At 70.0% G+C, this 55758-nt stretch carries 55 protein-coding genes, 3 tRNA genes and 1 pseudogene (1 of these 59 only partly in view); 28 read left to right on the top strand and 31 right to left on the bottom strand.

Annotation, left to right across the window (positions count from 1 at the left end; translation table 11 throughout):
• The 9 genes from ACFY10_RS48955 to ACFY10_RS48915 all read right to left on the bottom strand — a co-directional run.
• On the bottom strand, positions 1-1146 hold the 5' portion of the coding sequence (locus ACFY10_RS48955) for a glycoside hydrolase family 36 protein (protein ID WP_390671896.1). Its footprint begins 168 nt before the window's first position; only the first 1146 of its 1314 coding nucleotides appear in the window; it begins with the start codon at positions 1144-1146; its stop codon lies beyond the left edge, outside the window.
• 38 nt (positions 1147-1184) lie between these two features.
• Positions 1185-2075: a carbohydrate ABC transporter permease gene (locus tag ACFY10_RS48950; RefSeq protein WP_390671895.1), complete on the bottom strand. Its 891-nt coding sequence runs from the start codon at positions 2073-2075 to the stop codon at positions 1185-1187.
• Complete coding sequence (locus tag ACFY10_RS48945) at positions 2072-3052, bottom strand: carbohydrate ABC transporter permease (protein ID WP_390671894.1); 981 nt, start codon at positions 3050-3052, stop codon at positions 2072-2074. The genes ACFY10_RS48950 and ACFY10_RS48945 overlap by 4 nt, the downstream gene beginning before the upstream one ends.
• Positions 3049-4362 carry an ABC transporter substrate-binding protein gene (locus ACFY10_RS48940; protein WP_390671893.1) on the bottom strand — a complete coding sequence of 438 codons (1314 nt, stop codon included), beginning with the start codon at positions 4360-4362 and terminating at the stop codon, positions 3049-3051. The genes ACFY10_RS48945 and ACFY10_RS48940 overlap by 4 nt, the downstream gene beginning before the upstream one ends.
• Before the next feature lie 240 nt (positions 4363-4602).
• Positions 4603-6339 carry a copper resistance CopC/CopD family protein gene (locus ACFY10_RS48935; protein WP_390671892.1) on the bottom strand — a complete coding sequence of 579 codons (1737 nt, stop codon included), beginning with the start codon at positions 6337-6339 and terminating at the stop codon, positions 4603-4605.
• Between the two features lie 626 nt (positions 6340-6965).
• Positions 6966-7727 (bottom strand): SDR family NAD(P)-dependent oxidoreductase, encoded by a 762-nt coding sequence (locus ACFY10_RS48930; RefSeq protein ID WP_390671891.1) that lies wholly within the window; start codon positions 7725-7727, stop codon positions 6966-6968.
• On the bottom strand, positions 7724-8191 hold the full coding sequence (locus ACFY10_RS48925; RefSeq protein WP_390671890.1) for a cupin domain-containing protein: 468 nt from the start codon (positions 8189-8191) through the stop codon (positions 7724-7726). Before ACFY10_RS48925 ends, ACFY10_RS48930 begins: the two co-directional genes overlap by 4 nt.
• A complete protein-coding gene (locus ACFY10_RS48920; RefSeq protein ID WP_390671889.1) occupies positions 8188-8781 on the bottom strand; it encodes a GNAT family N-acetyltransferase in 594 nt (197 codons plus the stop codon). The genes ACFY10_RS48925 and ACFY10_RS48920 overlap by 4 nt, the downstream gene beginning before the upstream one ends.
• Complete coding sequence (locus tag ACFY10_RS48915) at positions 8774-10858, bottom strand: penicillin acylase family protein (protein WP_390671888.1); 2085 nt, start codon at positions 10856-10858, stop codon at positions 8774-8776. Before ACFY10_RS48915 ends, ACFY10_RS48920 begins: the two co-directional genes overlap by 8 nt.
• 133 nt (positions 10859-10991) lie before the next feature.
• Here ACFY10_RS48915 and ACFY10_RS48910 point away from each other — a divergent pair, with 133 nt between their 5' ends.
• The 6 genes from ACFY10_RS48910 (at position 10992) to ACFY10_RS48885 (ending at position 14194) form a co-directional block, all read left to right on the top strand.
• Complete coding sequence (locus tag ACFY10_RS48910; RefSeq protein WP_390671887.1) at positions 10992-11585, top strand: HhH-GPD-type base excision DNA repair protein; 594 nt, start codon at positions 10992-10994, stop codon at positions 11583-11585.
• Between the two features lie 60 nt (positions 11586-11645).
• A complete protein-coding gene (locus ACFY10_RS48905; protein ID WP_390671886.1) occupies positions 11646-12311 on the top strand; it encodes an HdeD family acid-resistance protein in 666 nt (221 codons plus the stop codon).
• Positions 12312-12392: 81 nt separating this feature from the next.
• Positions 12393-12707, top strand: a complete 315-nt coding sequence (locus tag ACFY10_RS48900; protein WP_390671885.1) for a hypothetical protein — start codon at positions 12393-12395, stop codon at positions 12705-12707.
• A gap of 61 nt (positions 12708-12768) precedes the next feature.
• Complete coding sequence (locus ACFY10_RS48895; RefSeq protein WP_390671884.1) at positions 12769-12891, top strand: hypothetical protein; 123 nt, start codon at positions 12769-12771, stop codon at positions 12889-12891.
• Between the two features lie 256 nt (positions 12892-13147).
• On the top strand, positions 13148-13444 hold the full coding sequence (locus ACFY10_RS48890) for a type II toxin-antitoxin system VapB family antitoxin (RefSeq protein ID WP_003999914.1): 297 nt from the start codon (positions 13148-13150) through the stop codon (positions 13442-13444).
• A gap of 111 nt (positions 13445-13555) precedes the next feature.
• Positions 13556-14194: a LytR C-terminal domain-containing protein gene (locus tag ACFY10_RS48885; RefSeq protein ID WP_390671883.1), complete on the top strand. Its 639-nt coding sequence runs from the start codon at positions 13556-13558 to the stop codon at positions 14192-14194.
• Between the two features lie 97 nt (positions 14195-14291).
• Here the strand turns inward: ACFY10_RS48885 and upp are convergent, their stop codons facing one another.
• Positions 14292-14927 carry a uracil phosphoribosyltransferase gene (gene upp, locus ACFY10_RS48880; RefSeq protein WP_390671882.1) on the bottom strand — a complete coding sequence of 212 codons (636 nt, stop codon included), beginning with the start codon at positions 14925-14927 and terminating at the stop codon, positions 14292-14294.
• 95 nt (positions 14928-15022) lie between these two features.
• On the opposite strand from upp, the gene ACFY10_RS48875 reads away from it, so the two are divergent.
• The 9 genes from ACFY10_RS48875 to ACFY10_RS48835 all read left to right on the top strand — a co-directional run bounded on the left by ACFY10_RS48875 (position 15023) and on the right by ACFY10_RS48835 (position 20161).
• Positions 15023-15217, top strand: coding sequence for a hypothetical protein (locus ACFY10_RS48875; RefSeq protein ID WP_181922396.1), 195 nt, complete (start codon positions 15023-15025; stop codon positions 15215-15217).
• Positions 15218-15457: 240 nt separating this feature from the next.
• On the top strand, positions 15458-15985 hold the full coding sequence (locus ACFY10_RS48870) for a hypothetical protein (protein ID WP_390671881.1): 528 nt from the start codon (positions 15458-15460) through the stop codon (positions 15983-15985).
• A 56-nt stretch (positions 15986-16041) separates the two neighbouring features.
• Complete coding sequence (gene tadA / locus ACFY10_RS48865; RefSeq protein ID WP_232655054.1) at positions 16042-16467, top strand: tRNA adenosine(34) deaminase TadA; 426 nt, start codon at positions 16042-16044, stop codon at positions 16465-16467.
• Positions 16468-16539: 72 nt separating this feature from the next.
• Positions 16540-16624, top strand: a tRNA-Ser gene (locus ACFY10_RS48860).
• A gap of 83 nt (positions 16625-16707) precedes the next feature.
• Complete coding sequence (locus tag ACFY10_RS48855; RefSeq protein ID WP_030938603.1) at positions 16708-16884, top strand: hypothetical protein; 177 nt, start codon at positions 16708-16710, stop codon at positions 16882-16884.
• 18 nt (positions 16885-16902) lie between these two features.
• Complete coding sequence (locus tag ACFY10_RS48850; RefSeq protein WP_389073121.1) at positions 16903-17196, top strand: Dabb family protein; 294 nt, start codon at positions 16903-16905, stop codon at positions 17194-17196.
• Positions 17197-17365: 169 nt separating this feature from the next.
• Positions 17366-18205, top strand: a complete 840-nt coding sequence (locus ACFY10_RS48845) for an RNA polymerase sigma factor SigF (protein ID WP_390671880.1) — start codon at positions 17366-17368, stop codon at positions 18203-18205.
• A 246-nt stretch (positions 18206-18451) separates the two neighbouring features.
• Positions 18452-19375: an RNA polymerase sigma factor SigF gene (locus tag ACFY10_RS48840; protein ID WP_390671879.1), complete on the top strand. Its 924-nt coding sequence runs from the start codon at positions 18452-18454 to the stop codon at positions 19373-19375.
• A 129-nt stretch (positions 19376-19504) separates the two neighbouring features.
• Complete coding sequence (locus ACFY10_RS48835) at positions 19505-20161, top strand: hypothetical protein (protein WP_390671878.1); 657 nt, start codon at positions 19505-19507, stop codon at positions 20159-20161.
• A 27-nt stretch (positions 20162-20188) separates the two neighbouring features.
• Here the strand turns inward: ACFY10_RS48835 and ACFY10_RS48830 are convergent, their stop codons facing one another.
• Positions 20189-20389 carry a hypothetical protein gene (locus tag ACFY10_RS48830; protein ID WP_390671877.1) on the bottom strand — a complete coding sequence of 67 codons (201 nt, stop codon included), beginning with the start codon at positions 20387-20389 and terminating at the stop codon, positions 20189-20191.
• Between the two features lie 195 nt (positions 20390-20584).
• On the opposite strand from ACFY10_RS48830, the gene ACFY10_RS48825 reads away from it, so the two are divergent.
• The 4 genes from ACFY10_RS48825 (at position 20585) to ACFY10_RS48810 (ending at position 25111) form a co-directional block, all read left to right on the top strand.
• On the top strand, positions 20585-21091 hold the full coding sequence (locus ACFY10_RS48825; protein WP_390671876.1) for a MarR family winged helix-turn-helix transcriptional regulator: 507 nt from the start codon (positions 20585-20587) through the stop codon (positions 21089-21091).
• A gap of 13 nt (positions 21092-21104) precedes the next feature.
• Entirely contained in the window at positions 21105-23642 is a 2538-nt protein-coding gene (locus ACFY10_RS48820; protein WP_390671875.1) for an MFS transporter, read from the top strand.
• Between the two features lie 127 nt (positions 23643-23769).
• Complete coding sequence (locus ACFY10_RS48815; RefSeq protein WP_390671874.1) at positions 23770-24591, top strand: YceI family protein; 822 nt, start codon at positions 23770-23772, stop codon at positions 24589-24591.
• Between the two features lie 49 nt (positions 24592-24640).
• The gene (locus tag ACFY10_RS48810; protein WP_390671873.1) at positions 24641-25111 is read left to right on the top strand and encodes a PPOX class F420-dependent oxidoreductase; all 471 of its coding nucleotides are present in this window, start codon (positions 24641-24643) and stop codon (positions 25109-25111) included.
• A 399-nt stretch (positions 25112-25510) separates the two neighbouring features.
• Here ACFY10_RS48810 and ACFY10_RS48805 read toward each other — a convergent pair whose 3' ends face one another.
• The 7 genes from ACFY10_RS48805 to ACFY10_RS48775 all read right to left on the bottom strand — a co-directional run bounded on the left by ACFY10_RS48805 (position 25511) and on the right by ACFY10_RS48775 (position 35120).
• Positions 25511-26269, bottom strand: coding sequence for a TetR/AcrR family transcriptional regulator (locus tag ACFY10_RS48805; protein WP_390671872.1), 759 nt, complete (start codon positions 26267-26269; stop codon positions 25511-25513).
• A gap of 148 nt (positions 26270-26417) precedes the next feature.
• Positions 26418-27812: an MFS transporter gene (locus ACFY10_RS48800; RefSeq protein ID WP_390671871.1), complete on the bottom strand. Its 1395-nt coding sequence runs from the start codon at positions 27810-27812 to the stop codon at positions 26418-26420.
• 103 nt (positions 27813-27915) lie between these two features.
• A complete protein-coding gene (locus ACFY10_RS48795; protein WP_390671870.1) occupies positions 27916-30144 on the bottom strand; it encodes a glycosyltransferase family 39 protein in 2229 nt (742 codons plus the stop codon).
• Positions 30141-31640 carry a glycosyltransferase gene (locus ACFY10_RS48790; protein ID WP_390671869.1) on the bottom strand — a complete coding sequence of 500 codons (1500 nt, stop codon included), beginning with the start codon at positions 31638-31640 and terminating at the stop codon, positions 30141-30143. Before ACFY10_RS48790 ends, ACFY10_RS48795 begins: the two co-directional genes overlap by 4 nt.
• Positions 31641-31654: 14 nt before the next feature.
• Positions 31655-33292: an ATP-binding protein gene (locus tag ACFY10_RS48785; RefSeq protein WP_390671868.1), complete on the bottom strand. Its 1638-nt coding sequence runs from the start codon at positions 33290-33292 to the stop codon at positions 31655-31657.
• Positions 33289-34029: a response regulator transcription factor gene (locus ACFY10_RS48780; RefSeq protein ID WP_311736776.1), complete on the bottom strand. Its 741-nt coding sequence runs from the start codon at positions 34027-34029 to the stop codon at positions 33289-33291. Before ACFY10_RS48780 ends, ACFY10_RS48785 begins: the two co-directional genes overlap by 4 nt.
• 215 nt (positions 34030-34244) lie before the next feature.
• Positions 34245-35120, bottom strand: a complete 876-nt coding sequence (locus ACFY10_RS48775) for an amidohydrolase family protein (RefSeq protein ID WP_390671867.1) — start codon at positions 35118-35120, stop codon at positions 34245-34247.
• A 1691-nt stretch (positions 35121-36811) separates the two neighbouring features.
• Between ACFY10_RS48775 and ACFY10_RS48770 the strand changes: the two genes are divergently transcribed.
• Positions 36812-37165 carry a Scr1 family TA system antitoxin-like transcriptional regulator gene (locus tag ACFY10_RS48770; protein ID WP_390671866.1) on the top strand — a complete coding sequence of 118 codons (354 nt, stop codon included), beginning with the start codon at positions 36812-36814 and terminating at the stop codon, positions 37163-37165.
• Between the two features lie 50 nt (positions 37166-37215).
• On the opposite strand, the gene ACFY10_RS48765 is transcribed toward ACFY10_RS48770, so the two are convergent.
• Positions 37216-38100, bottom strand: coding sequence for a DUF2797 domain-containing protein (locus ACFY10_RS48765; RefSeq protein ID WP_390671865.1), 885 nt, complete (start codon positions 38098-38100; stop codon positions 37216-37218).
• 223 nt (positions 38101-38323) lie between these two features.
• Between ACFY10_RS48765 and ACFY10_RS48760 the strand changes: the two genes are divergently transcribed.
• Both ACFY10_RS48760 and ACFY10_RS48755 read left to right on the top strand, forming a co-directional pair.
• A complete protein-coding gene (locus ACFY10_RS48760) occupies positions 38324-38803 on the top strand; it encodes a MarR family transcriptional regulator (RefSeq protein ID WP_390671956.1) in 480 nt (159 codons plus the stop codon).
• Between the two features lie 268 nt (positions 38804-39071).
• A complete protein-coding gene (locus ACFY10_RS48755) occupies positions 39072-39320 on the top strand; it encodes a hypothetical protein (RefSeq protein ID WP_390671864.1) in 249 nt (82 codons plus the stop codon).
• Positions 39321-39496: 176 nt separating this feature from the next.
• Here ACFY10_RS48755 and ACFY10_RS48750 read toward each other — a convergent pair whose 3' ends face one another.
• Positions 39497-39622 carry a hypothetical protein gene (locus ACFY10_RS48750; RefSeq protein ID WP_390671863.1) on the bottom strand — a complete coding sequence of 42 codons (126 nt, stop codon included), beginning with the start codon at positions 39620-39622 and terminating at the stop codon, positions 39497-39499.
• Positions 39623-39860: 238 nt separating this feature from the next.
• Positions 39861-39962, bottom strand: a pseudogene (locus ACFY10_RS48745) (SnoaL-like polyketide cyclase); the annotation flags it as partial.
• Between the two features lie 350 nt (positions 39963-40312).
• Here ACFY10_RS48745 and ACFY10_RS48740 point away from each other — a divergent pair.
• Together ACFY10_RS48740 and ACFY10_RS48735 are read left to right on the top strand one after the other, a co-directional pair.
• Positions 40313-40534, top strand: coding sequence for a hypothetical protein (locus tag ACFY10_RS48740; RefSeq protein WP_390671862.1), 222 nt, complete (start codon positions 40313-40315; stop codon positions 40532-40534).
• A 124-nt stretch (positions 40535-40658) separates the two neighbouring features.
• Positions 40659-40883 (top strand): hypothetical protein, encoded by a 225-nt coding sequence (locus ACFY10_RS48735; RefSeq protein ID WP_390671861.1) that lies wholly within the window; start codon positions 40659-40661, stop codon positions 40881-40883.
• 323 nt (positions 40884-41206) lie between these two features.
• On the opposite strand, the gene ACFY10_RS48730 is transcribed toward ACFY10_RS48735, so the two are convergent.
• From ACFY10_RS48730 to ACFY10_RS48720, 3 genes are all read right to left on the bottom strand, one after another.
• Positions 41207-41428, bottom strand: coding sequence for a hypothetical protein (locus ACFY10_RS48730; protein ID WP_385518259.1), 222 nt, complete (start codon positions 41426-41428; stop codon positions 41207-41209).
• A 179-nt stretch (positions 41429-41607) separates the two neighbouring features.
• A tRNA-Arg gene (locus ACFY10_RS48725) sits at positions 41608-41680 on the bottom strand.
• A 188-nt stretch (positions 41681-41868) separates the two neighbouring features.
• Positions 41869-41959, bottom strand: a tRNA-Ser gene (locus ACFY10_RS48720).
• Positions 41960-42124: 165 nt separating this feature from the next.
• On the opposite strand from ACFY10_RS48720, the gene ACFY10_RS48715 reads away from it, so the two are divergent.
• Together ACFY10_RS48715 and ACFY10_RS48710 are read left to right on the top strand one after the other, a co-directional pair.
• Positions 42125-42586 carry an SSI family serine proteinase inhibitor gene (locus ACFY10_RS48715; protein ID WP_390671860.1) on the top strand — a complete coding sequence of 154 codons (462 nt, stop codon included), beginning with the start codon at positions 42125-42127 and terminating at the stop codon, positions 42584-42586.
• A 248-nt stretch (positions 42587-42834) separates the two neighbouring features.
• Positions 42835-46812 carry a PAS domain-containing protein gene (locus ACFY10_RS48710; RefSeq protein ID WP_390671859.1) on the top strand — a complete coding sequence of 1326 codons (3978 nt, stop codon included), beginning with the start codon at positions 42835-42837 and terminating at the stop codon, positions 46810-46812.
• Positions 46813-46825: 13 nt separating this feature from the next.
• Here ACFY10_RS48710 and ACFY10_RS48705 read toward each other — a convergent pair whose 3' ends face one another.
• A complete protein-coding gene (locus tag ACFY10_RS48705) occupies positions 46826-47404 on the bottom strand; it encodes a TetR family transcriptional regulator (RefSeq protein WP_390671858.1) in 579 nt (192 codons plus the stop codon).
• A 142-nt stretch (positions 47405-47546) separates the two neighbouring features.
• On the opposite strand from ACFY10_RS48705, the gene ACFY10_RS48700 reads away from it, so the two are divergent.
• Positions 47547-48743, top strand: a complete 1197-nt coding sequence (locus ACFY10_RS48700) for an MFS transporter (RefSeq protein ID WP_390671857.1) — start codon at positions 47547-47549, stop codon at positions 48741-48743.
• Between the two features lie 147 nt (positions 48744-48890).
• On the opposite strand, the gene ACFY10_RS48695 is transcribed toward ACFY10_RS48700, so the two are convergent.
• The 6 genes from ACFY10_RS48695 to ACFY10_RS48670 all read right to left on the bottom strand — a co-directional run bounded on the left by ACFY10_RS48695 (position 48891) and on the right by ACFY10_RS48670 (position 54461).
• Entirely contained in the window at positions 48891-50567 is a 1677-nt protein-coding gene (locus ACFY10_RS48695; protein ID WP_390671856.1) for a long-chain fatty acid--CoA ligase, read from the bottom strand.
• 137 nt (positions 50568-50704) lie between these two features.
• Positions 50705-51262: a SigE family RNA polymerase sigma factor gene (locus ACFY10_RS48690; protein WP_390671855.1), complete on the bottom strand. Its 558-nt coding sequence runs from the start codon at positions 51260-51262 to the stop codon at positions 50705-50707.
• A 179-nt stretch (positions 51263-51441) separates the two neighbouring features.
• Complete coding sequence (locus ACFY10_RS48685; RefSeq protein WP_390671854.1) at positions 51442-52608, bottom strand: lipid-transfer protein; 1167 nt, start codon at positions 52606-52608, stop codon at positions 51442-51444.
• Positions 52605-53009, bottom strand: coding sequence for a MaoC family dehydratase (locus ACFY10_RS48680; RefSeq protein ID WP_390671853.1), 405 nt, complete (start codon positions 53007-53009; stop codon positions 52605-52607). Before ACFY10_RS48680 ends, ACFY10_RS48685 begins: the two co-directional genes overlap by 4 nt.
• Positions 53006-53917 (bottom strand): bifunctional MaoC family dehydratase N-terminal/OB-fold nucleic acid binding domain-containing protein, encoded by a 912-nt coding sequence (locus ACFY10_RS48675; protein WP_390671852.1) that lies wholly within the window; start codon positions 53915-53917, stop codon positions 53006-53008. Before ACFY10_RS48675 ends, ACFY10_RS48680 begins: the two co-directional genes overlap by 4 nt.
• Positions 53918-54149: 232 nt before the next feature.
• The gene (locus tag ACFY10_RS48670) at positions 54150-54461 is read right to left on the bottom strand and encodes a hypothetical protein (protein ID WP_390671851.1); all 312 of its coding nucleotides are present in this window, start codon (positions 54459-54461) and stop codon (positions 54150-54152) included.
• 333 nt (positions 54462-54794) lie between these two features.
• On the opposite strand from ACFY10_RS48670, the gene ACFY10_RS48665 reads away from it, so the two are divergent.
• On the top strand, positions 54795-55664 hold the full coding sequence (locus ACFY10_RS48665; RefSeq protein WP_390671850.1) for a bifunctional DNA primase/polymerase: 870 nt from the start codon (positions 54795-54797) through the stop codon (positions 55662-55664).
• Positions 55665-55758 lie beyond the last annotated feature (94 nt).

Raw genomic sequence — 55758 nt, 5'->3', positions numbered from 1 at the left:
GACCCAGAGCCGGCCGTGCTGCCACTGGCGTCCGGCGCCGGTGAACTCGGCCGGGTCCTGGCCGGGTTGGCTGTAGTCGTCGGCCTCGGGGCGGCGGTGCGGGGCCGTGTCGGGGCTGACGCGCATCGCGTCGAACAGGCCGATGGAGGGCAGGATCGGCGCGCCGCAGCCCAGGAGGTAGGCCTCCGGGCCGATCGCCTCGCGGATCAGCTCGATGCCCTCGCGGTACGCGGTGAGGGCGTCGACTTCCTTGTGCCGTACGCCTTCCAGGGCGCCCGCGTACAGGAAGTCGACCTTGAAGTAGTCGTAGCCCTCGGTGCGGAGGGTGCGGAAGACCTCGGTCAGATACGCCGCCGCCTCGGGGTGCGTGGTGTCCAGTACGCGCAGGTCGTGGCCCCAGTTGCGGCCGGCGTGGGTGAAGCCGCCGGCGGTGTCGCGGACCAGCCAGTCGGGGTGCTCGGTGGCCAGGTCACTCGCCGGGTCGACCAGGAAGGGGGCGGTCCAGATGCCGGCCCTGCGGCCGCGGGCCCGGATGGCGTCCGCGATGCCCTGGCGGGAGCGGAAGCGGCCGGAGAGGGTGAGCCAGTCGCCGAGGGCCTTCTGGTAGCCGTCGTCGATCTGTACGACGTCGACGGGCAGGTCGAGGGTGTCCATCGCGCGGAGGTTCTCGTGGATGTCGTCCTCGGTGACGGCGGTGAAGTACTCGTACCAGGAGCACCAGACGGTCGGGGCCGGGCGCGGGGCCCCGACACCGAGTCCGGAGGCCCAGTCGGCCAGCACCGACTGGATGTCCGTGCCGGTCCACTCCTTCACCGGGCCGTCCGCGCCGACCTCCGCCCGGCCGTCCGTCACGGTGAGGCGGATCGACGGGACCTCACGGGTGGGCTCGGCTGCCGCCCACAGCCGGGCCGGTGAGCCGTCGCCCGGGTCGAGGGCCAGCAGACCCTCGCCCTGGAAGGTCCCTTCCGGAGCGGTGACGCCCGGGCGGTAGCAGACGGTCGCCCAGTTGTCGTTGGTCGGCCGGTACGGCGTCGCGTCGAGGGCGTAGGCGCCGCTGGGGCTCCAGGACTGCCAGCCCTCCTCGTGGACACGGGCGTTGGCCGGGTCCACGAGGACTGAGGCGACCGGCGTGAAGGCGTGGGGCACGGTGGTTCTCTTTCAAGGAGCTTTCAAAGAAGGGACTGTCAGCCCTTGTTGGCGCCGAGCGTCAGACCGCTGACGAACTGCCGCTGCAGCACGAAGTAGACGATCAGGGTCGGGATCGCGGTGAGCAGGGCGCCCGCGGCGACCAGGTTGGGGTCGGTGAAGTACTGACCGGAGAGGTTGTTCAGGGCCGAGGTGATCGGCATGTTCTCGCCGGTCGAGATCAACACGATCGCCCAGAAGAAATCGTTGTAGATCCAGATGGAGAGCAGGGTGGCCAGGGCCGCCATCGCCGGCTTGCACAGCGGCAGCACGATCTGCCAGTACATCCGCCACACCGAGGCGCCGTCGACCAGGGCGGCCTCGGTCAGCTCGTGCGGCAGCATCCGCATGTAGTTGCTCAGCACGAAGGCGCAGAAGCCGGACTGGAACGCCACGTGGATGAGGACCAGGCCGAGCGCGGAGTCGTACAGCTTGCCGGACACGGTGATGCCGGGCAGGTCGATCAGCAGGTACATCCGGTACAGCGGGGTGATGATGACCTGCTGCGGCAGCAGGTTGCCGGCCGTGAAGACGAGCAGCAGGAAGATGTTCAGCCGGAAGTCGAAGCGGCTGACGTAGAACGCGACCATCGACGACAGCAGCAGCGTGATCAGCACGGCCGGGACCGCGATGATCAGCGTGTTGCCGAAGTAGTGCATCATGTCCGACTGCTCGAACGCGTTCTTGAAGTTGTCGAAGTTCAGCGTGTCCGGCCAGGACACGTACCCCTTGGTGCTGGTCTCCGAGTACGGGCGCAGGGCCGCGAACACGGCCCACAGCAGCGGGGCGAGCCAGGCCAGCGCGGTGACCACCAGGAAGGTGTGCAGCAGGATCCGGGCGGGCCGGACGGGCGTGCGCTGCTTGCCGAGCGCCGCGGCGTTGGTGCTCATGCGCGCCGCTCCTTCCGGAAGGTCGCGATCAGGTACGGGATGATGACCGCGAGGGAGATGACCAGCAGGACGACGGCGATCGCGGAGCCGTAACCGATCCGGCTGGACTCGCCGATGATGTTGTTGGTGATCAGGATCGACAGCAGCTCGGTGCCCTGGGCGCCCTTGTTGAAGACGAAGACCAGGTCGAAGGCGCGCAGTGCCTCGATGATGGTGACGACCAGGACGACCGTGTTGGTCGGGCGCAGGGTGGGGAAGATGACGTTCTTGAACGTCTGCCACTCGTTGGCGCCGTCCAGCGAGGAGGCCTCGCGCAGGGACGGGTCGACGCCCTTCAGGCCGGCCAGGTACAGGATCATCATGTAGCCGGTGTGCCGCCAGGACGCGGCGATCAGAACCGCCCACAGGTTGAGGTGCGGGTTGCCGATCCAGTCGATGTAGTGGCCGGGCTTGTTGGCCCCGATCAGGCTGTTGATCAGGCCGGTGTCGGGGTTGTAGACCAGCTGCCAGACAAAGCCGGTCACCGCCAGCGAGACGACGACCGGGAGGAAGAACGCGGTCTGGTAGACCCGGCTGAAGCGGATCTTCTTGTCCAGCTGGACGGCCAGGAACAGGCCCATCGGCGTCGGGATCAGGATGAGCACGACGAACCAGATGATGTTGTGCTCGACGGCGGGCCAGAACTGCGGGTTGTCGGTGAACAACTGCTTGAAGTTGTCCAGGCCGACCCACTTGATGGAGTCGAAGCCGATGCCGTCCCAGCTGGTGAAGGCCAGGGCGATCGAGGCGAGGGCGGTGACCCAGACAAGGGCCACGTGCAGGACCGTGGGCACGCCGGCCATGAAGCCGAGCGTGATGCGGTCACGGCGGGTCAGCAGGCGCTTGTGGCCCTGCGGGACCCGCTTCTTGACAGGCGCGGGCCCCGGAGACGGCACGGCGGCCGCCTCCGGGGTCTTCGTGGGGGTCTCGGAGCTCATGAGGACGCGAAGATCGTCTTCTTCTGGCGCTCGATCGAGGACAGCAGGCTGTCGACGCCCTTGGGGTTCTGGAGGAACTTCTGCAGACCGGGCTGCATCACCGTGGAGGTGAAGTCCGGCCGGGAGTCGCGGTCCATGAACTGGGTCAGGGACTTGGCGCCCGAGATCATGTCGTACGCCTTCTTCTGCAGCGGGGTGTACGACGAGGTGTCGGCCTTGCTGGAGGCGGCCACCACGCTGGAGTCGGCCTTGAGGTAGATGGCCTCGGCCTCCGGAGTGCCCAGGAACTCGAGGAGCTTGGTGACACCCGCCTTGTTCTTCGGGGCCTTGGAGACCATGAAGCCGTCGGTGGGCGCCTCGACCGTGTCCTGGCCGTACGCGGAGTTGATCTCCGGGAAGGCGAAGAAGTCGAGGTCGTCGAGGTCGGCCTTGTTGGTGAACTGCTGGGCCACGAACGAGCCCAGCAGGTACATGCCGGCCTTCTTCGACACCAGGGTCTGGGCGGCGTCCTGCCAGGTGCGGCCCATGAAGCCGTCCTGGTGATACGGCAGCAGCTCGGCCCAGTGGTCGAAGACCGCCTTGACCTTGGCGTCGGTCCAGGACGCCTTGCCGCCCATCAGCTCGACGTGGAAGTCGTAGCCGTTGAGCCGGAAGTTGATCTGGTCGAAGGTGCCCATCGCCGGCCAGGCGTCCTTGTCGCCGAACGCGATCGGGACCAGCCCGTCCTTCTTCATCTGCTTGCAGAGGGCGACCAACTGGTCCCAGGTGGTGGGGACCTGGTAGCCGTGCTGCTTGAAGACGCTCTTGCGGTAGAAGATCGCCCACGGGTACGTGTACAGCGGCACGAAGTAGTACTTGCCGTCCTCGCCCTTGGACAGCTTCTTCATCGCGTCGGGGAAGTTGTCGCCGATCTTCGCCCACACGTCGTCGATCGGCGAGGCCAGCTTCTTCGCCGCGAAGAACTGCATGCGGTAGCCCGCGAACCAGTTGAACACGTCGTCCGGCGTGCCCTGCAGATACGAGTTGATCTGCTCCTGGAAGGTGTTGTGGTCCTTGGTGTTCACGTCGACCGTGATCCCGGACTGCTTCTTGTAGGCCGCGTAGATCTCGGCGAACGCCTTCTTCGGCACCGCGTCCGAGGCGTTGGAACCGAGGCTGACGGTCTTCGGGTCGGACGAGCCGCCACTGCTGCCGCACGCGGACAGCAGGGGTATGCCCGCACCTGCGAGCAGGGCTGCGCCACCCACGCCGCGCAGCAGACCGCGACGGCTGGGGGAGGGGAGAGAGAGACCCGAGGGTGAGAGGTCCATGTACGGCTCCTGAGGGCAGGGGTTCGGCCACAACTACGCCACGTCGAAAAAAGTCGAAACCGACCAGAAATCAACTCGACCGAACATCGTGGCGCTTATATCAGCCCTATGTCCGGTCATGCGTCAAGAGCCGACGGGGACCTTTGTGGAAACGTGACCGATACGTTCGTGATCATTTTCGTCCGGATGATCGAACGACGCTGCCCGGAGTTGAGAGTAATTGCCGGTTTCGTGTCGCCGCTAGGCGGAGATGCGGACCGACTTCGTCACACTGACCTGGTCGATCTCGGAGGTCCTGACCGTGGCCTTCATGGTCCAGGTCCCGGCGATGGGGAGCGTGAGGGAATTCGTGCCCCAGTAGCCGCCCTGGTCGGTCAGTTTCGCGTCGAGCGGGCCGATCTTCTGCGCGGGCAGGGTGAGAGAGAGCCGGAGCTCCGGAACGGTGACGATGCCGCCGTCGGGCCCGAAGACGACCGCCTGCACGGTGTTGTCGCCGACCCGGCCCGGGTCGAGCGTGATCTGCACCTTGCCGCGCGCGCGGCCGACCTGGAACGGGATCGTCGTCACCGACGCGGCGGGCAGCCCGCCGGCCGTCGCGGGCGCCTGCGCCGCCTCGGCGGCCGCGCGCCCCGGCAGCGTGCTGCTGAGCACGGTCGTGATCACCAGCACCACGACACCGACGGCGACTTCGGCGAGCACACTGCGGCGCAGACTGCGACGGCTCGCTCCCCCGGCGGCCGCGGCGGCCGGCTCCTGCGGAGCGCTCGCGGGCGGCCCGCCGACCGGCTCCGGCACCCGTTCCCGTACGGCCGTCTCGGCGTCCGCCGTCAGCAGCCGTACCGTCCAGCGCCGCGAGAGCCCGGCCGCTGTCAGCAGCAGCACCACCGCGGCCAGCTTGACGACCAGCAGGCGCCCGTACGTGGTCTCCGTGAGCGCGCTCCAGGAGCCGAGGCCCCGCCAGGACTGGTAGACGCCGGTGACGACCAGGACGGCCACGGAGGCGAAGGCGATCCGGGAGAACCGGGCCACGGCGGCCGGGGGCACCTCACTGCGGTGGAGCAGGATCAGCAGCGCCGTGAGGCCGCCCAGCCAGACCGCCATGGCCAGCAGGTGCAGCACCGAGGACGCCATCGCCACCGGCACCTGGATGCCCGCCGAGGCGTGCTCGGAGGCGGCCCAGGTGAGCGCGAGGGCCACGGCGAGGGCGGTGCCTGCGGCGAGCAGGGGGCGCGGCCAGGCGTCGCGTTTGCGCAGTCGTACGGCGAACGCGGCGGCGGTCAGCAGCAGGGCGAGCCGGGCCAGCAGGGCCAGCCCCGGGCGGCCCGTCAGGGTGCGGGTGAAGGCGGAGGCGTCGAAGGCGGTCGCCGGGCCCGTGCCGGTCTCGTACGGGGCGCGCAGCGCCAGCAGGGCCAGGGTCGACCCCAACAGGACCCACCAGCCCGCCACCAGCGGCTTCCGGAGCGGTCCGCGGTCGGCAGGGCGGCACAGGGCGACGAAGGCGGCCGTACCGATGACCAGAGCCACCGCCAGGTACGCCAGGTAGCGGGCGATGTTGTAGAGGGCGGCGGTCGCCGGGTTCTCGACCGGCCCGGTGTCCACCGGAGCGACCGTCGCGGAGGCTTTGCCGACAGAGAAGGTGAACGCGCCCCCCACCGGGTGGCTGTCCGCCGAGACGACCCGCCAGGCCACCACGTACGTGCCCTTGGCGAGCTTCGCGGGCAGGGTCACGCTCGCCGTGTCGGAACGGCCCTTCGCGTGCTCGGCCTCGCCGATGTGCACGCGCCGGTTGTCGGGGTCCAGGACGCGGAAGGAGTCGTCGAGCAGGCCGACGGACTCCGTGAAGGTCAGGGTGATGTGGCGGGGGGCCGACTTGAGGACGGCTGCGTCCTCGGGGTCGGTGGACTTGAGTGCTGCGTGGGCAGCCGCTGTTCCGGCGCCGCCGAGGACGAGCAGGCCCAGCAAGGCGCCCAGCAGCACCAGCCCTTGAACTCCCCGGTGCCCGCGGAGCCCTCGCCGCCCCCTGTCTTCACCGTCACACCGCACGCCACTCTCCGTCTCGGGCCCTACCGCCTTCCGGATAGGTACGCATACGAGCCGCCGAGCGCTCACCACACCGACCGGGCCGACACCCCTCCATCCACGACCAGATCGCGCCCCGTCACCCAGGACACCAGCCACCAGGCCGACAACACACCCATCCCCCCACGACCTCCAGCCGCCCAGGACCGCCGCCCCCGAACAAAAACGCCCGCAAGCCACCCCGCTCACCACCCCGGCCAAGCCGACACCCCTCCATCCACGACCAGATCGCGCCCCGTCACCCACGACGCCAGCCACCAGGCCGACAACACACCCGTCCCCCCACGACCTCCAGCCGCCCCAGGACCGCCGCCCCAGGACCGCCGCCCCCGAACAAAAACGGCCGCAAACCGCCCCCGCTCACCACACCGACCGGGCCGACACCCCTCCATCCACGACCAGATCGCGCCCCGTCACCCACGACGCCAGCCGCAAGGCCGTCGACAACACACCCGTCCCCCCACGTCCCCCAGCCGCCCCAGGACCGCCGCCCCCGAACAAAAACGGCCGCAAGCCGCCACCGCTCACCACCCCGGCCGGGCCGACACCCCTCCGTCCACGACCAGGTCGTGTCCCGTCACCCAGGACGCCAGTCGCGAGGCCAGGAAGACGCATGCGTCCCCCACGTCCTCCGGCCGCCCGAGGCGCCCGAGCGGGGCCGCCGCCTGCCACCTCTGCACCCCGTCAGGCCAGGCCTCCGCCAGCCCCTCCCGGTCGATCAGGCCGGGCGAGACGGTGTTGACGCGGATGCCGTACGGCCCGTACTCCAGGGCCGCCGAACGCGCATGCATCACGACGGCCGCCTTGGCGGAGCTGTAGTGGGCGTGCAGCGGAGCAGGCCGGCGCGCCTCGATCGACGCGATGTGGGTCACGGAACCTCCGCCGCCGCGCTCCCGCATGACCTCCGCGGCGGCCTGCGTGCATGCGAAGACGCTCGACACGTTGGCGTCCACGACGGCCCGCCACTCGGCCGCCGTCATGCCGGGCAGTGCCCGGGTCGGCTGCACGCCCGCGTTGTTGACCAGCGCGGTCAGCCCGCCGCCCCACTCGGCCGCCTCACCGACCACCCGCCGGCACACGTCCTCGTCGGTCAGGTCGCCCTGCAGGACGACGGCCCGCCGGCCCAGCTCCTCGATCCGTGCGGCCACTGCCCGCGCCGCCTCCACCGCCGTACGGCAGTGCACGGCGACCGCCGCGCCCTCCTCGGCGAAGCGCAGCGCGATGCCCCGGCCGATACCGCCGCTCGCACCCGTGACCAGGGCGACCTGTCCCTCCAGCAATTTCATGGACGGCACAGTTCCGCAATCCGGTCGGCCTCGGCCGGGTACCGCGCCGTGAGCTCGGCCGCATCCCCGTGCTCGTAGCCCTCGTAGGTGAACCCGGGCGCCATCGTGCACCCGAAGAGCGTCCACGCGCCGACGGTCCGCCCGCCCATCCAGGTACCGGCGGGAACGGTCAACTGGAGGTGCTGGCCGCCCAGGACGTCCGGTCCGAGCACCGCCGTACTCGACGTCCCGTCCGCAGCGAGGAGCAGCAGCTCCAGCGGATCGCCCAGATAGAAGTGCCAGATCTCGTCGGTGGGCAGGCGGTGCAGGGCCGAGTAGTCGTCCGGCGTCAGCAGGGCGACTATGGCGGTGCCCTCCGGCCGGCCGTCGGCCCGTTCGGGGCCCGCCCAGGTCTGGCGGAACAGGCCGCCCTCGCGCGGGATGGGTTCCAGTCCGTAGTGCGCGACGAGGTCCTCAGGAGTCATTCGGGGAAGGCTACCTCCCGGCGCAGAAAGGCCAGTTGGGCCTTCTTCTCGGGCAGATACACGTCCGGGATGTCGATCTCGGGGAGCACGACCACCGGACCGGCCTCGAAACCCTGCCGCAGGAAACGGGCGGTCGCCTTCTCGTTGCGCACATCGGGATCGACCACGATCCGGCGCCGGTCCAGGCCCTTCAGTACGTACGACGTGATGACGCCGAAGAGCGCCGCCGACCAGCCCGGCCGCGCGCCGTCCGGACCGGCGGGCGCGAGCAGGACATGGACGCCGATGTCGCCGCCCCGCACCTCGTAGCACTCGCTGACGCGGTCGGCCGCCGGCTCGTACGTCTGGAGCAGTGCGGCCGGTGTGCCGTCCTTGAGCAGCAGGAAGGCGTGATGGGTGTCGAGGGTGTCCAGGTGGGCGTAGATCTCGGCCACCTGGTCCCGGGTGAGGCCGTTCATGCCCCAGAGGGCCGCGCGCTCCTCGGCGACCCAGCGGTGGACGGCTTCCGCGTCGGCGCGCGGGTCGAGGGGACGGATACGGACGGTGCCGAAACCGTCGACGGTCTCCTCGTGGACGTACCCGTCAGTCATGGGTCTCCTTCTCCAGGCGGGCGAAGTCGGTGACGACCGGGACGAGATCTCCCTTGAGCCACAAGGGGAGTTGGTCGTCGTGGTGGAGCGAGCCCGGGACACCGGACGCGCCGAGCGGGACGACCCAGCGGCTGTCCTCGCGGCGGGCCAGGTCCCACACATAGCGGGCGGCCGGCCCGCGCGCGGCCAGATCCGTCAGCCCGGGCACGGCGGAGGTGCACAGCACGCAGTCGTGGTCACCGGACAGACCCGGCCCGTCGTACGGCGTCCCGGCGAGCGCCCGCCAGGGGGCGAGGCGGTGGGTGTCCCCCCAGGTGCCGGCGGGCGGCTCGGCGGCCACCTCCTCCAGGGCCGTCCGCACGACGTCCGCGCGGTCGACGCCGTACAACTCCTCGGCACGCAGCAGGTGTTCGAGGGCGAAGCCGATGCGCGGGAGCAGGGCGAGCCAGGGGAGGAAGACCTCGGGGTAGGCGGGCGGAGTGGAGAGTGCGGCGAAGGCAGGGTGTGCCGCGAGGTGGCGTACGACCGCGCCGCGCACCGCCGCGTAGACGGCCGCGTCGGTGCTGCTCGCGTCCATGCGGCGGTCCCAGTCGAGGAGACGGTCGCGCAGGGCGGCGGCCTCGGGGGAGAGGTCTTCGAGGGCGGCCAGGCGGTCCAACAGGGGTGCGGCGGAGCCGAGATGGGTGTCCGTGTGGATCGCCGGCATGTCGCCGGGCGACCAGTGCTCCCGCTGCGCCAGGAGCGCGGCGATCCGGTCGGCGCGGTGGGGCGGGGCGAACTCGACGCCGAGCGGGGTCGCGAGGCCGCGCTGGTTGGCCATCACCGCGACGGAGTCGGTGAGTTCGGCGGCTCGCGGCATCTCGTGCCAGCCCTGCCACTCGTGACCGGGTTGCCAGGCCGGGACCAGCCGGCGGCGGTTGGCCTCGGCGCGCACCGGCACCCGCCCCGCGACGCGGTGCAGCAGGCCGCCCTCGGTGTCGGCGGCCTGGACGACGTTGACGGGTTCGGCCCACAGGTCCACGGCGCGGTCCACGTCGGCGGCCCGGCGGGACCGCAGGAGGGGGAGGAGGGCGCTGAAGCCGAGGTCGCCGGTGACGCGGGGCGGGTAGCGGAGGCTGACCGCGACCGGAAGCGTGCCGGGCACGCCCTCCTCCAGCCCTTCGGGGCCGCCGATGACCACCGGCCCCCGTTCCGTCTCGATCACCTCGGCCTCGACCGGTTCCTCGCCGGCCACCTCGACGGTCTCCGTGTGCCGGGACGCCCGCCGCCACACGCCGTCCGGGCCGAGGGCCTCCACCCCCGCGCCGGTACGCCGCAGCCGCTCCCGGTACAGGTCCTGGTAGTCGGCCATCGCGTTGGTGATCGCCCAGGCGACCGTGCCGGTGTGGCCGAAGTGGGCGAGGCCGGGGACGCCGGGCACGGCGAGGCCGACGACGTCGAACTCCGGGCAGCAGAGGTGGATCTGCTGGTAGACGCCGGGGTCCTCGATGAAGCGGTGCGGGTCGCCCGCGATGACGGCGTGACCGGTCGTGGTCCGGGCCCCGCCGACCAGCCAGCCGTTGCTGCCGGAGCTGCCGGGCCCGTCGGCGGCGAACAGGCCGACGGCCTCCTCGCCCAGGTGCGCCGCGGCCTCCTCGCGCCACAGCTTGGCGGGGAACCCGGCGAACAGGATGTGCGTGGCGAGCCAGATGCCGAGCGGGGTCCAGGGCTCCCAGCGGCCGGGGTTGAGACCGACGCGGCTGAACTCCGGGGCCGTGGGGCCGCTTTCCAGGCCGTCGTTGACCCCGTCGACGTACGCCCGTATCCAGTCCGCCGTCTCGGGGTCCCGTTCCTCCAGGGCCGCCCAGCAGCGCCGGGCGGTGTCGTCGAGGCGGGCGCGCCGGGCGAACAGGTCCCAGTGCAGGGCCTCGGTGCCGAGGAAGGACGCCGAGGTGCCCTGCGCGCGATGCCGCCCGTCCTCGAGCTGCCAGGCGCGGTCGCGGGCGGTCACCAGGCCCTGGGCGCGGGCGAGTTCGCGGGCGCTGCCGGCGCGCAGGTGCGGGATGCCCCACTCGTCGCGGTGGATCTCGATCGTCACCCTGTGTGCCCCTTACTGCACTTCAGGCCAGTGCGCTTTAGGTTAGCCTTGCCTAAATTAGTTGTGGAGGGATCGTACGCCCTGCTCGGCCCTCATCTGGAGCTCTGCCCCGCCCCGAGGCATGATCGGGGTCATGGACGTCACCCTGCATCTCGCCCAGGACCCCGAGGCCGACGAGCTCCTGGGACGCTCCCCGCTCGCCGCGCTCACCGGGATGCTGCTGGACCAGCAGGTCCCGATGGAGTGGGCGTTCAAGGGCCCCCGCACGATCGCGGACCGGCTCGGCACCGACGACCTGGACGCGCACGAGATCGCCGTGATGGATCCGGAGGCATTCGCCGCGCTCCTGTCCGAGAAGCCGGCCGTGCACCGCTACCCGGGGTCCATGGCCAAGCGCGTCCAGCAGCTGTGCCAGTACCTCGTCGAGCACTACGACGGCAACGCCGAGCTCGTCTGGAAGGGCGTGGCCGACGGGCGGGAGCTCCTGAAACGGCTGCAGGACCTGCCCGGCTTCGGCAAGCAGAAGGCGCAGATCTTCCTGGCCCTGCTGGGCAAGCAGCTCGGCGTACGGCCCAAGGGCTGGCGGGAGGCCGCGGGCGGATACGGCGAGGCGAACTGCCATCGCTCCGTCGCCGACATCGAGGGACCCGAGTCGCTGGCCAAGGTCCGGGCGCACAAGCAGGAGATGAAGGCGGCCGCGAAGGCCGCGAAGGCCGCCGGGAAATAGCCGTCAGCCGACCGGCTCCCAGGGGTGGCGCCGCGCCCGCTGCCGGTCCGAGCATGGAGCATGACCGAGCCATCGAGCGGCTCCTCCCGGGGCCCGCAGTACGACGACCGCAAGGTCCACGCTGCCGGACGCGCTTCGGGCCCGCAGGAGCCCGAGCCACCCTTCGAAGGTCCCCTGCACGCCCTCTCCCGCGCCGCCTGGCAGGTCGTCCTGATCACCGGCGTCGCCTCCCTGATCCTCGGCGTCCTGGTCCTGGTCTGGCCGGGCGCCTCCCTGCTCGCGGCCGGCGTCCTGTTCGGCCTCTACCTCCTGATCAGCGGCATCTTCCAGCTGGTCGCCGCGTTCGGCACCCACAAGACCACGGCGCTGCGCGTCCTCGCCTTCATCAGCGGCTCCCTGTCGATCCTGCTGGGCCTGTTCTGCCTGCGCGGCCCGATGCGGTCGATCCTGCTGCTGGCCCTGTGGATCGGCATCGGCTGGCTCATCCGCGGAATCACCCAGACCCTGGCCGCAGCCTCCGACAGCAACATGCCGGCCCGCGGCTGGCAGATCTTCCTCGGGATCGTCACCTTCATCGGCGGAGTCGTGCTGATCGACTCGCCCTTCGAATCGGTCGCCGTCCTCACCCTGGTCGGCGGCATCTGGCTGGTCGCGGTCGGCGTGGTCGAGATCGTCACCGCGATCGGCATCCGGAGCCGTGTCCGGCAGGTGCCGCGCGCCCTCTGAGCCGCGCCGCGTTCGCCCGAACGGGCGGTTCTCGCGCCCGACATGCTGAACGCCGGACACCGCGTGGGCAGATGACCTCCCGTGAGCACCGTACGAAGCCTCCCCCGCGGCCACGCCTGGCTGCGGACGCTCGTCCTGCTGCTCGCCCTGCTGGTACCGGGCACCCACGCGGAGGTGCATGCCGCACCGTCCACGGCCACGGAGATCGTCGAGTTCGACGCCCTGGACGCGGCCCTGCGGCCACCCGCCGACGCCCTGTGCCGAACCGTCGCGGCCCTGCGCGCCACTCCCCTCCCGGCCCCGGCACCCGGCACCCCGGCGGACCACCCGCTCCCCGCCCCGCCCCGGCCGCCGCACGCCCTGAACGCCCTGCGCTCCGTGGTCCTGCGCTGCTGACAGATCCCGGCTCCCCGGAAAAGTCCGTCAGTCACCACGCAAGGAACCAGGGAACACAGCCATGCCCACCGACCCGTACGCGGTCCTGCGCGCCCTGCTGCGCGCGGAAGCCGCACGCAACGCGCCGAAACAGAACCTGAAGCAGCCGGAACCCAAGCAGCCCCAGAAGGAACGGGACCGCTGACCCCGCCGGCGGAGGCGAACGTCCCCCGTGGACCCACCGCCTCCGCCGGGCCGTCGGCTCCTTGTGTGCCCCGACTCTCTGTCCACAGCCTGTGCGTAACGCCCATTCAGCGGGCGGCCGGTCCGGTGAAGGCGCGCCCGGAAGCGGCGCCCCTTGCCCCCCTTTCCACGTTTACGACGATTTGCAACTTCTTTTCCAGCGCCGCACTCCGTCTCCATGGCTGCGCCCGGAAGGTCTTGACCGGTAGGCTTTCCGTGTGATCTTCAAGCGCATCGGAAACGGCCGGCCGTACCCCGACCACGGCCGGGAAAGCACCCGGCAGTGGGCGGACGTCGCGCCGCGCCCGGTCCGCCTCGATCAGCTCGTCACCACCAAGGGACAGCTCGACCTGGAGACCCTCCTGGCCGAGGACTCGACCTTCTACGGCGACCTGTTCGCACACGTCGTCAAGTGGCAGGGCGACCTGTATCTCGAGGACGGCCTCCACCGCGCGGTGCGGGCCGCGCTGCAGCAGCGCCAGGTGCTGCACGCACGCGTGCTCGAACTGGACTGACCCGCGCCCCCAACGGCCTGCCGGTAAAGGCTTGGCCCTTTCGGGTTCACCTGTGCGGCCTCGAATGATCATCTAGTAGGCATCGCCGCCCGGGCGCACTACGCTGCGCTCATGAGCATGCTGACTCCCCCGGGCATGGGCGGCAAGTACCGGATCACGGGGGACAAATACCCACGGATGCGCAGGCGCCGGCGCGGCAGGCTCGGGATCGCCCTGGTGGCCTCCGTCGCCGCGCTCGGCCTGGTCGGCTGGGGCACGCTGCAGCTCATCGACCTCTTCACCGGCGGCGGCGAGAAGGCCTCGGCGGCCGGTCCCAAGGCGGACTGCACGGCCAAGGCGAGCCCGTCGGCCGGCCCCAAGAAGGCCGCCCTCCCCAAACCCGGCGCGATCACGGTCAACGTCTACAACGCCACGTCCCGCAGCGGTCTGGCCAAGAGCACGGCGGACGAGCTGAAGAAGCGCGGCTTCAAGATCGGCGACGTCGGCAACGCGTCCAAGGACTTCGACAAGAAGGTCAAGGGCACCGGGGTGCTGCTGGGCCCGTCGTCCGCCCTGAACACCTCCATGCCGGTCCTCGCCACCCAGCTCACCACCGCCGAGAAGCGCACCGACACCCGCAAGGGCACCGACGTCGACCTGATCATCGGCACGGCCTTCAAGGACCTCACAAACAAGGCGGACGCCGACAAGGCGCTGGCCGCACTGGCCAACCCCCAGCCGACGCCCACGTCCAAGAAGAAGGCCTGCTGAGAAGCGCCCCGTCAGGGGCGCGGGGAACTGCGCGACAAGCCACACACAACCTGCAGCCGCCGAACAACCGCATCCCTACGGTGCCAAGGCGAAAGCTCTACTCAGCCGCCCCGTAGAGGCGATCCCCGGCATCCCCCAGCCCCGGCACGATGTACCCGTGTTCGTTGAGCCGCTCATCGACGGCCGCCGTCACCACGGTCACCGGCGTACCCGCCAGCTCCCGCTCCATGACCTCGACGCCCTCGGGCGCAGCGAGCAGCACCACCGCGGTCACATCGTCCGCGCCGCGCTTGATCAGTTCCTGGATCGCCGCGACCAGCGTGCCGCCGGTGGCCAGCATCGGGTCGAGGACGTACACCTGGCGGCCGGAGAGGTCCTCCGGCATGCGGGAGGCGTACGTGGACGCCTGCAGCGTCTCCTCGTTGCGGATCATGCCGAGGAAGCCCACCTCGGCGGTCGGCAGCAGCCGGACCATGCCGTCCAGCATGCCGAGGCCGGCCCGCAGGATCGGCACCACCAGCGGGCGGGGGTGGGAGAGCTTGACGCCGGTGGTGGAGGTGACCGGGGTCGTGATGTCGACCGCCTCGGTGCGCACGTCGCGCGTGGCCTCGTAGGCGAGCAGGGTGACCAGCTCGTCGGCGAGACGGCGGAAGGTCGCGGAGTCGGTGCGCTGGTCGCGCAGCGTGGTGAGCTTGTGGGCGACCAGAGGGTGGTCGACGACGTGGAGACGCATGCCCTAACAGTAACCGCGCCCCCGTAACGCTTGCGCTGGCATCAAACCGCCCATCAGAGGGAAAGTGGGAGGACGGACCGGGGGGTGGTGTGTCTATGCCTGACCTGCCTGAGCGCGAAGCCCGAGAGGACTCGCCGTCGGCCGAGACCGACGCCGAGCGCCGGCGCCGCAGGGCCCAGTTCCTGCGTGACCTCGCCGAAGCCCGTGAGCTGCGGGACCGTGTCCAGCCCAGGCGCGCCAAGACCGCACGCCTGCGCCACGCCATGCGCATGCGCACCTTCCGCTGGTAGCTCCGGCCCGACTCGGGACGCGCGTAAGGGCAACCCGTTGCGTGCACACACCGATCGCCGCGTACGATCCCGCTCGTGGTCGATCAAAACGGGCGGACACAGGGTGCCGAAGACGTCCCCTGAACGCCTTGTTTCTGCCACGATTCCGAGTGGGTGGGGCTCGGAGCACAGCTCTCCCCGCCCTGAACCCCGCCGGGGGGACCTCCAACCGGCACGCCTAAGACCAGTGGGAGAGTCACGGTGTACTTCGCCGCACTGCTCGCGCGCACCGAAGACGGGTGGGAAGCGAGCGACACAGAGCTCGACGATGTGGAAACCCTGTCGGATCTTGCCGACCTCGCCCGGGAAGCCTCGACCGAGGACGACACGGTGCTCGTACTGATCGAGCAGGAAGAAACGTGGTTCGGCGTCGTCCGTATCGACGGCGAGGACGACCCTCGTATCTACGTCTCGGACGCCGCCGCCGCTGCCCGCAGCAGCTACGGCGAGATCCTGCTCACCGACGAACTGCTCGGAAGGGAGCCCGGCGACGACGACGCCGACCTGGACTCCCTCGACCTCGACGGCACAGAGGACGGTGAGGACGAGGACGACGGCGACGAGGACACGCCGTCCGCCGAGTCCGTGCCGCACAGCCCCGTCGGCGACGTCGAGATCCTCGACGACCTCGGTGTCAGCGCGAAGGAGCTGCGCTCCCTGGACGAGGACGCCCTGAACGCGATCGCCGAGGCCCTGGGCGCCTCGGAGGTCCTGGAGACCGTCCGCTGACCTCGGCGACGAAACACGGCACCCCCGACCCGGTACGCGACCGCTGGCGGGCCGCTATGCGGCTCGCCCTGGACGAGGCCGGGCGGGCCGGCGCCGATGTGCCCGTGGGTGCCGTCGTACTGGCCTCGGACGGTACGACCGTGCTCGGGGCCGGGCACAACGAGCGCGAGGCCACCGGTGATCCGACGGCGCATGCCGAGGTTCTCGCGATCCGCCGGGCCGCAGCCGACCTCGGGGAGTGGCGGCTGTCCGGCTGCACGCTCGTCGTCACGCTGGAGCCCTGCACGATGTGCGCGGGTGCGCTCGTGCAGTCCCGCGTGGACCGTGTCGTCTACGGAGCCCGCGACGAGAAGGCCGGCGCGGCCGGCTCCCTCTGGGACGTCGTACGCGACCGACGGCTCAACCACCGCCCCGAGGTGATCGAGGGCGTACTCGCCGACGACTGCGCACGAATCCTCACCGAATTCTTCCGCTCCCGCTGAAGACCGGCCCCTGAACACCGTCCCCGAATACCGATTTCAGAGCACTGCCCGGCGTGCTGTAAGGTCTCCCTCGGTAGCGTGTCCGAGCGGCCGAAGGAGCTCGCCTCGAAAGCGAGTGTGGCGCAAGTCACCGAGGGTTCAAATCCCTCCGCTACCGCTTTGTGAAGGGCCCCGTCGAGAGACGGGGCCCTTCGTGCGATCATGTGCGGTCGTTGGGCAACAGTCACTGGGGAGGCCGCAATGGCGGTGAATGCCAAGAAGATCGCCGTCTATGTGCTCGTGGTCTTCGCGCTGTACATCATCATCACGGACCCGGCCAAGGCGGCCGACTACGTCCAGATAGGGTTCGAGGGCATATCGGACGCCGCCAAGGCGATAGGCGACTTCTTCACCTGGCTCGCCAACGGCGCCCACTAGGACCGGCAAGGAGCGCACATGATCCGCCATCTCGTCCTCTTCAAGCTCGACGAGGGCGTCGAGCGCGACGACCCGCGCGTGCTGGAGGGCGTCGATGCCTTCCGGTCGCTGGACGGGAAGATCCCCGAGATCCGCTTCTGGGAGCTGGGCTGGAACATCAGCGACCGCCCCATCGCGTACGACTTCGCCATCAACTCCGGCTTCGACGACGCGGCCGCGCTGCGGCGCTACGTCGAGCACCCGGAGCACCAGGCGGGCGTGACGCTGTGGAAGGAGTTCTCCACCTGGGTGATCGCCGACTACGAGTACTGAGCCGGACCCGCTGGGCCCTGCGCCGGAATGGCGCAGGGCCTTTGTGCGTATTTGGCCCCAACTTGCCCTCAACACGGCGTTATGCGGTGCTTGCACACAGTGCACATCTCTTGTGATGCTATGACCGCTTTTGCCGAAGACGTTGATCGATTGCGAGGTGGAGTTGACCGTGCCGGCCAGTACTGCGCCTCAAGCACCGCCCCTGGAGGTCGTCGAGGCCCCACCGGAGGCCGCACCGCCGCGCAGCCGCGGCGCCGACACCCGGGCCCTCACCCAGGTGCTCTTCGGCGAACTCAAGGGGCTCGGGCCGGGCACACCGGAACACAACCGGGTGCGCGGGGCGCTGATCGAGGCCAACCTCCCGCTCGTGCGCTACGCGGCCGCACGCTTCCGCTCCCGCAACGAGCCGATGGAGGACGTGATCCAGGTCGGCACGATCGGGCTCATCAACGCGATCGACCGCTTCGACCCGGACCGGGGCGTGCAGTTCCCGACCTTCGCGATGCCGACCGTCGTCGGCGAGATCAAGCGGTACTTCCGCGACAACGTCCGCACGGTCCATGTCCCGCGCCGCCTGCACGAGCTGTGGGTGCAGGTCAACAGCGCGACCGAGGACCTGACGACCTCCTTCGGGCGCACCCCCACGACCGCCGAGATCGCCGAACGGCTGCGCATCACCGAGGAGGAGGTGCTCTCCTGCATCGAGGCCGGCCGGTCGTACCACGCGACCTCCCTGGAGGCCGCCCAGGAGGGCGACGGACTGCCGGGGCTCCTCGACCGGCTCGGCTACGAGGACCCCGCCCTGGACGGCGTCGAGCACCGCGACCTCGTCCGCCATCTCCTCGTACAACTCCCGGAACGGGAACAGAGAATCCTTCTCCTGCGCTACTACAGCAACCTCACCCAGTCGCAGATCAGTGCGGAACTCGGTGTCTCGCAGATGCATGTCTCACGGCTACTCGCGCGTAGCTTCCAGCGGCTGCGATCCGCAAACAGGATCGAGGCGTAACCGGCAAGAGCGAATCGCTCACCAGGGCTGTTCCCGACAGTTCTGCGTCGAAAAAGGCTCAGACCCCCTCTTTCCAGGGCTGATTCGTATCTTGCATGTCGACATGTCACTACAGCGTGTTGCCGACATGTGACATTCTTCCCCAAGCGCGTTTGCCGCGGCTTCGGCTCCGGTATTCAGGTGAAGGCTGAACTCCTCACCAGGGGAGCATCGGCCACGACCGTCCCGCGACCCAGAGGGGGTGGCATGTCCGCAGACCAGGGCAGCTCGAAGGTGCTCACGCTCACGAAGAGCGAGTCCGCGCCCGCCGACGCCGTGCTCGGTTCCATCGATGAGGTGGCAGCCGTCGACACCGCACCGGCCCCGGCCCTTACGGCCGCTGACATCCCGGCCCCGCCGGCCTCGGATGCCATCGACACCCGCACCCTGTCCCGCTCCCTTTTCCTGCGGCTCGCCGCACTCGACGAGAACAGCCCCGAGCGCGCGTACGTCCGGGACACCCTCATCGAACTCAACCTCCCGCTGGTGCGCTACGCGGCGGCCCGCTTCCGCTCGCGCAACGAGCCGATGGAGGACATCGTCCAGGTCGGCACCATCGGCCTGATCAAGGCGATCGACCGCTTCGACTGCGAACGGGGCGTGGAGTTCCCGACGTTCGCGATGCCGACGGTCGTCGGCGAGATCAAGCGGTTCTTCCGCGACACCTCGTGGTCGGTGCGTGTGCCGCGCCGGCTGCAGGAGCTGCGCCTGGCCCTCACCAAGGCCAGCGACGAGCTCTCCCAGAAGCTGGACCGCTCCCCGACCGTCCCCGAACTCGCCGCCGTACTGGGCGTGTCCGAGGAGGACGTGGTCGACGGCCTCGCGGTCGGCAACGCGTACACGGCCTCCTCGCTGGACTCCCCGGCCCCCGAGGACGACGGCGGCGAGGGCTCCCTCGCGGACCGCCTCGGCTACGAGGACACGGCCCTGGAGGGCGTCGAGTACCGCGAGTCCCTCAAGCCCCTGCTGGCCAAACTCCCGCCCCGCGAGCGACAGATCATCATGCTCCGCTTCTTCGCCAACATGACCCAGTCGCAGATCGGCGAGGAGGTCGGCATCTCCCAGATGCACGTCTCCCGGCTGCTGACGCGGACGCTGGCGCAGCTGCGGGAGGGGCTCATCTCCGACTGATCCTCCTCAGGAATCAACAGGAGTCATCAGGGGGCCCTGAGGGTTCCTATTTGACGGAGTGTCAGCCACCATGGCGCGATGCTGCGTGGGATTCCTGGGACGACATGGACACATGGCCGTCGAGGCGCCGTGATCGGCGCGTCGGCGGCCGTCGTCTGCCTGGGTGCCGCACTGGCCGCCTGCGGAGGCGGCGGCAGAGGCGAGGGATACGTGGCGACCGGGGCGGTCGGCGGTGCGCCTCAGGCCTCCGGTACGGCAGCGGCCCCGACGGGCGGTGTGACGCTCGTGCCGCTGGACGGCGGCCCGGAGAACGGCGGCTCCCCTGCAACAGGCGCCGGTTCGGGCGACGTACCGGAGACGGGCGCACCCGCACCCGCCGATCCGGGGCCGTCCACGTCCGGTGGCGGCGCCGAGTCCGGTCGTACGACGCCCGCTCCACCGTCGCCGACGGCAACTCCCGGTCGTACGGCGCCCACTGGCCCCGCCGCTCTGAGCTGGAGCGACCCGGTTCGCAAGGCCACGGACAAGCGCTGGTGCGAGGACGTGACGCTGGCCTTCACCAACTCCGGCGGAACCGCGGTGCGTTCGGGCACGGTGACCTTCGGGACGCACATCATCGGGGCGCTCGGGATCGACTGGGGGACGGTCGAGTCGACCGCCGGGCTGCCGGCGCCGATCGGGGCCGGCGCACGGAAGGAGAAGACCTGGACGATGTGCGTCGACGAGTGGCGTGTGCCGCTCGGCATGCACATCGAGACGCGGGACGTCGCCGTCCAGTGGAAGTAGCGATTCGCCTGAAGCGGCGATTCGCTCCTACTTCAGCGCGAGCCAGGCGACGGCCGCCACGACCGCCACGGCCACGACGACGCCGATGATCAGGCCAATGCGCGGACCGGCCGGCGCGGGCGCCTGCTGCTGACGGCGGCCCTGCGGGCCCTCGTCGACGAACGCACGGAACATCTGGGTGTTGCCTGCGGGGTCGTGGTTGCCCTGGGGGCCCTGGGGGTTAGCCATAGCCCGAGACCCTAGCGAATCAGTGGTTGTGGCCCAAGTGGGGGGCGGTCCACAGCGACAACCGCCCTCACCTGCGCATTTACATTCGCAATACTTGCCTTTGCCAAGTTTTTGTCCCGTACCCGGGCCATTTTGTTTGCCTGCAGCAACCAACAACTTCTATGGTTGCCCCAAGCAACGAATGCGGGAGGTGTGATGGCCGAGCGGGCGCAGTACGAGGAGCTGATACGTCAGTTCAGCGCCTTCGGTGCCGTGAAGAGGGAACTCGGGCGGATTCTGCCGTCCGACTGCCCGAGCGGATCCGCCGCCGTGCTGACGCTGCTCGGACGCCACGGCGACATGCGGATGAGCAGGCTCGCGGAGCTGCTCTCCGTGGACATGTCGGTCACCAGCCGCCATGTCGCGCACCTCGCCGAGCGCGGCTGGATCGACCGGTCCCCCGACCCGGCGGACAAACGGTCCCGGATCCTGCACCTCACACCCGCGGGCCTGGCCCAGCTGGAAGCGCTGTCCGAGCGGACCGCACAGCTGCTGGCCGAGCGGCTCGCCGACTGGAGCGACGAGGAGGTCGCCCAGCTCACGCGGCTCATGGAACGCCTGCGGGCCAGCTTCGACGACTGCCGCGCCGTACCGCCCCGGCTCCCGCCCCCCGTACGCGAACTCGAACTCGAACAAACCACCCGTACACCCGCAAGCACTTAAGAGAAGGAAGCCCATGGCAACGACCACACCAGCCGGTGTGCGGGCTCATGCCAAGCACGGGGGAGGCTCCGCCGAGTACACCCCGATGACGCACCGGCAGATCATGGAGGCGATCTCCGGTCTGCTGCTCGGCATGTTCGTGGCGATCCTGTCGTCCACGATCGTCACCAACGCCCTGCCGCACATCATCAGCGACCTCGGCGGCGGCCAGTCTGCCTACACCTGGGTCGTCACCGCCGCCCTGCTGTCGATGACCGCGGCCACCCCCCTGTGGGGCAAGCTCGCCGACCTGTACAGCAAGAAGGCGCTCGTCCAGATAGCCCTGGTCATCTACGTGCTCGGGTCCGCGGCCGCGGGTCTGTCGCAGAACGCCGGCATGCTGATCGCCTGCCGTGTCGTCCAGGGCATCGGCGTCGGCGGTCTGTCCGCCCTCGCCCAGATCGTCATGGCCGCGATGATCTCCCCGCGCGAGCGCGGCCGTTACTCCGGCTACCTCGGCGCGACCTTCGCCGTCGCCACCGTCGGCGGCCCGCTGCTCGGCGGCGTCATCACCGACACCAGCTGGCTCGGCTGGCGCTGGTGCTTCTACGTCGGTGTCCCCTTCGCCGTCCTCGCCCTGATCGTGCTGCAGAAGACCCTGCACCTGCCGGTCGTGAAGCGGGACGTGAAGGTCGACTGGGCCGGCGCGTTCTTCATCGCCGCCGCCGTCTCGCTGCTGCTGGTCTGGGTCACCTTCGCCGGTGACAAGTACGACTGGGTGTCCTGGCAGACGTACGCGATGGTCGGCGGTTCGATCGTCCTCGGTCTGATCTTCGTGCTCGTCGAGTCCAAGGCGAGCGAGCCGATCATCCCGCTGAGGCTGTTCCGCAACCGCACCATCACGCTCGCCTCGCTCGCGTCGCTGTTCGTCGGTGTCGCGATGTTCACCGGCACGGTCTTCTTCAGCCAGTACTTCCAGCTGGCCCGCGACAAGTCGCCGACCATGTCCGGCGTCATGACGATCCCGATGATCGGCGGTCTGTTCATCTCCTCGACCGTCTCGGGGCAGTTCATCACCCGCACAGGGCGCTGGAAGGCGTGGCTGGTCGGCGGTGGTGTGCTGGTGACGGCCGGCCTCGGCCTGCTGGGAACCATCCGCTACGACACGGCGTACTGGAAGATGTCGATCTTCATGGCCCTGCTGGGTCTCGGCATCGGCATGATGATGCAGAACCTGGTGCTGAGCACGCAGAACCAGGTCGACGCGAGCGACCTCGGCTCCGCCAGCTCCACGGTCACCTTCTTCCGCTCCCTCGGCGGTGCGGTCGGCGTGTCCGCGCTGGGTGCGGTGATGTCCCACCGGATCACGCACTACGTCAAGGACGGCATCGCCGCCCTCGACCCCAAGTACCAGGCCGCGCTGGCCGGTTCGAACTCCTCGACCGACAGCATCCCGGACATGGACAAGCTCCCGGCGCCGCTGCGCACCCTCATGGAGAGCGCCTACGGCCACGGCATCGCCGATGTCTTCCTCATCGCGGGTGGTCTGGCGGCCGTCGCCTTCCTCATCACCCTGTTCATCAAGGAGGTCCCGCTGAAGACCAAGGGCGCGCTGGCGCAGGCCGCTGCCGCGGACGGGACGCCGGCCGAGTCCAAGGCCGCTCCGGCTGCCGCCGAGGCTCCCACTGCTCCGGCTGCCGAGCACGTCCCGAGCTGGGCCGTGTCTTCCGACACCGAGACCGCCGTCGACGGCACGCAGCGGCTCGCCGCCGTGGCGACCATCGCCCGGCCCGAGGAGTCGGCCGGTTCCGGCGGGATCCCGGTGCGCGGCTTCGTCCGCGGCAACGAGAGCGCTCCGGTGCCGCAGGCCGCCGTCACGCTGATCTCCCTGGCCGGACGGCAGCTGGGCCGGTCGGTCGCGCAGGCCGACGGCTCCTACGCCCTCGATGCGCCGAGCGTGGGCAGTTACGTCCTGATCGCCGCCGCCGACGGGTTCCAGCCGCAGGCGTCCACCGTCGTGGTGAACGGTGAGCCGGTCTCGTACGACATCCTGCTCAGCGGAACCAGCGGGCTGAGCGGAGTGGTGCGGGCCACCGAGACCACGCTGCCCGTCAAGGACGCGATGGTCATCGTGACCGATGTGCGCGGGGATCTGCTGGCCACCGCCGCCACCGGTGAGCAGGGCGAGTTCTCCTTCGCGGAGCTGGTGCCGGGTGCCGTGACCGTCGCGGTGAACGCCGCCGGGTACCGGCCGCGCGCCCTGCCCGTCGAGGTGGGCGGCACCGGCGTCACCCGGATCGAGATCGACCTCGACTCGGGCGCCCAGCTCCAGGGCGTCGTACGCGCCCCGCACGGGCCGCTGGCCGACGCACGGGTCACCCTGGTCGACGCGGCGGGCAACGTGGTCGGGACGGCCACCACCGGCACGGACGGGGCGTACGCCTTCACCGACCTGAACGGCGGCGACTACACGGTCATCGCGACGGGCTACCCGCCGGTGGCAACCGCACTGACGGTGAACGGCCGCGGAGTCGACGACCACGACATCGAACTGGCCCACCCGGGCGAGTAGTTGGACCCCGGCCCGTGGCGGACGGCGTGCGCGCTCTGAGCGGAGGTGCGCGCCCGGCGCCACGGGCCGGTTCTTTTACAAGCAGCTATGACCAGTAGTGACCAGTAGTTCTGCAGGGAGAAACGGGATGGGACTGACCGCGAAGATCCGTACGCGGGACGGATGGGCCGTGTCGCACGCGGTCGTCACGGTGACCGACATGACCGGCACACAGGTGCTGCGGGCGGAGACGGACGCCGAGGGCGCCGTACGGGACGCCACCGAGCTCGACCCGGGGGCGTACACCGTCATCGTCACGGCCGTCGGGTACGCACCCGTGGCCTCTAGCGCGCTCGTCACGGCGAGCGGACGCGCCGAGCTCGGCGCGGTGACACTGGCCCGGCAGGGCGGCACGGAGCTGCCGCCGCCCGGGCCGTGGGCCATCGACCCCGCGCACTCCTCGGTGGGTGCGGTCGCCCAGCACCTGGGGATCTCCAGCGTCCACGGGCGGTTCACGGAGTTCGCCGGGCGTGTCGAGATCGCCCCGGACGAGGTGGAGAAGTCGCGCGTGGAGGCGGTGATCCGGGCCGCGTCCATCGACACGGGCAACGGCATGCGGGACGACCACCTGCGCTCGCCCGACTTCCTGGACGTCGAGAAGCACCCGGAGATCACCTACCGGTCCACGGGGCTCACGGCGGCCGGCGCGGACCGCTGGACGGTGCACGGGGAGCTGACCCTCCACGGGGTCGTACGGCCGGTGGACCTGGACCTGGCGTATCTGGGGACGGGCGCGGACCCGTGGGGCGGGACGCGGGCCGCGTTCCGGGCGACCACGGAACTCCGTCGCGAGGACTTCGCCATGAACTACAACCAGGTGCTCCAGGCGGGTATCGCCGCGATCGGTACGACGCTGAAGGTGGAGCTGGACATCCAGGCGGTACAGGGGGAGTCGCTGCCGCAGGCGTAGGCACGACAGGGTCAGGCTCGGCGGGCCGTCGTACCCCTAGGCTGACGCCATGGCACCGAACATCGCGACCAACACCCGCGTCTCCCTGGACGAACTGCTGGACTTCGTACGCCCCCGCCATCGCGCGATCCTGCTCACGCGCCGGGCCGACGGCAGCCCGCAGGCGTCGCCGCTGACCTGCGGGGTCGACGACTCCGGGCGGATCGTGGTCTCCACCTACCCGGAGCGCGCGAAGACCCGCAACGCCAAGCGGGACGAGCGGGTCGCCCTCGTCGTGCTGAGCGACGACTGGAACGGGCCGTGGGTGCAGGTGGACGGGACGGCGGAGGTCATCGACTCGCCGGAGTCCGTGGAGCCGCTGGTGGAGTACTACCGGAACATCGCGGGTGAGCACCCGGACTGGGACGAGTACCGGCAGGCGATGCTGAAGCAGGGGAAGTCGATCATCCGGGTCACTCCGGAGAAGTGGGGGCCGGTGGCGACCGGCGGCTTCCCGGCGCGGCTGGTGTCCGAGGACTAGTCGCCGCCGCCCAACACCACTCGACGGACGGAGTCCGGCGCAGCGCTCCGAAGCCTGCGAAGCAGTGCGAGGGGCGCAGAAAGAAGGGGCCCGGGCGGCCATGGACAAGCAGGGCAAGTCCATCATCCGGGTCACACCCCAGAAGTGGGGGCCAGTGGCCACCGGAGGCTTCCCGGCCCGGCTGGCGTCCGAGAACTAGTCGCCGCCGCCCAACACCACTCGACGGACGGAGTCCGGCGCAGCGCTCCGAAGCCTGCGAAGCAGTGCGAGGGGCGCAGAAAGAAGGGGCCCGGGCGGCCATGGACAAGCAGGGCAAGTCCATCATCCGGGTCACACCCCAGAAGTGGGGGCCGGTGGCCACCGGAGGCTTCCCGGCCCGGCTGGTGTCCGGGGAGTAGCTCAGCCCCGGGCCACCATCGCCTCGATTCCCGCCACCAGCAGGTCCAGGGCGAAGTCGAAGTCCCGCTCCCACATCTCGTGCACGGTGTCGCCGCCGCGGGCCGCCATGATGTCCTCGGACTCCTTGACCACCTCGGCGGCCTGGGGGTCCTGTGTCACGGCGGTCATGGCGTGCTTGAAGTACTCGTCGGCGGTCATGCCGAAGTCGGCGCTGCGGGCGTTGAAGTGGCCCTCGATCGTGCCGAAGCCGTACACGAACTGGAAGACGGAGGAGATGGCGGCCGCCAGGCCGTACGTGGGCAGGCCGGTGCGGCGGATGACGCGTTGTACGACGCGGGCGAAGGCCAGGTTGTTGGGGCCGATGTTGAGGAAGGTGCCGCCCAGCGGTGACAGCCAGGGATGGCGGACCAGCAGCGAGCGGTACTCCCTGGCCAGCGCGCGCAGCTGGTCTCGCCAGTCCTCGTCGGCGTCCGGGTCCGGCAGGCTGATCTCGCCGAAGGCCGCGTCCAGGGCGAGTTCGAGGAGGTCGTCCTTGGTGTCGACGTACCAGTAGACGGACATCGCGGTGACGTTCAGCTCGGCGGCCAGCCGGCGCATGGAGAACTTGGCCAGCCCCTCCGCGTCCAGGAGACGGACGGTCACCTCGGTGATCCGGTCGCGGTCGAGCCCGGAGGGCTGCCCGCCGCCGCGCCCGCCCCGGCGCGTCTTGCCCCCCAGCCACACACTGGTCCGCGCCGCCCGCTCGGCTGCCCTCACCATTGGCGCACCTTTCCTCACCTTTCGAACGCCGGTCATGCTAGGCGCCCCTCAAGGGGCGCGGGGCTGTGTCGATATGCGGCTACCGCCGCGTGGGCGCGATCAACCACACACGACCCGCAGTCGCACGACAACAGAGCCACCCGAGCTCTTAGGCGGCCACCACCGAGTCTGCCCGCTCAGCCCTGCGCAGCAACGCCGCCGCCAACAACCCACCCAACAGCACAGCACAGGCCCCCACCAACTGCCCCGCCTCCAGACCGGCGGCCAGTCCTACCCTCGGCACCCGAGAACTCAGCACCGCTCCGAGTACGGCAACCCCCAGCCCGTTCCCGAACTCGGCCAACGTCCCGTTCAGACCGGCTCCGACCCCCGCCTTCTCCGGAGGAATCGCACTCATGATCGCGTGCGCCATCGCCGGATTGGCGACCGCGCAGCCACCCCCGATCAGCAACAGCCCCAGCAGCGTCCCGGCGTAACCGCCGGAGTCCAGCAGCGCGATGGAGACGAGCCCGGCCGACATCAGCACCATCCCCAGCGCGATGGACACCGGCGTACCGAGCCTGCCCGACCACTTCGCGGACAGCCCCGAGAAGTTGAGTACGACGACCGTCAGAGCGAGCGGTGCCGTTCGCAGACCGGCCTCCAAGGGGCCGTAACCGAGCACGAATTGCAGATGCTGGGTGAGCAGGAAGAGCGCGCCGCCCATGCCGAAGGTGATCAGCACCGCTCCGGTGACGGCACCCGTGAACCGGCGGTCCCGGAAGAAGTGCAGGTCGAGCATGGGGTACGGGATCCGGCTCTCCCAGTACGCGAAGGCGCCCAGGACCAGGACCGCGACGCCCGCCGTGCCCAGCACCCGGCCCGACGTCCACCCGTGCTCCGGCCCGGAGATGATCGCGTACACGAGGGAGGCCATGCCGATCGTGGAGAGCAGGGCGCCGAGGAGGTCGGGGCGGTCGCCGCGGGGGTTCTTCGACTCGGGGACCAGGGCTACGACGGCCACCAGCCCCAGTGCCACCACCGGCAGGTTGATCAGGAAGATCGCGCCCCACCAGAAGTGGTTCAGCATGAAGCCGCCGAGCAGTGGGCCGATCGCGAATCCGAGCGCGTTGACCGCTGCCCAGATGCCGATCGCCTTCGGCTGCTCCTCGGGGGTGAAGATCTGCATCGCGACGGCGAGGGTGGTAGTCAGCAGTAGTGCGCCGCCGACGCCCATGCCGGCCCGCGCCGCGATCAACTGGCCGGTGCTGCCCGCGAGTCCGGCCACCAGCGAACCGATGCCGAACAGGGCCAGTCCGGCGATCAGCAGCTTCTTGCGGCCGTAGCGGTCCGCCGCGCTGCCCGCGGTGAGCAGCAGGCCGGACTGGACCAGCGAGTACGCGTTGATCATCCACTGGATGTCGGAGGTCTCCGCGCCCAACTCCTTGGTGAGGGAGGGGATCGCCACGTTCAGGACGGTGTTGTCGAGCAGCACGGTGAGCTGGGCGAGACAGATGACGCCGAGGATCAGCCAGCGCTGGGGGTGGCCTTGGGGAGTGGGCATGCTGTACACCGTAGAACAGTTGCCATACAGCGTACAACGGAGATACGGGGACACGAGAAGGGGCGGTGACCAGCGGTCACCGCCCCTTCTCAGCGACTTACTGTCAGCTGCTCGCCTTCTGCGTCAGGTCGTAGAAGGTCGACGAACCGACCGTCACCTTCTTGAAGTTCTTCTCGACCCACGACGTGATCTGCGAGGACGTACCGCTGCTGCTGCCGCCCATGCCGCCGCCGGTGCCGGACGAGATGAAGTAGTGGATCTTTCCGTCGGCCACGTACTGCTTGAACTGCGCGAGGGTCGGGGACGGGTCGGTGCCGTTGAAGCCGCCGATGGCCATCACCGGGTCGCCGGTGGAGAGCTGGTAGCTCGCCGCGTTCTGTGCGCCGATGGCCGCCGCTGCCCAGGTGTACTTGGACGAGTCGGTCTCCAGGAGCTTCTTGGCCTCGGAGCTGACGCTCGCGCCGTTCAGCAGGCCGCCGACGCCACCGCCGCCGCCCATGCCGCCGCCGTCACCCATGGTCGGGCCGCCCTGCTGGGTGTTGCCGTTGCCCTGGGTGTTCCCGTTCCCGTTCTGCTGGTTCTGGCCCGGCATGCCGCCGCCGAAGCCGCCGTTGCCGTTGCCGGTGGTGCCGCCGCCCGGGAAGCCGTTGCCGTTCTGCTGGTTCTGCTGGCCCGGCATGCCGCCGCCCATGCCGCCCCGCATACCGCCACCGCCGCCGGGACCGCCCCGGCCGCCGCCCATCATGCTCGCGCCGGCCGGACCGGCCGTGACGATGGAGCCGGTGTGCGCACTGTTCACGGTGGACAGGGTGTACGCGGTCGGGCCGGCCAGCGAGGCCAGGATGCCCACGGCCGCCGCCCCCAGGGCGAGCTGTCGGTTGATCCGGCCCGCGAAGATCAGGCCGAGGGCGGCCACCAGGCCGCCGACCAGGACCAGATACTTCAGCCAGGGCAGATAGTCCGAGGTGCGGTTGAGCAGTACGTAGCCCCAGGCGGCGCTCGCCACGACCGCGGCCGCGAGGGTGAGGGACGCCCAGATCTCGCGCCGCTTCTCCCACAGGAGCGCGGAGCCCATGCCGACCACGGCGGCGAGGTAGGGGGCGAGGGCCACCGTGTAGTACTGGTGGAAGATGCCCGCCATGTAGCTGAAGACGACCATGGTCAGGAGCAGGGATCCGCCCCAGACCAGGAACGAACCGCGGGTCACGGACGTCCGCTTGTACTTGCGCGTGGCCACCAGGCCCGCGACGAAGAGGATCAGCGCGGCCGGCAGCAGCCAGGAGATCTGGCTGCCGACCTCGGAGCTGAACATCCGGTTCCAGCCGGTCTCGCCCCACATGCCGGTGCCGCCACCACCGCCACCGCCGCCGACACTGCCGGTCTCGTTGCCGCTCAGGCGGCCGAGGCCGTTGTAGCCGAAGGTCAGCTCGAGGAAGCTGTTGTTCTGCGAACCGCCGATGTACGGGCGGGAGGAGGCGGGCCACAGCTCGACGATCGCGACCCACCAGCCACCGGCGACCACCAGCGAGGCGGTCGCCGCGGCCAGCTGCCCGAAGCGCTTCTTCAGCGACACCGGCGCGCAGACCGCGTAGACGATCGCGAGCGCCGGAAGGATCAGGAAGGCCTGCAGGGTCTTGCCGAGGAACGCGAAGCCGATCGCGGCACCGGCCCACACCAGCCACTTCGTACGGCCGTCCTCCAGGGCGCGGACCACGAAGTAGCAGGCGACCGACATCAGCAGCGCCAGCATGGCGTCCGGGTTGTTGAACCGGAACATCAGCGCCGCGACGGGAGTGAGCGCGAGCACCGCGCCCGCGATCAGCCCGGCCGCGGGGCTGAACCGGCGGCGCACGGACGCGTAGACGACGGCGACCGTCGCGAGGCCCATGAGGACCTCGGGGACGAGGATCGCCCAAGAGTTGAGGCCGAAGATCCGGACCGACAGCTCCATCGGCCACAGCGAAGCCGGCGGCTTGTCGACGGTGATGGCGTTGCCCGCGTCCAGCGAGCCGAAGAAGAACGCCTTCCAGCTCTTGCTGCCGGCCTGGACGGCCGCCGAGTAGAAGGAGTTGGCGTACCCGGAGGCGCTCAGGTTGTAGAGGTAGAGCAGGCCGGTGGCGAGCAGCAGGCCGAGGAAGGCCGGGCGTACCCAGCGGGGATCCTCGGGGCGGCCGCGCCAGAGTCTGCGTACGAAGGGCTGCTTGGGTTCACCGGAGTCCGGAGCCGGGGCGGCCGGCGGAGCAACGGGCTCCGCCACGTCCGTGGTCGCCGTCGGTGGCGGCCCCCACGCGGAGGGACCCGGCTGGGTCGTCTGGTCGTAGTGGGTGGTCATCGGGAGTCCCTCGGATCGGTGTCGGTCGGGCGCACCGGCTGCAGATGCATGGTGGCGTCCTCCCAGCGCTGGTCCGCGACTTCACCGGCGCGGAACTGGGTCGTCTGGCGGTTCTGGTACGGCACGTTCGGGTGCGCGCCCGGGCGCTGCGGCAGCGGCTGGTACGCCTGCTGCTGGTACGGCTGCGGGTACTGGGCCGTCGCGTAGGTCGGCGAGGACGGGGTGTGCGAGGCCACCACGGTGGACTGCCCGCTGTCGCTCTTGTCGGGGAAGACCCACGCGCGGAAGAGGAGGAAGCGCAGTACGGTCGCCGCGAGGTTGGCGGCGACGAGGACCGCCAGTTCGGTGGAGTGCCCGGGGTCGGACGTCGCCGCGTTCAGGGCGGCGAGCGAACCGCTGGTCAGGGCGAGCCCGATGCCGAAGACGACCAGGCCCTGCGCCTGGTGCCGGACGGCGCCGCCGCTGCCGCGCACTCCGAAGGTGAGGCGCCGGTTGGCCGCCGTATTGGCGACCGCGGAGACCAGCAGGGCCAGTGCGTTGGCGACCTGCGAACCGCCGAACTGACGGAAGAGGCTGTAGAGGACGAGATAGAAGAGGGTCGACAGTCCGCCGACGACGCAGAACCCGACGAGCTGGCGGGCCAGCCCCTTCGGTACGTCCTTGATGTCGCGGTCGCGCGGGTCGTCGCCGAAGGGCCGGGTGATCCGGTCCAGCGGCAGCGACCCGGTGGCCAGAGCCTTGCCCACGCGCCACACCCCCTTGAGGTCCTCGGTCGCCGTCTTCACGATGTGGACGGTGGAGTTCGGGTCGTCGACCCAGTCGACGGGCACTTCGTGGATACGAAGCCCCGCGCGCTCGGCGATGACCAGCATCTCGGTGTCGAAGAACCAGCCGGTGTCCTCGACCATCGGCAGCAGCACCTGGGCGACATCACGCCGGATCGCCTTGAAGCCGCACTGCGCGTCGGAGAAGCGGGCCTGCAGCGAGCCGCGCAGGATGAGGTTGTACGCCCGGCTGATGAACTCCCGCTTGGGGCCGCGTACGACGCGGGAGGAGCGGGCCAGCCGGGAGCCGATCGCCAGGTCCGAGTGACCCGAGATCAGCGGCGCCACCAGGGGCAGCAGCGCATTGAGGTCGGTGGAGAGGTCCACGTCCATGTAGGCGAGGATCGGCGCCTCGGAGGCGGACCACACCGTCCGCAGGGCGCGACCGCGGCCCTTCTGCTCCAGTCGGAAGTTGGAGACCTCGGGGATCTCCGCCTCCAGCCGCGCCGCCACCAGCGGGGTGGTGTCGGTCGACGCGTTGTCCGCGATCGTGATGCGGAACGCGTAGGGGAACGTGCGCTTCAAATGCTCATGCAGTCTCAGCACACACGGCTGGAGGTCCTTCTCCTCGTTGTAGACGGGGATCACTACGTCCAGGACAGGCGTACCGGCGTCGCCGGCCGGGAGGTGCTCCCGCGCCGGCAGGGTGCCGGGAGAAGAGTCGGTTCGCATGGGAACGACTCTGGTCAAGTGCCCTGTTGCACCCATGTGGTGGCACTGTGGTCTGCCTGTGAGTGCGATTGCCAATTCGTTTCGGCGGCCGGCCGGGGCATCACCGGGGCAAGCGCCGGCAAATGCACGGTGAACACCGTGCGCCCCGGAACACTGTCCACGGTCACGGCACCGCCGTGCGCGGTCGCAACGGCCTGCACGATCGCAAGCCCGAGGCCCGTCGAACCAGAGGCACGGGAGCGCGAGGAGTCGCCGCGCGCGAACCGTTCGAAGACATGCGGCAGCAGCTCTGCCGGGATCCCCTGCCCGTTGTCCTCGACGTCCACACACATCCACGGGCCGCGCCGCTGCACACGTGCCGTGACGGTCGTACCGGGCGGGGTGTGTTTGCGGGCGTTGCCGAGCAGGTTGACGAGCACCTGCTGGATCCGGGCCGCGTCCGCGGACACGAGGGCCGGTTCGTCGGGCAGGTCCAGCCGCCAGTTGTGGTCCATGCCGGCCGCGCGGGAGTCGCTGATCGTGTCGACGACCAGCGGGATGAGGTCGGTCTGCTCGAACTGCAGCGGGCGTCCGGCATCCAGCCGGGCGAGCAGCAGCAGATCCTCGACCAGCAGCGTCATACGGCCCGCCTCGGACTCGATACGGCCGAGGGCGTGCCGGGTGTCGGGGCCGACCTGCTCTCTGCCGCGTCTGGTCAGCTCGGCGTACCCCCGGATGGACGCGAGCGGTGTCCGCAGCTCATGACTGGCGTCGGCCACGAACTGCCGCACCCGCATCTCACTCTGCTGCCGCGAGTGCAGCGCACCGTGGACATGGTCCAACATCCGATTGAGCGCGGCCCCGACCTGCCCGACCTCGGTATGCGGGTCGGTCTCGGACTCGGCGACGCGCTCGGAGAGGTTCACCTCACCGGTGTGGAGGGGGAGTTCGGATACCCGGGTGGCGGTGGCGGCGACGCGACGGAGGGGGCGGGTGGCTACGCCTACGAGGACGTAGCCGGCGATTACGGCGGCACCGAGGCCGGCGGCGGTGACGCTTACTTCGACGAGGATGAGGGTGTTGATGGTGTTGTCGGGAACCTTGGTGGGGACGGCCACGTAGTAGCTGCCGTTCTCACTGCTGACGTACTTGACGCGGTACTTGCCCAGTCCGCTGATCTCCACCGTGTGGATCTTGTTGTCCTGGGGCACGGTGTTGAGCGAGGTGCGGGCCGCCTCGCTGAGGGAGTTGGGAACCATCCCGCTGAGGTCAGGGCTGTCGTCCGACCTCTCGCCGTACTTGGCGTCGGTGATCTGGCCGTTCTGGACCTTGGCGATGACCGTGCGCTCAGGCTGGGGGCCGTGCGTGACGAACTCGGTCAGGTCGAGGGTCTGGGTGTTGCTGCTCCCGGCTTTGCTGCTCCCGGCCGAGTTCTTCTTGTCGGGGCCACCACCGATGGGCCCGCCGAACCCTGCCGCCCGCCCGGAGACCTGAACCAGCTGTTCGTCCAGCTGGCCGTAGAGATGAGTCCTGAGCGCCAACGTCGTCACGGTACCGATCACCGCACACACGGTGGCGATCAACACAACCGACGCGACGACGAGCCGCGCCCGCAGGGTGCGCGGCTGTCCCGCTCGTCGCTTCTGCGTACGCGGTCGTCGCCGTCCGCTCATGACGCGGCAGGCTTGATCAGATAACCGGCCCCACGCCGGGTGTGGATCATCGGCTCACGACCGGCGTCGATCTTCCGGCGCAGATACGAGATGTAGAGCTCGACCACATTGGCCTGCCCACCGAAGTCGTACGACCACACACGGTCGAGTATCTGCGCCTTGCTGAGCACGCGCCGCGGGTTGCGCATCAGGAAGCGCAGCAGCTCGAACTCGGTGGCGGTGAGATGGATGCCCTCCCCGGCGCGACTGACCTCGTGACTGTCCTCGTCCAGCGTCAGATCACCGACGACGAGCACGGAGTCCGAGCGCCGGTCGGCGGCACCGGAGCGCCGGATCAGCCCGCGGAGCCGTGCGACGACCTCTTCCAGGCTGAACGGCTTGGTGACGTAGTCGTCGCCACCGGCGGTGAGGCCCGCGATCCGGTCCTCGACCGCGTCCTTGGCCGTGAGGAACAGGACAGGAACATCCGGCAGCTCACGGCGCAGCCGCCCGAGCACGGTCAGCCCGTCCATGTCCGGCAGCATCATGTCGAGAACGACGGCGTCGGGCCGGAACTCCCGCGCGGTCTGGATGGCACCCGTGCCATCCCCCGCACTACGGATCTGCCATCCCTCATAGCGAAGGGCCATGGACAGCAGCTCGGTGATCGACATCTCGTCGTCCACCACAAGCACTCGGACGGGGCTCCCGTCCGGCCTCAGCAGTTCGGTGCGCCCCTGGGGCGAGGTCGTGGTCATGGTGGACACACTGTCTGGATCCTCTGAGAGCACCCTTTCGACAACCTGTGATTTCCCTGAGAAACGCACAGGCACCTCTCAGGGAATCCCTGGGAAGCTCTTGCCCAGCGGCCTCCGCACGGGCCGGCACCCATCATCCGCGGCCCGTGATGATCAGGGCGTAAAGGCTCCCTGTGGGACTCCAGTGACGCGCGGGCACGCGACGGCACGGATGCTCACAGCCGGAACAACCGCGCCCCGTTGTCATGGCAGACGGCCCGCAGCCACTCCTCCCCGAGCCCCAGCCGCTCCAGCGCGTGCAGCTGATGGACGTACGGATAAGGGATGTTGGGGAAGTCGCTGCCCAGCAGGATCCGGTCGCCGAGGTCGCCCAGCCGTGACAGCGCCCGCCGCGGGAACGGCGCGAACCGCTCGCTGAAGTCCGTGAACGCCATCGTCGTGTCCAGCCGCACCTCCCGGTACCGCTCGGCAAGGTCGATGAAGTCCTCGTACTCCGGCATGCCCATGTGCGCGACGACCAGCCGCAGCCGCGGATGCCGGGCCAGCACGCGCCCGATCGGCTCGGGCCCGGTGTGCTTGCCGGGCGCGGGCCCCGACCCGCAGTGCATAACCACAGGAACCCCCGCCTCGGCCAGCAACCCCCAAGCAGGGTCGAGGAGTTCACTCGCCGGGTCGTACGCTCCCACCTGCACATGCGCCTTGAAGACCCGCGCCCCCGCATCGAGGGCTTCCTGGACGTAGGCCTCAACCCCCGCCTCCGGAAAGAGGGTCGAGGTGTGCAGACAGTCCGGGGTGCGGCCGGCGAAGTCCACAGCCCAGCTGTTGAGCCACTGCGCCATGCCGGGCTTGTGCGGGTAGAGCATGGCGGTGAAGCGCCGCACGCCGAACTCCCGTATCAGTGCGACCCGTTCCTCTTCCTCCTTCCGGTAGGTGATGGGCCATTCGACGCCGCCGGTCAGCGGCCCCAGTGAGTCGAAGTAGCCCCAGACCTTGCGCAGCACCCGCTCAGGCATGAAGTGGGTGTGCACGTCGACCAGCCCGGGCAGCCCGAGCCGCTGCCAGAACCGCCGCACATCCTCGGCCTCAGGCATACGCCCTCGCGAATCCGTAACTGCGCTCGCCCAGGCGGTGGACGGTACGGAAGAGGTGACGACAGGCGACGGCGCAACGGGCTGATCGCTCATGTCGTCCACGATCGACCGGAGAGGGATGGGGTGTCCATAGCGCCTACCAAAAGAGATCCAGTAGGGGTTGCGGGGCTGCCAACGGCGCCGGGACGTCTCCTCGGGTGCGCCCCATTGAGCACTGCGCATCGTGAAGTTGCAGGTCCGCTGCGCTCGTCCCGGGGCCGCTCCTACGATCCGTGACCGGGGCGGTACGCGGTGAGATCGCGGGAGGGTGCAGGGTATGGGAGACCTGGAGCGGATCATCGCTCGCCTGGGGCGAACTGACGAGCCGAATCCGTGTGCCGGCGGATTTGGGTTCGCGGCATGTGGAGATCTGACGGGCGAACAATGGGCCACAGTGGAGCCTCTGTTGTCGAGGTTGCACTCCGCGTTCTTGGCCGTAGCCCGCGAACCGTGCGACGCCATCGCGCCAACCAGAGAGCGACTATCGGGGAATCGGGAGCAGGAACGCAGGTATTCCCGCTCGTGAGAGACATGACGGGACGATTCTGCGGGGGTCACACGATTGGCCGCACCCGAGATGAAACCTGCCGCAGGAGTATGCAGAGTGGTGGACAAGAAGCAACACACCAAACACGCTTGGAGATATCCATGTCACGAATAATCGCGATCGGCGCCGCCCTTGGCTTCGCTCTCGCAGCCACGGCCGGATCCGCGATGGCCGCGCCGTCAGTCCTTCACACCGCCACGAAGACCACAACGGTCCAGTCCAGCCCGATCGCCTATTACCACGGCGGGGATGATGGCGACTGCGACGGCGTAGGCAACCAGTGCGCATGACACCTATCCCCGCGTGAGATAGGGGCAGGCAGAGGAGGAGGGCTTTATGCCTGTCATTTCCTCCTCTGTCTCCCTAACGCGTAACACTCACTCTACGAATATGCCGCGGTCGGTGTCGGCCTCGCCATAGACCCAGATCCAGGAGGCAGCCTGCTACTGCCGGAGTAGCCCAGAGGTTTGTCGGGTTTGCCAATTCACTACTCATCTTGGTTGTTGAAACGTTGGTTGCCGCTCGTGGCCAGCGGCCTTCGAAGTAGCCTGATTCAACGATCCCGCGGCCGGTCCGGCTTGGCGGGACACGGATGACCGAGCCGAGCCCCAACGCGGGGGCCGCGCCCGCACCATGGTCGTAGCGGCCCCGTTGGGTGTCGGGCGCTGTCCCGGTGGCCAACCAGACAGGGCGACCGCGGCGGCACGCCCTGCGATGGCACGTCGTAGCACTGGGCAGTGTGCATCGTGAAGTTGCAGGCCACGGGTCTGGTGTGCGCGGGGTTCGGGATGCTCGGGCCGGCGGCGGGCGGATGACTTCGGTGAAGATCGTCGGCCAGCGGGATACTTCGTGGTTCGTCAGCACCAGCAGGGCCCTCACCAGGGCGGTCGCCACTTCGGAGGCCGACCTCTCCCGGATGATCGTGTGGCTCAAGAGGCTTCCGCTCCGGTGACGATTGCGTCGATCTCAGCCTGGCGGGACGTCGGTCCGCCAGTGGCTCGCACATGCAGGGACACCGCCACATCAGCGAAGTCGATCGCCTGCTCGCGCGCATCCTCATCAGGGGCCGAGTCGGCGAGTGCCTGGGTCCACCAGTGGTTGAGGAATGCCTCGAAGCCACCAAAGTCGGACAGGGAGCCGAGCTCCCCGTAGAAGGCGGCGCGACGATCGAGGCAATCCGCTCGGCCTGTGGGCCGTTGTGGGCGAGGGGGCGTTGCGTCAGTTGGTGGGCGGCCGTGAGGTCATGCGCGTACAACTGGCGCACCTGGTCGAGGCGTCTCGTCTGCCCAACGTCAAGCTTCAGCGAGGCCGACGCCGCACGTCACAACACAAAGTCGCCCGCAACATCCCCGGCACCGTCGCCGTCCGAGACTCCAAGGACGCGGACGGGCCAATGCTCCAGGTCACGCCAGGGGTCTGGACAGCCTTCCTCCGCCTTACTGACCGGCTCCCAACCTGAACCGCATGGCCGAGGCGCCGCACGCCGGCCCGTCCAGGTTCGACCGACACTCAGAACAAGCCGTCCTGCGCGCTGGGTCCACGCTTGAACTCCTTTATCGGAAGGGTGAGTTCGCCCTCTCCTACAGGTCCCTCGACAGGAAGCAACTCCCACCCCCGCATCAACCGCGTATCCAGCACAACGACGCCACGCCCGGCCACCAGATGCAGATCCGGCCCGGCCGCCGCAACCAACCGCCCGCTCACCGCCCCGCCCGCGACAAGCTCGGTCACCTCGCCGACGGCGGCCGGCAGGTCGGCGAGCCCGAACACCTCGGCGTGATCGACCGGTTGGCAGGGCTCACGGGCGAGTGACTCCGGCCAGCCGTCAAGTGCGAGCGCCCGCCCGTGCAACTCCTCGACCTCTGCCGCCCGCTCCGCCTCCGCCACCGGCAACCCGGACCGCACTGCCCGCTTCTCGGCGTACGGAATCCGGTCCGGCACCTGGAGCGCGGCCCGCAGCAACTCCTCGGTGCGCCGCGCCGCCATCAGCGGCCCCACCCCCAGCCAGCTGAAGCACACCGCACCCTGCTCAAGCAGCCGTGCGGAGCCTCGCTCCTCGGCCGTGATCCCGACCTTGACCATGCCGGGCCCGAACCACGCCAGATACACGTGGTACGGCCGCGGGTCGTCCGCGATCGTGTCGGCGGCCACCGAGTGCGCCCGGTCCAGCCGCGCACACTCCTCGCACCGCGCCCCCGTACTCCGCCCCGGCACGACCGCCCGTACCGGACACGCATGTCCACGCGCGCCCACACATGTCCGCACACCCCCGTCCGCGACCCCGAAGGCCACCCGTTTCCCCCACGGCAGCGAGCTCACCCGCCCGCCGTCCCACACCAGCACGGGGCCGTCCCCCGACCACCGCAGTCCCGTGCATTTCCATGACTGTGCCATCGCTCACGAGAGTAAGAGGGGGCACTGACAACGGCCTGGCGCGGCGGGAAGGGGATACCGTACGCGGGGGTCCGAAGCCGCAACCAGCTCTTGCGACTTTGGGCCTGCTCTCGCTGCTCCGGGCTGTGGCAGCGCGTAGACCGGTGTCAGAGGTATCGATTCTTCCCACCCCGAGGCAACCCGCCCCAGCTCAGCCCCCGGCTCGGCAGCCGCAGGCTCCGACCTGAACGTCACCGACCTGACCTGCTTCGCCTACGCCATCGAGGCCGGCGAGAACCTGCTCACGACCGGTGGCCTGGCAGCCCGCGCCCACATCACCACGGGCGCGGTCACCGGAACCCTCAACCGCCTGGAACGCGCCAGCTACGTCACCCGCCGTCCCGACCCGGCGGACCGACACCAGGTCCGCGTAGCCGCCCTGTCGGACGCGGAGGCCCGCGCCTGCGAGGTCTACGAGCCGTACTACGCCCGCCTGAACACACTCAAGGAAACCGCCATGAAGCCGCTCCTGCCCTCCCGGACGAGCACCACCATGGACGACCTGACCGAGGAGCACCTCCACGAGAACGACCTCGCCCCGCTGCTCGCCGCCCGGGACCTGGCACACCCGGTCCTCGCCGACCCCGAGCGGCGGCACCTGCTGAACGAGATCGCCCACCCCCGCACCACTCAGGCCTTCCACCGCCTGGCGGCCGCCGCTTGAACTCGTCCAGATGTGTCCGCCCATCTGTGTCGGTGTCAGATCACGAAAAACACGAGGCCCTGGAATCCGTTGGGGCCTCAAATGCGTGTGAAATCAACAGGATTCGGGCCTGCTACGCGACCGGAGGAACGATGCCCGGTTCGCCCGGTTGCGCGTAATTGACCCCTTATGCCAGCTCCGAAGAGCGCGGGGGGACATATCGGATTAGCCTCCCAAATGAGCGCCTAGTGGATCTTTGATGTGCGCTCCATTCACCCAAGGAGGAGTCATGCGCAAGCTTCACAAGGCCGCTGTCGCGGCCGCCATCCTCGGTAGCTTCACCTTCATAGCCACCGGCACCGCCACCGCCCAGCCCGCGAACCTCATGCATGAAGGCGGAGGGTGCAGGTCCCACGACCTGAACGTCGACGTCCTCGGCCAGGTCGGGTTGCTCAACGGCCTGCTGGGCAATGCGCTTAACGGCGAGGGCAACGCGGGCGGCCAGAACAACCACGTCGGCTCCAGTACCTGCGACTAGGTGGCCACTGATCGCGTCACGTAGCTGACCGACTTGGGTCTCGGCGCCCGGAGCACAGCTCCGGGCGCCGAGCGCTGTCTCCGCCCACGGGCCACCGCCCCCTGAAACGCAAGAGGCCCCGGATCTTTCCGGGGCCTCTCACCTGTGCACACTCGCGTCACAGCTCACAGTTCCACTCAGGACTCCGCCTCTCGGCTCCCCGGTCGCAGCACGACGTACGCCGACCTGAACAGCAGGCCGCGAAGGGTCGGCTCCATGACCTTGAAGAGCGCTTCGGCGTCCGCCCCGTAGGCGTACAGCACGGCCGAGCCGTACTGACCGTCACCCAGTCGGTAGTGGGCGATGACGGCTTGTCCGGTGACTGCGCTTCGGGGAGCTCGGAGAGCGTGTCCATGGGCGCACCCTGTCACCGGGCTCCGACAACGCATCGTGGTGACCCTGCACTGCCGAGTCCCGCAAAAATGAAAGAGACTGACGGTCGCCCCGGGGCCTGACGGTCACCCGGAGCCCAATCGACGCCTGCGAACCGTGCAACCACGGCTAGAACATGGTGTTGTCGTTGGCGGACTTCTCCGGGACCGGCTGGATGACGTCCCAGTGCCCGACGACCTTGCCGTCCCGGACCCGGAAGATGTCGATGACGGTGAGGTCGCCGTGCCGGAACAGCTCGTCGTAGAAGTGGACGACCATATGGGCTGTGGCACACCGCGACGACATCCGCCACGCGCGCGCCCGCCACGACCACATGGCCGGAGATCCTCAGGCCGGCCTGGGACCCGAATCCCCTGCGGCACGCACTTGATCAGGACTCCGAGAAGCCACTCGTGGCGGTTGGACGTGGGCGGAGTCCGTCAGATGTTGATCAACGGCTAGGACGCCAGGGCGGCCAACTGAGACGCTCAGTGGCCAACTGAAGCACTCAGACACCACGCCACAGGCGACGTCCTCCTCCTCGATGGACTCATAAATCGAACACGTGCTTGAATTCATGCATGCGACCGATTCCCGCCGACCTCGCCCGGGCGCAGCAGGAGTGGAGCGCCACCTACCGGCAGCTTGCAGTGCAGCCCGGGCGTACCGAGTTGCGCCGACATCTGTACCGGCTGTCGGCTCAGCTGTTCTTCCACCCCTACTGGCGGCAACGGCGGCCGAGTGCCGCGGAGTGGTGGCAACTGCGTGCCCTGGGACGACGTTCGGATCGGGACGTGAGCTGAGTGGCTTCATCACCGGATCCGCCCACGGCTTCAGCGCGACGCTTCGCTCTGCCGTCCGGACACTGAGGGTCCTCGAATGACGCGCTGGAATGCGGGGCCGTACATACCGGATGATCCTGAAGGCGTGTCCGGACCGATTCGCGTGATCGTGCATCCGCCGTCGCCCACAGGCGGCCGGCGCGTGCGCGTGGACGGCGAGATCCTCGGGCTGGCCCACAGTGTGGCCGACGTCGCCGAGTTCCTCCGCCGGGCCGGCCTGGAGATCGACCCTGCCGAGGTCGCGGCGGCGCCGTGGATCGACTGGCGCGGAGCGGGGCCGGAACGCTGGGGACCGGAGACGGACAGCTGACGCTCTCCCCCGCCGAGAGAGCGCCTTGGGCCAACACGCTTTCCGATGCCGGTACGGCTTCGGGTCCCGCCTCGCTAGGCGGCGTCGGGCCGCGCCGCACGCGTGCGTGGGGCGGACTCCTGTGCGTCCTCGGACCAGAAGCTCTCGTCTTCTCCAAAGTCCGGGGCCTGGAAGGGTTTTGTCGTCGGAGGCGGCGATACCGCAGTGGAACGGCGGGGTTGCCCTTCCAGGGCGGAGAACAGCGAAGTCGGGTCGATGAGAGGTCTGCCTTTCGTTACAGGTCCCCGATGGGGCCTGGCGTGCCGTGACCGGGCACAGCGGTCCTAGAGCTTGGTCATCTTGGCGTACGGGCTCAAGATCCGCATTTGCGCCGAGCCGAAATCGACGAGCGCCGCGATTCCGTCCTCGATGCCGACCACCCGGCCGAGGCCGTACACGTCATGTGTGACCTGGTCGCCCATGGCGAAGTGCTTGGGAGCCGGTGTGACCGGGGCCTTGAAGGGGCTGGTAGGCAAATGACGCTTCGGTGCCGCAGGCTTAGTCATGGCTCAGTATGCGCCTTCGCGCATCCCGCTCGCTGTGGCCGTGGGCACAGATCCCCTCGTGACAATCCGCGTCACGCCACTGACCTGGTCTTTCGAGATCGGATGAGGCGAAAATCGACCCTGCTGTACGCCCCCGAAACGCAAGAGGCCCCGGATCTCTCCGGGGCCTCTAAGCTGTGTGCACTCGGCAGGATTCGAACCTGCAACCTTCTGATCCGTAGTCAGATGCTCTATCCGTTAAGCTACGAGTGCTTGTTTTGTTCCCCGCCGGTCCTGGTCCTTTCGGCCCGCTCGCGGCGACAGGAAGAACATTACATGACTGCCGCCGCCATGTGAAATCCGTTTGCCGCACCCCTTGTGAGCTGCGGAAACACCTCTACAGGCACCTCTGGGAACGACGAAGCCCCGGTCGCTCGGACCGGGGCTTCGGTGATCATGCGCGGAGGCGGAGGGATTTGAACCCTCGATGGGCTTTAAGGCCCAAACCGCATTAGCAGTGCGGCGCCATAGACCGGACTAGGCGACGCCTCCAGCACAGCCGCCCGCGCGAGCGCGAGTGGTGCGTGCAGATGATGACACAGTCGAGCGTGGTGTCACCAATCGGCTCCCACGGTACTAGGCAGGCAGGCCGCAGGGCAAAGTCCTTCCTGACCGTGCCGCCCGTGCCGACCTGGAAGGTGGGGCGTTAGGCAGGTCATGTTCGCTCGGTTCCTCGTCGTCGCCGCCACCGCCGCCGCCTGTGTCGCGCCCGCCGTCGCCCACGCCGATGTCGGCCGCCCCGTCCTCGCGCCGCCGCCCGTACAGGACGAGGACAGGGCCGGCGACCACCTCACCGTCACCGTCCGGCATGCGGGCGACGGTACGGACGGGACGTTCGACCTCTACTGCCATCCCGACGGCGGCAACCATCCCGATGTCAGCGGCGCATGCGGGGCGCTCGACCGTGTCGCCCGGTGGGGCAGGGACACCTTCGCGCCCGTGCCCGACGACAGCGTCTGCACCATGCAGTACGGCGGACCGGCCACCGCGCATGTCACCGGGACGTGGGCCGGGCGGCCCGTCGACGCGTCGTACGACCGCAGTGACGGGTGTCAGATCGGCCGCTGGGACCGGCTCGTGCCCTTGCTGCCCGATCTGCGGCCCCAAGGGCAACCGTAGGGACTCGCACAGGTTTTCCCGGGGGAAACCCAGGACTCCGTAAGGGTCCAGCGAAGGTCTCGCGAAGCCCTTCGCAGGCCAGAGGATGCGGGCACACGTTCTACTTCAACTCGTCGTGCGACCTCCCTCTCATCCGGCGTCGCGAGCGCAACCGGTGCCCGTAGACTCCCTCGCGTGACACGTCGCGGGCCGGTTGGCAAGATGGCCCGAGCGGTCGGCAAGGTGCGGTAACAGGGAGGAAGCGTCTCGTGAGCAGCAGGCCATCCCGAGGCGCTGCTCGCCTCGCAGCCATACTCGACGCGCTTCCCGATGCGTTGGTGCTGGTCAACGCCAATGGGACCGTCGTCAACGCGAACACGATCGCGCTCGAGGCCTTTGAAGCGCCCGGGACCGCACTCGTCGGTCGGGGACTGCTCGACCTGCTTCCGCAGTTCGACTCCAAGCTCATCCCGGGGTCCATGCGGCGGCCCGACCACATGGACCCCGCCGGACGGACCAAGCCGACCCGGATGATCGCGCGGCGGACCGACGGGGCCGAGTTCCCCGTCGAGGTCACCAGCGCCAATCTCGAGAACGGGCAGCAGGCCTACGACGGTTACGGCTACGGCAGCGACGAGCTGCTGATGCTCGTCGTACGCGACCTGACCGGGACCGTGGACACCGAGGCCGAGCTGGCGCGTTCGCAGCGGCAGACCGAGATGATTCTTCGGGCCGCGTCCGAGGGTGTGGTCGGGACCGATACGGACGGGCGGATTGTGCTCGTCAATCCGGCTGCCGCTCAGATACTGGGTTATCGGGCGAGTGATCTCGGCGGCAAGGAACTGCACGGGCTCGTGCTGCACTCGCGGGCCGACGGTTCCCCGTTCCCGTACGAGGAGTCGCCGCTCGCCGACACCCTGCGCTCCGGGCGCAAGCACCGGGTGCGCGGGCAGGTGCTGTTCTCCAAGGGCGGGGACAAGGTCTCCGTCGATCTGACCACCGCGCCGGTGCGCGACGGGGACCAGCTCGTCGGCGCCGTGATGACCTTCGCCGACCGGCGGCCGTACGACGCGCTCGCCGAGGAGAAGGACGCCGCCGAGAAGCGGCATGCGGAGGAGATCGAGCGGCTCGAGGAGGAGCAGGCCTCCGAGCTCACCGCCCTGCGCCAGAAGCACGTCACCGAGCTCGAGGAGCTGCAGGAGCAGCACGACGAGGAGCTCGGCGCGAACGAGGAGCGGTATGCCGCGCTCGGTGAGCGGGAGAAGGACCGGTACGAGGCCCTTGCCGGGCGGCACGATCAGCTGCTGACGCTGCTGGGGCGGTCGTTGCGCGGACCGCTGGACGAGCTGCGGCGCGAGCTGGCCGCCCTCGCCGCCGACGACGCGGGGCAGCTGTGGCCCGAGGCCAATCAGGTGCTGCATCACCTGTCGGCCGGTTACTCGCGGATCACCACCCTCATCGACAACGTCCTCGGCTATCAGCTGCTCGACGCCGGGAGCGAGCAGATCACTCGTACGAAGGTCATGCTCGACGCCGTCGTCGCCGCCGGTGTCGACGGGGCCGTGGAGCTGATCGGGCCCGGGCGGGTGCAGTTCGCCGTGCACGCGCCGCCCATCGAGGCCGAGGTCGACCCGCAGCGTCTGGCGAGCGCGCTCGCTCATCTGGTCGCGGATGTCGCCGGTGTCGACGCGACCGGCAACGCGCCCGTGTCGGCGGGCGGTTACATGGACAACACCGTCGTCGTGGCCGCCGCGCAGCGCGGTGAGGTCGTGCGGATCGAGGTGCGCGGGCCGTATGCCGGGGGAGACCCGGTGCACGAGCCGATCGTGCGCGGGATCGTGCGGGCTCATGGTGGTGTGCTGCAGACGCACGAAGTGCCCGGGATGAGCGGTAGCGCGTATGTGCTGGAGGTGCCCATCGGCGGTGGGGCCGGGGCCGTGGCGGCCGACGGCCCGGTCGAGGCTTCGGGCGCCGAGCCCGACGAGGGTGTCGCCTCCGATCAGACCTCCGGTGGCGGGCGGCGGCGTGGGCGGCGGTCCTCCGTCGACGCGTTCCTGGAGAGCGAGGTTCCGGGGGAGTCCGGTGACTCCGCCGATGCCGGTGACGCGGAGGGCGGCGTGCCCACCGGGCGGCGTCGCAGGCGTGCGGTCGAGGAGTCGGCGGCCGCCGCGGCCTCGGCCGCGGGTGCCCTGGAGGTATCCGGTGGTACCGGGCGGCGGCGCGGGCGGTCGGCCGAGGGTGCCGGTGACGGTGTCGCCGAGGGTGCCGTGGTGATGGCCGGCGAGCATGGAGCCGGGACCGCGGCCGTCGGTACGGGCCTGGGCGGGACCGTTCCGCCACAGGGTGTGCCCGCGCCCGGCGGCCGGCGTGCACGGCGCGACGGCGGCGAACAGCGCGCCTTGCCTGCGGCGCTGCCCGCGGGCCCCACGTCGGCCGAACAGCCGGTCCAGGCCGACCAGGCCGTACCCGCGACCACCGAGAACGCCGAGCCGACCGGGCGGCGGCGCCGTGCCCTGGCCGCCGCGAACGACCGCGCAGCCGCGCAGGAGGCGGCCCCCCGTTCGGTGTTCGCGCTGCCTCCGGCGGAGGCGGACCGGGTCCCCGCCGCGGGTGCGCAGGCGCAGGCACCCGTACCTGTGCAGGGGCAGTCGCCGGTTCCGGTTCCTGTTCAGCCGCAGGTTCCCGGGCAGGGTGGCCAGGATGCCTCCGGTGACGCTCTGATCGACGACGGTCGGCACGATGCCGTTCCGCACGACCAGTCCGGCGACCACACTCCGCCGCAGCCGCACCCCACGAGCGCGCCGACGGGCCGCCGTCGCCGTGCCGTGATGCAGCCGGGGGCGCAGGAGGCCGGCGGACAGACTGCTGAACAGGGGGTGCCGGTGCAGCAGGCCGCGCCCGTTCCCGCACAGGTCGCTCCCGCCCAGAACGCCACCGGCCAGGCCGCCGCTCAGCCGCTTCCCGCCGCGCCCGTGGAGGCGGCCCCCGGTCAGCCCACCCCGGCCCCCGGCACCCCTCTCCCCCCGGAGGCCCCCGCGGCACAGGCACCGGCGCGCCCCGCCCAGCCCCTCCCCGCCGAAGCAGCCGCCGCACCGGCCGCCCCCGTAGACCCGAACTCCACTCAGGGCCAGGCGATCAGCGTGCGGACCTTGGGCCAGGGGGTGCCGTTCACGCGGCAGGCCGCGCAGGTTCAGCAGCCGTCGGCCACACCCGCGCCGCACAACCCGAACGGTTCCGGCCGGCGCCGCAAGCTGGGTACGCGGACCGAGCCCGCCGCCGCGGCCCCGGAGCAGGCGGCCCGTCCGCACCCGGCGGCCGAACAGGCCTCCGTACCGGCGCAGTCCCAGCCGCAGCCGTCGTTGGCCGGGCAGTCCCGGCTCGCGCAGGTGACCGAGGGCACCGGGCGGTCGTACGCCATAGGGGCGCCGGACGAGAACGCCGCCGAGGGGCCCGAGCCGCTGGACGGTCCCGGTGGCGCCGTGGAGATCGCGGACACCCCGCGCCCGGTGCCGCTGGACGACGAGCTGCCGCCGGAGCCGCTCGACAACCCGCGGCGGCTGCTGGTGTGGCCCGCGCCGGATGTGACGACCCAGCAGGCGCTGAGCGACCGCGGCTACCGGCCGGTGATCGTGCACTCGCGCGAGGAGGTCGACGCGCAGATCGCGGCCTTCCCGGCTGCGCTCTTCGTGGATCCGCTGACCGGGCCGATCACCCGTACCGCGCTGCAGTCCCTGCGGCAGGCCGCCGTTGCCGCCGAAGTACCCGTCATGGTCACGGCCGGGCTCGGGCAGGCGACGCGCGAGGCGGCGTACGGCGCCGACCCCGCCGTACTCCTGAAGGCACTGGCACCGCGGGACAGCGAGCAGCACCCGCCGCGCGTGCTGCTGATCGAGGAGCACGCGGAGATCGCGCTGGCGCTGACCGCGACGCTGGAGCGGCGCGGGATGCAGGTGGCGCGGGCCGCGAGTGATGCGGATGCGGTGACGCTGGCGGGGCAGCTCAGGCCCAACCTGGTCGTGATGGACCTGATGCAGGTGCACCGGCGCCAGGCCGGGATCATCGACTGGCTGCGTGCGAACGGCCAGCTCAACCGCACCCCGCTCGTCGTCTACACCGCCGCCGTCGACCAGGCCGATCTGCCGCGGCTGGCCTCCGGCGAGACCGTTCTGTTCCTCGCCGAGCGGTCCACGAGCGGCGAGGTGCAGGCGCGGATCGTGGACCTGCTGTCGCGGATCGGGACCAACTAGCCCTCGGGAAGGGCTACTTCGCGACGAGCCTGCGTGCCGCCTCCTTGATGGAGTCGCGCAGGCGGTCCGTGTCGGTGTCGTCCGCGCCCACCAGGACGCGGCGCATCTGCGGAACGACGGTCGACCAGTTGGCGATGGCGACCAGCAGGAAGAGAAGATCGCGGGCGGGGATCGCGTCGGTGATGACGCCCCGGTCCTGGCCGTCCTGGACTGCTGCGACCTTGCGGCGGTAGTGCTCCTGGCGCTCGTCCTCGTCGGGGAGCTCGGTGAAGCCGTACTCCATGCCCTCCCAGAAGAGGAGGCGCAGCAGTTCGGGGTGGGCTGCGTGGTAGTCCATCAGGCGGTCGATCCAGCCCTCGATGTCGTCCGGGTCGACGGGGACGGCGACGGCGAGGTCGACCATGGACTTGCCGAGCACCTGGGTGAACAGGTCCGCCTTGTTGCCGAAGTAGGCATAGATCAGCTGCTTGTTGGCCTTGGCCGCGGCCGCGATGCGGTCGATGCGCGCCCCGGCGATGCCATGACGGGCGAACTCGGCGACCGCCGCCTCGAAGATCCGGGCCTTGGTGGCCTCGGGGTCTCTGACTGCCATGGGGGCAGGGTACCGCTCCGGCCCCGGTAACCAACTATTTGGTTGACAGGGAATCGGCAGGCGGTGCACGGTGTTCTCCTTCCAACCAACCAGTTAGTTGTTAGAGTCGCCTCGAAGCCGGCTCGAAGGAGTCCGTCCGCTCATGCCGTCAGCAACCGCAGCCCAACCGGTCCGGACCGCCGCCCCGGAGTCGGCAGGCACGTCCCGCCTTCTCCTCCCCCTCATCGCCCTGTGCACCGCCGTCACGGCCGCCAACATCTACCTCGCGGCGCCGCTGCTGCCCCTCATCGCCCACGACTTCGGCTCGACCCCCTCGGCGGTCGCCTGGATCGCCTCGGTCGCGCAGTTCGGCTACGCCGCCGGGCTGCTCTTCTTCGCCCCGCTCGGCGACAGCGTGAACCGACGCCGCCTGGTCGCCGTCCTGTCGCTGGTCACCGCCGCGGCCCTGGTCGTCGGCGCCACGGCCGCCGGGACCACCGCACTCGCGGCCGCCGTGCTGGTCGCCTCCGCGGCCACGGTGGTCCCCCAGCTCCTCGTCCCGCTGGTCGCCGCCCGCGCCCCCGCCGACCGCCGGGCCCGCCATGTCGCCGCCGTCATCTCCGGCCTGTTCACCGGCATCGTGGCCGCTCGCGTGCTCGGCGGCCTGGTCGGCCAGGCCTTCGGCTGGCGGACGGCCTTCGTGGGTGCGGCGGCGCTGACCGCCGTCCTGGGCCTCGCGACCGCGCTGGTGCTCCCCGCGGAGACCCGCCGCCGCCAGGGTTCGCTCTTCTCGGGCCTCGCCGCCATGCCGTCCGTCGTGCGCCACTCGCCCGACCTGTGGCGCGCGTGCGTGCGTCAGGCGGGCATGTACGGCGCCTGGAGCGCCCTGTGGACCTCGCTCGCACTGCTGCTGACCGGCAAGTCCTACGGCCTGTCCACCGCGACCGCCGGTCTGTTCGGTCTCTTCGGGCTCGCGGCGAGCGCGGTGGCGCCCCTGGCGGGCGGAATGGTCGACCGCTTCGGCGCCGCCAAGGTCGTACGGTCCGCGTATGTGCTCGCCGCCGTCTCCGTGCCGCTGTTCTGGTGGGGCGGGCAGGCGCTCGCGGCCCTGTTCGTCGCCGCGATCGCCATCCACGCGGCCCTCGTCGCCTCCCACGTCGCCAACCAGACCCTCGCCCTCACCACGACCTCCACCCCGGCCACCGCCAACAGCGCCTACGTCGTCGCAGGCTTCGCCGGCGGCGCCAGCGCCTCGGCCCTGGCCGGCCTCGCCTTCGGCCACTGGGGCTGGGGCGGGGTGTGCGCGGTGGCGGGGCTGTGGCTGGTGCTGGGCTGGGGGACGACCGCCGTACGACGGTGAAGTCCGTCGTACGGCGGGCCGGGATCGCACGGCGGGCCCGAGGCCGTCCGGCGAACCGGGATCGCTCGTCGGACCCGAGGTCATCCGTGCGGGCCCGAAACCGTCTCCGGCGGACCCGAGGCCGTCCGGCGGCCTCAGGGCTGTCTCTCAGAGCTTGGTGACGTCCAGCTCCCCCTCGGCGTAACGCCTGCGCAGCACCTTCTTGTCGAACTTGCCCACGCTCGTCTTCGGCACCGCCTCGATGATCGTCCAGCGCTCCGGGAGCTGCCACTTGGCGATGTGGCCCTCGTCGGCGAGGAAGGCGCGCAGGGTCTCGAAGTCGGCCGTGGAGCCCTCCTTCAACACGACCGTGGCCAGCGGGCGTTCGCCCCACTTCTCGTCGGGGACGGCGACCACGGCGGCCTCGGCGACGTCCGGGTGGGACATCAGGGCGTTCTCGAGGTCGACGGAGGAGATCCACTCGCCGCCCGACTTGATGACGTCCTTGGCCCGGTCGGTGAGGGTGAGGAAGCCCTCGGGAGAGATCGTCCCGACGTCTCCCGTCTTCAGCCAGCCGTCCTCGCTGAACTTGTCGGCCGGGCGCAGGGGTTCGGCGTCGGGGCCGTTGTAGTAGGCGCCCGCGATCCAGTTGCCCCGGACCTCCAGCTCGCCGGCGGACTCGCCGTCCCAGGGGAGGCGCTCGCCGCCGGGGCCGCTGAGGCGGGCCTCGACGCCGGCCGGGAAACGGCCCTGGGTCAGGCGGTACGCGAACTCCTCCTCCGTACCGACCGCGTGGGCCGGCGGGCGGGCGACCGTGCCGAGCGGGGAGGTCTCCGTCATGCCCCAGGCGTGACAGACCCGCATGCCCAGCTTGTCGAAGGCCTCCATGAGGGAGGGCGGACAGGCCGAGCCGCCGATGGTGACCTGGGTGAGGGAGGAGACGTCGCGCGGCTTGGCGGTCAGCTCGGCGAGCAGGCCCTGCCAGATGGTCGGGACGGCAGCCGCATGGGTGGGCTTCTCGCTCTCGATCATCTCGGCGAGCGGGGCCGGCTGCAGGAAGCGGTCCGGCATCAGCAGGTTGACGCCGGTCATGAAGGTGGCGTGCGGCAGGCCCCAGGCGTTGACGTGGAACTGGGGCACCACGACGAGCGAGGTGTCCTGGTCGGTCAGGCCCATCGACTGGGCCATGTTGACCTGCATGGAATGCAGATAGATCGAACGGTGGCTGTACACCACGCCCTTGGGGTCGCCCGTGGTGCCGGAGGTGTAGCACATGGCGGCGGCCTGGCGTTCGTCCAGCTCCGGCCAGTCGTAGGTGGTCGGCCGGCCCGCGATCAGCTGCTCGTACTCGTGCACCCGGGGGCGTACGCCCTCGAGGAGGGAACGATCGCCGGGGCCGGTGACGACGACGTGCTCGATCGTGGGCAGCTTCGGCAGCAGCGGGGCGAGCAGCGGCAGCAGCGAGCCGTTGACGATGACGACCTTGTCGGCCGCGTGGTTGACGATCCACACCAACTGCTCGGCCGGAAGGCGGAGGTTGAGCGTGTGCAGCACCGCGCCCATGGAGGGGATCGCGAAGTAGGCCTCGACATGCTCGGCGTTGTTCCAGGCGAGGGTCGCCACCCGGTCGGCGTCCACGACCCCGAGCTCTTCGCGCAGGGCGTGCGCGAGCTGGGCCGCGCGGGCTCCGATCTCGGCGAAGGAACGGCGGTGCGGCTCCCCCTCACCGGTCCAGGTGGTCACCTGCGATGTTCCGTGGACCGTCGACCCGTGGGTCAGGATCCTCGAGATCAGCAGCGGTACGTCCTGCATCGTGCTCAGCACGGCGTCCTCCCGGGGCGACATTGCCTACGAGGCGGTAAGGGCTGCGCTGATTCTGCGCACATACCGCGCGGTATGTCACTAGGTGCCGATGATCGATCGCATCAAGTCGGCCCCCAATAGCCACCAGGCCGGCCCCCGACAGGCACCAGGCAGCCGCATTACCGCACAAGCCCCAGCTCAGGATCCTCGCGCAACTTGCCCAGCGCACGCGACACCGCCGACTTCACCGTGCCCACCGACACGCCGAGCACCTCGGCCGTCTGGACCTCGCTGAGGTCCTCGTAATACCTGAGGACGACCATCGCCCGCTGCCGGGCCGGCAGCTTCATGATCGCTCGCCACATCGCGTCGTGCAGCGCCTGCTGTTCGGCCGGGTCGTCCCCGCCGCGCACGGGCTCCGGCTCGGGCAGCTCCTCGCACATGAACTCGTCGACCCTGCGCTTGCGCCACTGCGACGTACGCGTGTTCAGCAGCGCCCGGCGCACATAGCCGTCGAGCGCACGGTGGTCCTCGATCCGCTCCCAGGCGACATACGTCTTGGTGAGTGCGGTCTGCAGCAGGTCCTCCGCGTCGCTCGGGTTCGCTGTCAGCGACCGGGCGGTACGCAGCAGCACCGGCTGCCGGGCCCTCACGTACGACGCGAACGACGGATACGAGAGGGTCAGCGCCGCTGGCTCGGCAGCGGTCGAAGCGCTGGTGCAGACGGGTGTGGTCATGGCTCCACGCTATGAGCGGGGGTACCTCCGGCTCATCGGCCGCAGGTCCCGAAGCCGAGTCCGCCTCAGGTTGTAGGGGTGGAGGTAGCTGCACCTCCTGTAGGTGGACGAGCGGCTCGGGGGTACTGCGGGATGACCCCTGGGGGTCGCCCTGCCACCCGGCCCTCGGACCCGGCCGCTCAGCCGTCCGCGGTCAGGACCAGGCCGGATGTGGGGACGCCGGTTCCTGCGGTGACCAGGACCCGTCCCGCCCCCGGTATTCGGTTCACAGCCGTCCCGCGCAGCTGTCGTACCCCCTCTGCGATCCCGTTCATCCCATGGATGTACGCCTCCCCGAGCTGCCCTCCGTGCGTATTGATCGGCAACGACTCCCCGGCCACGAAGTCCGCCGCCTCCCCTTTCCCGCAGAACCCGAACTCCTCCAGCTGCATCAGCACGAACGGCGTGAAGTGGTCGTACAGGATCGCCACGTCAATGTCGGCCGGCGTCAGCCCGGAGGTGCGCCACAGCTGGCCGGCGACCACGGCCATCTCCGGCAGTCCGGTCAGGTCGTCGCGGTAGAAGCTCGTCATCTGCTCCTGCCCCCGGCCCGCGCCCTGGGCCGCCGCCGCTATGACGGCGGGCGGGTGGGGCAGGTCGCGGGCCCGCTCCACCGATGTGACGACGATCGCCTGGCCGCCGTCGGTCTCCTGGCAGCAGTCCAGGAGTCTGAGCGGCTCGACGATCCAGCGCGAGGCCGCGTGATCGGCGAGGGTGATCGGGCGGCCGTGGAAGTATGCCGCCGGGTTCGTCGCCGCGTACTTCCGGTCGACCACCGCCACACGCCCGAACGCCTCCGGGGTCAGGCCATAGGTGTGCAGATACCGCTGGGCCGCCATCGCCACCCATGAGGCCGGCGTCAGCAGCCCGAACGGCAGCGACCAGCCGAGTGCCGCGCCCTCAGCCGACGGCTCCCGGTGCTGCACCCCGGAGCCGAAGCGTCGGCCCGACCTCTCGTTGAACGCCCGGTAGCAGACCACGACCTCCGCGATCCCTGTCGCCACTGCGAGCGCCGCCTGCTGGACGGTCGCGCAGGCCGCGCCGCCGCCGTAGTGGATGCGGGAGAAGAAGGACAGTTCGCCGATCCCGCAGGCCTGGGCCACGGTGATCTCCGGGCTGGTGTCCATCGTGAACGTGACCAGCCCGTCCACATCGCCCGGCGTCAGACCGGCGTCGTCCAGCGCGGCCCGCACCGCCTCCGCGGCCAGCCGCAGTTCGCTGCGCCCCGAATCCTTGGAGAACTCGGTGGCCCCGATGCCGACGACCGCGGCCCGCCCGCCGAGGCCGTCCCGGGTGCGGACGCTCATCCGGCACCCCCGGGGCCTTCCGAGGGGACGGTGACCGTCACCGTGCCCGTGACGTGACTGCCGATGCCGTTCGCGCCCACCACCCGGACCGTCGCCGTATCGCCGTCCACCCCCTCGACCGTGCCCGTCAACACCATCGTGTCCCCCGGGTAGTTGGGCGCCCCCAGCCGTATGGCGACCTTGCGGAGCACCGCCGTAGGGCCGAAGTGGTCGGTGATGTAGCGGCCGACCAGGCCGTTCGTCGTCAGGATGTTCATGAAGATGTCCGGGGAGCCTTTCTGGCGGGCCAGCTCGGCGTCGTGGTGCACGTCCTGGTAGTCGCGGGAGGCGATGGCGCCGGCGACTATCAGGGTGCGGGTGATCGGGATCTCCAGCGGTGGCAACCTCTCACCGGCCCTCATACGGCCTCCTCCTCCCGGGCGCGGAACACCGGCAGCACCAACTCCTCGTCGTACACCTGGAATTCGAGCCGCACGGGCAGACCGATGCGCACCTTGTCGTACGGCACTCCGACCACGTCGCTGATCATCCGCACGCCCTCGGCGAGTTCTATGAGGGCGACCGCGTAAGGAGGGGAGAAGGCCGGGAAGGGCGGGTGGTGCATGACGACGTACGAGTACACCGTCCCCTCGCCGCTCGCCTCGACCGTGTCCCAGTCCGGGCCACCGCAGCTGTTGCAGCCCGGCAGCCAGGGGAAGCGGAGGGTCGCGCAGTGGGTGCAGCGCTGGATGAGCAGTCGGTGTTGCTCGACTCCTTCCCAGAAGCCGGCGTTGTCACGGTTGACGACGGGGCGCGGGCGTTGGGCCTGCTGCTCCCGCTTCCTACGTCCTGCGGGGGCGTACTTGAGGATGCGGAAGCGGTGCGTGCCCGCGAGAGCCTGGCCCGCCCGGACGTCCGTCCGTGTCGTGACGAAGTACCCCGTGCCCAGCTTCGTCGTCTTCCGCTCCGACACCGACTCGATCACCGTGTCGAAGGTGATCTCGTCCCCGGGGCGCAGCGGTCGCACGTACTCCTGCTCGCAGTCGGTGGCGACGACCGAGGTGCAGCCCGACTCGTCGAGCAGGGCGAGCAGTTCGTCGTAGTCCCCCGTGCGTCCCTCGTGGCCGGAGAGGCCGCCCATGGTCCATGCCTGGAGCATGGTGGGAGGAGCTGTGGCCTCGGGGCCCGCATAGGCCGGATTGGTGTCTCCCATTGCCTCGCACCAGTGCCGGATCATGGGCGTGTTGACGGGATCCCTGCCTCTGCCGGAAACGGCGGCGCGCCGCCCCTCGTAGGCCTTCAGCCGTGCCCCCAGCTCGTCCTCGCTCAACGTCGCCCCCTTGGCGTCTCCCTCATCGCACTGACACTTCTGGTACACCGCGGCCGCCGAGCGGGTTCCCTCGTTCCCCGCCAGAGTTTCTGACTGTCCGTCAGATAAAGTCCACTGTCAAGGTCGGCGGCCCGCACGCGAAAACGCCTGCGCGGCGGCACCGAAGTACCGCCGCGCAGACGCGTCACACCCCATAGAGCACACCCCGCCCCCTTGAGTCAGGGGCGTCGGCTCACCACAGCTCGGTGAAGTTGATGGCCACGTTCTTGTTCCCCTGGTTGACGGCCGTGAACGCGGAGCCCTTGACCTGGGCGGTGTTGCTCTGGTTCGAGGCGCCGGAGCCGACCGCGTTCTGCTGCGTGGTCGACGAGTTGCCGTTGTTGTCGAGCCCGACACCGCTGCCGACGACGCTCGCGACACCCGCGTTCGATCCGTTGTCCGCGATGGCGCCGTTGTCCGCCGCCGCGACCCCGGTGAACAGCGCGGCTGCCAGCGGAAGGGCGGAGACGGCGGCGATGACGCGGGCGGTACGGATGCTTGCCATGTTTGTTCCTCCAGAACACCAACGTGAAGTACGGCTGATACCAAGGCAGTTGGCCGACCACCTCGATGCTGTGCACGACGTCGCGAGATCAGAGTTGCCCACCGAATCCCCGGCGAACCACCCCGGAAGGCACGATTCCTCCTCAAGTGCTACGACAAGTCGATAAACCCCTATCGCGACTTCCAAGCCCCAGGTCAGGACAGTACGGACGCCTCAACCCCAAGCGCCGCAAGGGGTAAAGCGGTCCGGCACTTTTCCGGCCAACCTGTCCGCCCCGGCGCGTCGCGCCCGATCCCTCTTCCCTTTTTCGAACGTGCGTACGAAAATAGAGGCATGGCCACCACCGACCGGCAGGCCACGACGCTGGCCCTCGCACACGCCCTGTCAGCCGCCGAGCGCGGACTGGCCGTCATCCCCCTGTCCCGGACGAAACTCCCGGCCCTGCGCTCCCCCCACCGCGACGACCCCGAACCCCAGCCCTGCCACGGCGAGTGCGGCCGCCTGGGACACGGGGTGTACGACGCATCGACCGACCCGGCACGCATCCGCGAACTGTTCGCCGCGGCCCCCTGGGCCACCGGCTACGGCATCGCATGCGGCCTTCCGCCCCACCACCTGATCGGCGTCGACCTCGACACGAAATCCGGTACGGACTCCTCGGCAGCCCTGCGCGAACTGGCCCTGCGCCACCTCTTCACGATCCCCGAGACGGTCGTCGTCCTCACCCCCAGCGGCGGCCGCCACCTCTGGCTCACCGGCCCGCCGGACGTCGCCGTCCCCAACTCGGCAGGCCGCCTCGCCCCCGGCATCGACATCCGCGGCGCCGGCGGCTACCTCGTCGGCCCCGGCTCCCGCACCGACCACGGCGTCTACGGCACGGCTCCCGGCACCGCCCACCTCGCCCCCGCCGCCTGCCCACCCGCCCTCCTGCGCCTCCTCCTCCCGCCGCCGCGCCCCACCCATCCCTCGACGCATCCCTCGGCCGGCGACCAAGGCCAGGGGCTGGTCCAGTTCGTCCTCGCCGCGCACGAGGGCCAGCGCAACACCCGCCTGTTCTGGGCGGCCTGCCGCGCCTACGAGAACGGCATCGGCCCCGCCCTCGTCGCCCCCTTGGTCGAGGCGGCCCTCAACAGCGGCCTGACCGAGCGCGAGGCACGGGCGACGATCGCGTCGGCGGCGCGGATGACGGGGCACCGGCCGTAAGAAGCCGTATTCCTATCGATCATGAGGACGGTTCTGGTCGAACAAGGTGCCTGGTCGGGTGATCTTGGCCGGGTGGATGCATGAGAACAGGGCC

It is taken from the genome of Streptomyces sp. NPDC001401, from assembly GCF_042895385.1.
In the GTDB taxonomy this organism is placed as follows: Bacteria; Actinomycetota; Actinomycetes; order Streptomycetales; family Streptomycetaceae; genus Streptomyces.
The sequence above is the reverse complement of the archived record's forward strand: the minus strand, read 5'-3'. Positions and strand labels throughout refer to the sequence as shown.

Excerpts from the sequence above, each read along its gene's own strand:
- ACFY10_RS48765 (WP_390671865.1), bottom strand. The coding sequence starts at position 38,100 with ATGGCACAGTCATGGAAATGCACGGGACTGCGGTGGTCGGGGGACGGC.
- ACFY10_RS48690 (WP_390671855.1), bottom strand. The coding sequence starts at position 51,262 with ATGACCACACCCGTCTGCACCAGCGCTTCGACCGCTGCCGAGCCAGCG.
- ACFY10_RS48945 (WP_390671894.1), bottom strand. The coding sequence starts at position 3,052 with ATGAGCTCCGAGACCCCCACGAAGACCCCGGAGGCGGCCGCCGTGCCG.
- ACFY10_RS48830 (WP_390671877.1), bottom strand. The coding sequence starts at position 20,389 with ATGGCTAACCCCCAGGGCCCCCAGGGCAACCACGACCCCGCAGGCAAC.
- ACFY10_RS48895 (WP_390671884.1), top strand. The coding sequence starts at position 12,769 with ATGCCCACCGACCCGTACGCGGTCCTGCGCGCCCTGCTGCGCGCGGAA.
- ACFY10_RS48820 (WP_390671875.1), top strand. The coding sequence starts at position 21,105 with ATGGCAACGACCACACCAGCCGGTGTGCGGGCTCATGCCAAGCACGGG.
- ACFY10_RS48685 (WP_390671854.1), bottom strand. The coding sequence starts at position 52,608 with ATGAGCGTCCGCACCCGGGACGGCCTCGGCGGGCGGGCCGCGGTCGTC.
- ACFY10_RS48840 (WP_390671879.1), top strand. The coding sequence starts at position 18,452 with ATGTCCGCAGACCAGGGCAGCTCGAAGGTGCTCACGCTCACGAAGAGC.
- ACFY10_RS48770 (WP_390671866.1), top strand. The coding sequence starts at position 36,812 with ATGCCTCGAAGCCACCAAAGTCGGACAGGGAGCCGAGCTCCCCGTAGA.
- ACFY10_RS48910 (WP_390671887.1), top strand. The coding sequence starts at position 10,992 with ATGGACGTCACCCTGCATCTCGCCCAGGACCCCGAGGCCGACGAGCTC.
- ACFY10_RS48795 (WP_390671870.1), bottom strand. The coding sequence starts at position 30,144 with ATGACCACCCACTACGACCAGACGACCCAGCCGGGTCCCTCCGCGTGG.
- ACFY10_RS48790 (WP_390671869.1), bottom strand. The coding sequence starts at position 31,640 with ATGCGAACCGACTCTTCTCCCGGCACCCTGCCGGCGCGGGAGCACCTC.
- tadA (WP_232655054.1), top strand. The coding sequence starts at position 16,042 with ATGCGGCTCGCCCTGGACGAGGCCGGGCGGGCCGGCGCCGATGTGCCC.
- ACFY10_RS48920 (WP_390671889.1), bottom strand. The coding sequence starts at position 8,781 with ATGACTGACGGGTACGTCCACGAGGAGACCGTCGACGGTTTCGGCACC.
- ACFY10_RS48740 (WP_390671862.1), top strand. The coding sequence starts at position 40,313 with ATGCGACCGATTCCCGCCGACCTCGCCCGGGCGCAGCAGGAGTGGAGC.
- ACFY10_RS48780 (WP_311736776.1), bottom strand. The coding sequence starts at position 34,029 with ATGACCACGACCTCGCCCCAGGGGCGCACCGAACTGCTGAGGCCGGAC.
- ACFY10_RS48810 (WP_390671873.1), top strand. The coding sequence starts at position 24,641 with ATGGCACCGAACATCGCGACCAACACCCGCGTCTCCCTGGACGAACTG.
- ACFY10_RS48730 (WP_385518259.1), bottom strand. The coding sequence starts at position 41,428 with ATGACTAAGCCTGCGGCACCGAAGCGTCATTTGCCTACCAGCCCCTTC.
- ACFY10_RS48950 (WP_390671895.1), bottom strand. The coding sequence starts at position 2,075 with ATGAGCACCAACGCCGCGGCGCTCGGCAAGCAGCGCACGCCCGTCCGG.
- ACFY10_RS48825 (WP_390671876.1), top strand. The coding sequence starts at position 20,585 with ATGGCCGAGCGGGCGCAGTACGAGGAGCTGATACGTCAGTTCAGCGCC.
- ACFY10_RS48855 (WP_030938603.1), top strand. The coding sequence starts at position 16,708 with ATGGCGGTGAATGCCAAGAAGATCGCCGTCTATGTGCTCGTGGTCTTC.
- ACFY10_RS48930 (WP_390671891.1), bottom strand. The coding sequence starts at position 7,727 with ATGAAATTGCTGGAGGGACAGGTCGCCCTGGTCACGGGTGCGAGCGGC.
- ACFY10_RS48670 (WP_390671851.1), bottom strand. The coding sequence starts at position 54,461 with ATGGCAAGCATCCGTACCGCCCGCGTCATCGCCGCCGTCTCCGCCCTT.
- ACFY10_RS48940 (WP_390671893.1), bottom strand. The coding sequence starts at position 4,362 with ATGGACCTCTCACCCTCGGGTCTCTCTCTCCCCTCCCCCAGCCGTCGC.
- ACFY10_RS48775 (WP_390671867.1), bottom strand. The coding sequence starts at position 35,120 with ATGCCTGAGGCCGAGGATGTGCGGCGGTTCTGGCAGCGGCTCGGGCTG.
- ACFY10_RS48705 (WP_390671858.1), bottom strand. The coding sequence starts at position 47,404 with ATGGCAGTCAGAGACCCCGAGGCCACCAAGGCCCGGATCTTCGAGGCG.
- ACFY10_RS48800 (WP_390671871.1), bottom strand. The coding sequence starts at position 27,812 with ATGCCCACTCCCCAAGGCCACCCCCAGCGCTGGCTGATCCTCGGCGTC.
- ACFY10_RS48680 (WP_390671853.1), bottom strand. The coding sequence starts at position 53,009 with ATGAGGGCCGGTGAGAGGTTGCCACCGCTGGAGATCCCGATCACCCGC.
- ACFY10_RS48875 (WP_181922396.1), top strand. The coding sequence starts at position 15,023 with ATGCCTGACCTGCCTGAGCGCGAAGCCCGAGAGGACTCGCCGTCGGCC.
- upp (WP_390671882.1), bottom strand. The coding sequence starts at position 14,927 with ATGCGTCTCCACGTCGTCGACCACCCTCTGGTCGCCCACAAGCTCACC.
- ACFY10_RS48785 (WP_390671868.1), bottom strand. The coding sequence starts at position 33,292 with ATGAGCGGACGGCGACGACCGCGTACGCAGAAGCGACGAGCGGGACAG.
- ACFY10_RS48715 (WP_390671860.1), top strand. The coding sequence starts at position 42,125 with ATGTTCGCTCGGTTCCTCGTCGTCGCCGCCACCGCCGCCGCCTGTGTC.
- ACFY10_RS48755 (WP_390671864.1), top strand. The coding sequence starts at position 39,072 with ATGCGCAAGCTTCACAAGGCCGCTGTCGCGGCCGCCATCCTCGGTAGC.
- ACFY10_RS48925 (WP_390671890.1), bottom strand. The coding sequence starts at position 8,191 with ATGACTCCTGAGGACCTCGTCGCGCACTACGGACTGGAACCCATCCCG.
- ACFY10_RS48805 (WP_390671872.1), bottom strand. The coding sequence starts at position 26,269 with ATGGTGAGGGCAGCCGAGCGGGCGGCGCGGACCAGTGTGTGGCTGGGG.
- ACFY10_RS48815 (WP_390671874.1), top strand. The coding sequence starts at position 23,770 with ATGGGACTGACCGCGAAGATCCGTACGCGGGACGGATGGGCCGTGTCG.
- ACFY10_RS48665 (WP_390671850.1), top strand. The coding sequence starts at position 54,795 with ATGGCCACCACCGACCGGCAGGCCACGACGCTGGCCCTCGCACACGCC.
- ACFY10_RS48850 (WP_389073121.1), top strand. The coding sequence starts at position 16,903 with ATGATCCGCCATCTCGTCCTCTTCAAGCTCGACGAGGGCGTCGAGCGC.
- ACFY10_RS48905 (WP_390671886.1), top strand. The coding sequence starts at position 11,646 with ATGACCGAGCCATCGAGCGGCTCCTCCCGGGGCCCGCAGTACGACGAC.
- ACFY10_RS48885 (WP_390671883.1), top strand. The coding sequence starts at position 13,556 with ATGAGCATGCTGACTCCCCCGGGCATGGGCGGCAAGTACCGGATCACG.
- ACFY10_RS48700 (WP_390671857.1), top strand. The coding sequence starts at position 47,547 with ATGCCGTCAGCAACCGCAGCCCAACCGGTCCGGACCGCCGCCCCGGAG.
- ACFY10_RS48695 (WP_390671856.1), bottom strand. The coding sequence starts at position 50,567 with ATGTCGCCCCGGGAGGACGCCGTGCTGAGCACGATGCAGGACGTACCG.